Here is a 57671-nt window from a genome sequence, read left to right as displayed (position 1 = left end):
TAAAAAAGTGAAACTCCCAAGAAATAATGAAAATTATTGGCAATCTATTGAGACTTCAAAAACCTTGGTAAATTACAAAGATGTGTATGATCCAAATTTCATGCATTTCATGTTATACAAGTTTAATTTAAATCCGGTAGGTTACGACATAAAGTTTTATTTTTCTGAATCAAGAGTTGCAGTAGATTTTTTAATTGAGCAATATGCGTATAAAATAGAGGACAAAGTTGTCGTAGAGGCAGAACCGGGAGATACAGTCTTAGATATCGGTGGTTGCTGGGGAGATACAGCTTTATATTTCGCTCACAAAGTAGGTGTCAAAGGACAAGTGTATTCTTTTGAGTTTATTCCTGAAAATTTAAAGTTGTTCAAATTAAATACAGAATTTAATCCTAATTTATTAGCAAATATAAAATTAATTCCTAATCCAATTTCTAATAATTCTGGAGATCTAATTTACTTTAAGGATAATGGGCCAGCTAGTAGGGTTGAATTTGAACCCTTTGAAGATCAGACTGGAACAGCAACAACGGTTACCGTTGATGATTTTGTTAAAACCCGAAAAATTGAGAAAATAGATTTCATTAAAATGGATATTGAAGGCGCAGAGCCTATGGCTTTGGAAGGAGCTTTGGAAACTATTAAAAAGTTTAGGCCAAAATTAGCCATAGCCATATATCACAGTATTCATGATTTAGCAACAATATCAAATTGGATATTAAGTTTGAATTTAGATTATGAAATATTTATTGGACACTATACTATTCATGCTGAGGAAACCATTTGTTTTGCAAAACCAAAAGAAAATAAATGATAAACGTCACCAAAACATTTTTACCCACTCAAGACGAGTATCAAGCCATTTTAAAACGCGCTTGGGATACAAACTGGATGACTAATCGTGGCGTTTTGGTACAAGAACTAGAAGACACATTAAAAACATATTTAGGAGTTTCTAATTTGATCGCTATGACTAATGGTACCTTGCCATTGCAGATAGCTATAAAAGCTTTAGGATTAAAAGGCGAAATTATTACTACTCCTTTTAGTTATGTTGCTACCACGTCTAGTATTGTATGGGAAGGTTGCACACCTGTATTTGTAGATATTCATCCAGAATATTTAACCATAGACGAAACTAAAATAGAAACTGCTATTACCCCAAATACGTCTGCTATTTTGGCTACCCATGTCTTTGGAAACCCTTGTCATGTAGAAGCTATTGAAGCCATTGCAAAAAAACACAATTTAAAAGTAATCTATGATGCCGCACATTGTTTTGGGGTTACCTACAAAGGGCAATCTCTTTTTAATTATGGAGATGTGAGTACTTGTAGTTTTCATGCTACTAAATTGTTTCATACTGGTGAAGGAGGTGCATTAATCTGTAAACCAGAATTTGAGAGAACAATGTATTTACATCATAACTTCGGTCATGATGGCCCTGATGTTTTTAAAGGATTAGGGGTTAATGGAAAGATGAGCGAACCACAAGCTGCCATGGGTCTAGCTGTTTTTCCTTATATGGATTTGATAAGCGAAGAGCGTGAAAAAGTAGCAACAGTTTATAATGATGCCTTTGAAGACGAGGATTTACAATTGCTTAAAATTAGAAAACATACAAGTTGGAATTATTGCTATTATCCTGTCATATTCAAAACAGAGAATCAATTATTGAAAGTGGTTAAAGCATTAAATGTAAAGTCTATTTTTCCTAGACGCTATTTTTACCCTTCTTTAAATACTTTAGACTATGTTGGAGATAAAGTAATGCCAATTTCTGAAGCTATAAGCAAACGTGTCTTATGCTTGCCTTTATATGTAGGTCTTAAGAAAATGGATATAAAAATTATTGTAGATATTATAAAAAGTAATATATGAGGCATAAACAATTCTATATTTTAGGAAATCCAAGATCTGGTTCCAGTTTATTAAGATTAATTCTTAATAGTCATTCTTTAATCAGTGTGCCACCAGAGTGTGGTTTTTATCTTTGGTTGGCTTCAAAATATAGGTTATGGAATAACTCGAATTTAAACCCGACCGATATTGGCTTGTTTATTAACGACGTACAAAATTCCAAAAAATTTGAAACTTGGTTATTACCGAGTGAAGTTATTAATAATGTAATAGAGGAGGAGAGACCTCAAAACTATAACGAATTAGCAACTTGTGTTTATTTAAGTTATGCCAGTTTACACGATAAAGAGCCTCAAGTATTGGGCGATAAAAATAATTATTATATTAAACATCTTGATGAATTAAATGAGCTTTCAAGTAATAACTTTATAATACATATAGTAAGAGATGGACGTGATACAGTTTGCTCTTATAGAGAGATAAAAAATATTGAAAGTAGTTACAAATACAGACCAGATTTACCAACAGGAATATCAGATATTGCGGCAGAGTGGGAATCAAATAATTTAAATATATATAAGTATTATAAAAACAACAGTCAGTACTTGGTTGTCAGGTATGAGGATATTCTTAACAACCCTAAAAAATTTCTGTCACTAATTCTGGATAAATTCAATTTAGAATTTGAGCCTGAGATGCTTAATTTTTATAAAAATAATCAGCTAAAACAAATTGAGCCTCTAGAAACAGTTGCATGGAAACAAAAAACATTACTTCCTATAGATAATAAAGATATTGGCATTTATAAAAAGAAATTAACTGCTAGAGAAATTAATCAGTTTAATGAAATAGCAAATGAAGCCCTAAATCTTTTCGACTATGAAATTAAGCGTTAGACTGCAATGTTATAATCATGCACTTTTTTTAGAGCAAGCATTAAAAGGTATTATTGATCAAAAAACAAATTTTCCGTTTGAAGTAGTTATTGGAGATGATTTTTCTACAGACAATTCATTAGAGGTTATTGAGAAAATAATTAAAGAAAACACAAATACTAATATTTCATTTAACCTTTTAAAACGTGAAAAAGGGGATTCTTATAGTATTGAGAGAGAAAAAAACGGACGTCTTCAAAATTTTGTAGATATTATCAATCATTGCCAAGGGAAGTATATTGCGTTATTGGATGGCGATGACTACTGGACAGACCCTTTAAAATTACAAAAGCAGGTTGATTTTTTGGAAGCAAATGAAGACTTTCATATTTGTTTTCATAGAGCAAATTTGTTAAAAAATGAATCTCCATTAGAGTTGCATCCAATACCGGGAATATCGAATATTGGAGAATATTTGTTTAAAGATATACTTGAAAATTATAATTTTATCCTTACTGCAAGTGTTGTTTTTAGAAAACCTGCTAATTTTATAATTCCAAAGTGGTTTATGGAACTGCCTTTTGGAGATTTAGGTTTATATCAACTAGTTTCAAACAACAAAAAAATAAAATGTTTGGATGACATTATGAGTGTATATCGCATGCATAGTAATGGTTTGTGGACGGGATTAAGTAAAATTAAAATAGAAAATAATTTTCTGAATTTTTACCAAATAATTTTGCCTCATTTGACCTTGGAAGAAAAAGAAATTGTTAAAATTAAAAAGAAAACAGTACTATTCAATATAGCTAAACTGAAGTTTCCAAAAATGCCTGGGTTACAAAAAGTATATTATTTTTACCTAAGTAAAAAAACTAACTTAAATTCAGTATAATTGTTCCTGGTTATAATTTTAAAATTATAGCTTGAAGCTGACTTTAAATCCAGTTAATCGGATTATTGCCAATTGAAAATAAATAGCGACAATTTTTTATTTTATAAAAGTGAAATAATTTATGATAAAAGTTAAAAACACAATAAATGATTTGTTCATAAATTTAAATAAAGAAAAATTACCTCTTTCATTTTATTTAATTAGAAAATCATTACTAGAAGCTGTTAAAGAAGTAAAGCCATTTCTACATGGAGATGTACTAGACCTCGCTTGTGGAATTTTGCCTTACAAAAATTTTTTAATGAATGATAAAATTAATAAGTATATAGGAGTTGATCTTGAACCTACTGAATATCATAATTCGGTAAAACCAGATTATTACTGGGACGGTAAAACGATCCCACTAGGTGATGCATCAGTTGATTTTGTATTAGCAACTGAATTTTTAGAACATTATTTTGATACTTCTTCAATTTTAACAGAAATAAATAGAGTTTTAAAACCTGGAGGCATACTTTTTTTTACAGTGCCAAGTGTTTGGCCATTACATGAAGTGCCTTACGACTATCATAGATTTACACCTTATGCATTAGAGATGCATTTTAAGAACACAGCGTATACTAGCTGGGATATTAAACCACTTGGAGGGTTTAATTATTATTTTGCCTTATCATTTGCTTTGCGCTATGAAAAAATTTCTACATCTAAACGAAAGTTTGTAAAGCCATTTGTGAATTTTGTAATTAAGTTGCTTGTTAGAAAAGACAACAAAAAAATATCTTTTGAAAATGGACAATTATATTCAGGATTATATGGTTTCGTAACCAAATAAATTTAAAATTATCTGTAATACTTATGAATTCTATTTTATCTATAATAATACCTTGTTTTAACTCAGAAGCGACACTAGAAGCGACTTTGTATTCAGTTCTTAATCAAAACTATAATGATTGGGAAGCTATAATAGTTAATGATGGTTCTCCGGATAATTTAGAAACCATTGCTTTAAATTGGACAAAAAAAGATGAAAGGTTTAAATACTATAAGAAAAATAATGGAGGTCTTGGTAGCGCTAGAAATTTTGGAATAGAAAAAGCAACAGGATCATATATTTTACCTCTAGATTCAGACAACAAAGTGCGTCCAGAATTTGCGAAAGAGGCTGTTGCCATTATGGATGCTCAAAAAGAAGTAGGTGTCGTCTATGGAAATTCAATGTATTTTGGAGAAAAAGATGGGCTTTGGAATGTAGGAGCTTTTGACGAATACAAAATATTGAGGAGTAATTATATAGATGCATGTGCGGTAGTAAGAAAATCACTTTTTGATAGTATTGGCGGTTATGAAGAAGATTTGCCACACCAAGGTCATGAAGATTGGGATTTTTGGTTAAGTGTAATGAAGACGGAGTATAGGTTTCATTATTTGAAAGAGGTTACATTTGATTATAGAGTATCTAATAATTCAATGATTAAGTCATTTGATAAAGAAATGTTGGAGAAAAATATAAATTTCATAAAACGCAAACATTATGAATTATATTTAAAAGCTTACCCAAATTTATTTAATGAGAATACTCGCTTAAAAAAACAACTTTCAGTTTCAATAGAAAAGGTAATTATTAATAAAATGAAAAGGATTTTTAAATGATAATTTTTATAATTAATAAGATTTATTTTATGAATTCCAAAATATGACAAAAAGTAATTTACCATTAGTTTCTATCTGTATTCCAACCTATAATGGGGCTAAATTTATAGCAGAAGCAATGCAATCAGCCATTGATCAAGATTATTTAAATATAGAAATTATTGTTTCAGATGATGCTTCTAAAGATGATACCTTAAAAATTATTGAAGGTTTTAAGTCGCAAACATCTATACCAATTAAAGTTTACCCTCATCACCCAAATGGTATTGGAGCAAATTGGAATCATTCTATTAAGAAAGCTAGTGGTGAGTATATTAAATTTTTATTTCAAGACGATGTATTAATGCCTAACTGTATAAGTTCTATGATTGAAGTCATGGAGAACAATCCTAAATTAGGTATGGTAGCTTCTAAGCGTGAGTTTATTGTTGATATGGACTTTTTAAGTGATCGGATAAAGAAATGGATTGAAAAATATAGTAATCTACAAAAAGGGCTTAAATTTAAAACTGTAAATGATATCCAAATTATTAATCATACATTATTTCGATCTAAGGAGTTTCTGCAATCACCATTAAATAAAATAGGAGAGCCTTGTGTTGTCATGTTTAAAAAAATTACTTTAGAAAAATTGGGGTATTACAGAGAAGATTTAAAGCAAATTTTAGATTATGAATTCTGTTATCGTCTTCTAAAAACTCAAGAAATAGCCATTATAAATGAGCCCTTAGTAAAGTTTAGGTTACATTCTAATCAGGCTACCAATGTTAATAGACATAGCGGTACAAATGATTATGAGACATATGATAAAATTCTATTAAAAGAATATTTCTGGTATTTAAATAACAAAACTAAAATAAGATTATTAAGAAAAGAGTATAAGTGGGTTAATGATTTATTCATATTAAAATCAAAATTTAATGGCTAGGAATGTTTATATCATTATTGTGACTTACAATGGGATGCAATGGCTTTCTAAATGCTTGGAAAGTTGTAAAGCTTATTCCGTGGTGGTAGTGGATAATGCATCAACAGATGAGACAGTTTCCTTTATAGCATCCAATTACCCAGATATCACTTTATTTAAGCAAGATAAAAATTTAGGCTTTGGCCAAGCTAATAATTTAGGGATTAAATTTGCTTTAGAGCAAGGAGCAGAGCAGGTGTTTTTGTTGAATCAGGATGCTTATTTGGTAGATACTGTTTTGGATAGATTAGTCAATTTTCAAATAGATAATCCGGAGTATGGTGTGTTGAGTCCTGTGCATATTACTGGAGATAGGAAAAAATTAGATAAGAACTTTTCTAATTTTATGTTAAAGGAAAAAACGGGGCAGTTTTATTCAGATTTTGTACTTGGTAGTACTTTAGCAGAAGTGTATGAGGTGCCTTTTGTAAATGCGGCCGCTTGGTTACTTTCCCGAAAATGTTTGGAGACCATAGGGGGTTTTGATCCTTTGTTTTTTCATTATGGAGAAGATGATAATTATTGTCAGCGTGCTATTTACCACGGTATCAAAATAGGTGTTTTACCAGAGGTTTATGTCATTCATGATAGGGAGGCTCGTAAATTAGCTAAATCTTCATTTTCTAGTGAGGCTTATTATAAGAACATTGAAAAAACTTATAAAGTAGTTAATGGCAATATTAACAGTGAGAATAAAATAGATTTTCAATTAGCAAAACTGCGCAAAACCATATTAATGTTACAACTTAGAATGAAGGTTGAGCGTGTTTTAGCCTATAAAAAAGAATTATCTATTTTGTTAGAAATGAAAGATAAAGTGGCAAAGAGTCGTGCTGTAAATAAAACTGAAGGGATTCACTATTTATAGTTTCTTTGTTAGAGCTTAAAAAAAAACAGTAAGCATCACGAATTGTAATTAAATAAAAAACGGGCACCGTAGCGCCCGTTTTTCTTGTTTCTAAAACAAACCCTTACAATACTTCAATAATTTGAAGTGCATTATACACCCCATTTTTAAGAGGGTATTGCAAGCCGTTTATTTCTTGAAAGTAAGCTACTTTAAGCAGATAGAAACTTTGCCCAGTACCGGCAGCAGGGGCTGCAGGAATTAAGGTTACTACAATGGCAGTACCATTAATAGGGATGTTTTCTATGTTGCTTAATTGGAAGTCCTTGACTCCCGTTGCCAAGTCCAGATTTAGGAACCCTGCACTAAATTCTACATGGGTGGCACCTTCTGGAACACGCAATTTCTGGTTAGGAACAAAGCTGTTAATTACAACGGTTCCTGTAACGATATCCAGACTAAAATCTGTTAACAAAACCTCGGACAGGACAGATCTTCTATTGAAGTTGAATCCTTTAAGAGGTAATCTTCCCAGAGGGGTTAAAATGCCCACTGCTGGGGTGCGTTGCCCTCTTACAGATGTCAGGTCTTCATTTTTAACCTGAGTCATAACTTGGGTTAGGCGTGACGCCAATTTCCTGTCTTTGGCATTAGATACCAAATCTAGGCAGGCATGTCGGAGCGCTTTCCCACTGGAGGCACTGTTTCCAAACTCCATGTTGTTTTCACGAGTTCGTTGGAAGGCAGGATCGTTTTTAACACGATCTTTGTCTAAACTTGATTTAGAACGGATGCTATATCCGTCTTCTGTTTTGAAAAAGCTCACATCGTCGATGGAACCTCTTACTTTAAATAGGCTTTTATACTTTGCCATAACTTTAAAATTTATGTATGCTTTTTTTTAGGCATACAGATTGAACTTATTTTTTTTGCTATCCACCTGTTTTAAAAGTTGTTCTTAAGCATGAGCTCCTGCCTAAAAACTCCAATGGTTACAGTTGATCTAACAACTTAAAGTCAAAGTTATGAGAGATTTAAAAAGACCATTCTCGTTTTTAGCGTTTTAGATGTTATTGGGTTAAATAGCTGGAAGTTTTTGTTTTTAGTGTTTTTGTTTCAAATGATTGTTTTGAATGTTTATGCTTAAAATGATTGTTTATGCGTTTTATGTGGTTTTGAGGATATTAAATGTGAGGCGTGAGTCGTGAGTCGTTAGTCGTTAGTGGTGAGTAGTGAGACGTGAGACGTGATGGTGAGTCGTGAGGCGTGAGTGTTAGTGGTGATTTGCTTGCCTGTGGGCAAAAAGGTGAATGGTAAGATTTGAGACGTGAATGGTGAGAAGTGAATGGTGAATCGTGAGATGTGGTTATGATACTTGGGTTTTGAAGGATGCCTTTTCGTTAAGTTCCTGTGGTTAAGTGGTAACTAAAAACCAGAATGCTTCGGTAGGATGAATTAGTAATGGATGGAGACGTCCCATTTTATAGAAAACATTAGAAAGGTAGCAGGTAGCAAATAGATTTTGATAGGAGTATTCTTTTGAAGATTTCTTTACACGGAGTCACTACGGATTCACTACGGAGTTACTACGGAGTCTTGACGATATAAAATAGCAGGTGCTTTTAGGTGCTAAAAATGAGATGACCTACATATTATGTGTGTTTTAGCTTTTTTGATATTCAAATTATAATATCTGATTTCTTTGCCTTGTTAATAAGTGGTTTTATTCCTGCCTTATGGGGCTACTGCTTTAATTGTGAAAGTCTTAAAAAGTATGATTTTAGAATGTTTCTTAAAATTTGAGTTGTAGGACATTTATTGTTAATAACTTTTAATCGGATTTAATTGACTTTAAACGATAATTTATTAACTTTACTTTAAACCGAATTAAAGAAAATCAAAATGAAACACATTATGAAAAATTGTAGGGCCACAGCAACATTTAGTCAAAATAATATTTTACATAATTATGAGAAAATTATGCATCAACAGTTCCGAGATTGGAATTATTTTAGGAAAGAAACCTAGTACCGCACAAAAATTGTTGCGTACTATTAAAGACGCTTATGGTAAGAAAAAGCATCAGTCTGTTACCATTCGCGAGTTTTGTGATTTTGAGTGTTTACCTTATGAGGAGATTTTTAATATGCTTAATGGTATAGATCTAGCCAGTGACAAGACTTCTACTAAATAAATACCTTTTTTTTTAGGTTTTAATATGGCTAAACGCTTCTCCTAAATTCTCTTAAGTTTTTGACTTCTGTCAATTTCTTTCTTATTTTATCTTCCTTTTATTTCTAATTATTTCTAAGAGATTCCTAACATGATCTCAACTACTTTTTATTGTTTTTATTAGTGATTATCATTGTACTTTGTATCTTAGGGCTTTGTTCTAATAAACATTATTTATGCAATTTTTTAAAAAAATAAAGAATAAAAGTAAACAAAATATCATTCAAGTACTTTTAAGGCTAAAAAGGTATAAATTGGATGAGTCTCTTTTAATTTTTAGCGAGGCGAGATCTGGGAGTACATGGTTAATGGAGTTGTTTCAAAATGTACCAGGAGTTATTGTTAATTGGGAACCTTTACATTTGGAAAAAGGGGTAGTTCCAGAAAATTATAAATTTGGGTGGAGGCCTTGCTTGCCTTTAAACAACACCAAGATTAAATATAAAAAACTATTTAAACGAATATTTAGATTTCAAACATGCAATTCTTGGACAACTCAATTTTTAAAATTTAAAGATATTAGATATTCAAAATATGTATTGACTAAATTTGTAAGAGGGAATCAGTTGCTTCCGTGGGTAGTGAATACGTTTCCAAACTTGAAATATCGTCCAATTTTGTTGCTAAGGCATCCCATAACTACTTGTGTTTCCAGATTGAAGACATTTGATAAAATGACCTCTCAAAATATCTTATCTCTAAAAAATGAAGGTAATTTTATTATTCCAGATTGCATTAACAACCAACGCTTCTTAAAACATCAAAATTATTTGAATAATTTAAAAACTAAATTAGAGGTTGAAATAGCTGTTTGGTGCATTAATAATGTGAATATTTTAAACCATAAAAATAATAATAAATGGATGGTTGTCTTTTACGAAGACTTGGTTTTAGACCCAGAGAAAACATTTAAGGCTGTATTAAAAGGATTAAATATTAATTTATTATCAGAGTTGTTAAAAAAAATAGAATTTAGAAAAGCTAGTGCTTCAAATTTTGATAATCAATTAAAGTCGAAACCTCAAGAACAATTAGAGTCAGTTTTTAAAAACTTTAATAATGATGAGTTGTTAAATATTCAAGCTATTTTTGATTATTTTGAACTTAAAGTGTATTCTGCTTTTAATAGCTACCCTATAAAGTAACCTATGGATTTTAAAGAGCCATTGATTAGTATCATTATACCAACCTTTAACCGTGCCCATTTAATTGGTGAAACCTTGGATTCTGTATTGGCCCAAACTTACCAAAATTGGGAGTGTCTTGTGGTGGATGATGGGAGTACAGATAATACAGCAGAACTTATTAAAAAATATAGCTTAAAGGATGTTAGATTTCAATACCATCATAGGCCCAAAGATCGTTTGCGAGGGGGGAATGCGTCACGGAATTATGGCTTTGAGCAAAGTAAAGGAAAATATATCAATTGGTTTGATAGTGATGACCTCATGTTACCCAAAAAACTCGAGATTCAAATGGGGCTTTTACATCAAACAACTTTTGATTATACTATTTGTCAATCTATGATGTATGACGTTAGTAGTGGCGAAGAATTGGGGTTAAGGGCAAAAAAACTCAAGTCTGACGATATCTTTCAAGATTTTGTTGCTTTTACAATATTTTGGTTAACACAAGCGCCCTTATGGAAAAGGTCTTTTCTTGAAAAGCATCATCTCAAATTTAATGAAGGTTTAACACAATCTCAGGACTATGATTTCCATATTAGAGTGCTTGCTATTTCAGAAAACTATAGTTTTACGGATATACCTTTAGTGAAAGTGGGTTGTCATGGTGAAAACATGTCAAATTCTATTGTAAATAATGTAAAAAAATTGAAATCTAATTTATATGTTAAGAATGAACTTTTTAATAAATTTGGAGATAGAATGGACTTAACTACTAAAAGAATTGTCTTTACACATATGTTTGAAATTTTTAGACAGACTGTTTTTACGAGATCTTTAAAAAAAGTATTTATTGTTTTTCCTTCAATAGTGAAACATATTCCAGATATAAAATTGTCCTATATAACCCAAGTAAAATTAGTGCTAAATATAATTAGAGGTGCATTTTTATACCTCAGTTTCAAAAAGGGGTATTCATATTTAAAACTTGATTTTTAACCCATTGATTACATATATTTATCCATATAGAAATAGAGATATTGACCGAATTAAAAGGTCATTGGACTCTTTGGTGGCTCAAGAAAATAAAAATTTTGAAGTTCTTTTTATAGACTATGGTTCTGAAATTGAGATTTCTAATCAAGTTGCATCCTTTTTAGAAGCTTATCCTTTTGTAACCTATATTTATACCTCGAGCGAAGGGAAACCTTGGAATAGGTCTAAAGCTATCAATATTGGGATTAAACTAGCCGAAACTGATTTTATATTATCGGCTGATATAGATATGATTTTTCATCCTTCATTTAATGGAATGTTAACTACATTATCTGATAAAAGTAAAGTTACTTTTTTTAAGGTTGGCTATTTATCAGAGAAAGAAACTTTTGCTAATCATGAATTTAAACCGGAAAGTGTAAGCAATCAGAGAGCTAAAGGGATTAGTTTGTACCCTAAACCGGCATTAATGTCTATTAATGGGTTTGATGAATTTTTTAATTGTTGGGGATCCGAGGATGAAGATGTTATAGACAGGTTGGTATTGAATGGCGTGTCAAAAGATTTTTATTCAGAAGATATTTTAGTCTTTCATCAATACCATAAACCTTTTAAAGAATTAAAAAACAAGTTATTAAGTGAGGACTTAACCTTTGATCAAGTTCGATTTCATAATGATAAAAAACGTAAATTTAATAGTGAGAAAAGGCTAATTAAAGTCAATAATAAGGGTTGGGGTGAAGTTGTTGAAAAAGAATATTATAACAATCTTATTAATACGCCTATTTCTAAAACGGTAACGTCTTATAAAACAGAGGTAGACTTTTTTTTGTTTTTTGAACTTAATCGGTTAACTAAAGGGGCTTGGGCTTTTAAATTTGTTCAGTTTGTACCTGAAAGAAATGTTAATTTTAAATCGGTGCTTTATCGCATTTGGACTATTAGAAATCGAGATTTAAAAGCCAAGGGGGAATATTCTCTAAAAGAGGTCAATGATTTGTTGTTGAAGTTTTTATTATATCAAGGTTTTGATTTTCACTTGAAAGTGGATTTAGAATCCAATAGCTTAGAATTACGTGTAAATATTACCTAATGGAAAAAAAAAGCAGATAATTGAATAATTATTCGTTACACATTTTGAATGTTTTCTTTTAAAATGATGTTTCGAATGGGTTAAGAATTAATCCTATATTTACACCTAAGTGTTTTTATTAACCTAATATTTTAGAGTCGTTTAAAACTAACTAACACATGATTCATTTTTTATATCACTATTTTTTAACCAAGAAACCTGCTGGAAAAGAAAATAAGCTAAAGAGATGGCTAGTTTGGCAACTCTATAAATACTTAAAAGTAGCTCTGGTAAGATATTATAAAAACAGATCAAAAGAAGCGTTAGGAACAGATAGTGATAGCAATGTAATAGTAAGTTTAACGTCTTTTCCGGCTAGAATAGATATTGTTTATCTGGTAATAAAAAGCATCTTAAATCAAACTGTAAGACCTAATAAAATAGTATTATGGTTGGGAATTGAGCAATTTCCAGATGGCGTAGAATCTTTGCCAATCTCATTGTTAGAATTAAGACCACTGGGCCTAGATATTGAATTTTGTGAAGACATAAAGGCCCATAAAAAATACTATTTTGCTTTTCAAAAATACCCAGAGAATTTAATTGTTACAGTAGATGATGATGTAATTTATCCTAAAGACTTACTAAAAGTATTATTAGAGACTCATAAAAGGTACCCCAATAGTGTGGTTGCTAATCGGGTTCGCTATATGAAAAAGGATGGAGATAGCTATGTGCCTTATAGAGAATGGAAAATTAATAAGGTTAAGGATGCTGAACCATCAAAGTACATTTTTTCTACGGGTGTAGGAGGTGTGTTATACCAGCCAAGTTTTTTTAAAAAATCATTTTTTGATCTTGAAGGGATTAAAAAGACCGATTGTAGAAATGATGATATTTGGCTAAAAGCGGGACAAATTGCAAATAATATCCCAGTGGTATTTACCAATTATTATTATAACCCATTAATTGAAATACCTGATTCTCAAAAGGAAAGTTTATTCTCAAATAACGTATTTGAAGCTGATAATGATAGACAAATTATTGAAATTTTCGATTACTTTGGTATCACGGAGGCGTCTTTTGAATAATATAGCAAGCTATTTGCTATTAAAATATAAACATGAGTTTCCTTACTATTGAAATATGAAAGCCATAACAACGCCCATTATTCCTATAACACAAACTTTTGCTAAAGTAGAAGCGTCTCATAAACCAAATTATGAAGCCATTTGTATTTTTGCAGCTACTGGTTTTTTTTTGGAAGGGGATAGTTATTATTTAGACCAGAAAGTCTTGCAGCCTGGAACAAGTTATCAATTAGATCCTAATGGGGTTATAAAAAGTGAAAAATCCTATTTTAAATGGCACCATACTCCTAGAGATATCTCTTTTACTACTGCTTTGGACGAGTTTACCGATTTATTTGAAGATATTGTAAAGGAGCAAACTGGAAACAACAGGGTTTTGCTACCCTTATCAGGGGGTTTGGATAGTAGGAGCCAGGCAGTGGCATTAAGGTATTTAAAAGCGGACGTACAGAGTTATTCCTATTCTTTTGCAGGAGGTTTTAAGGAACATCACATCAGTAAACAAATAGCCGAAGCCTGTGGGTTTGATTTCGATGGGTATTTAATTCCTCCAAATTATTTATGGGATGTTTTGGATGAGGCAGCGAATATCAACCAGTGCTATTCGGAATTCACACACCCTAGACAAATGGCTGTTTTAGATCAATTTAAAGCCATGAACGGTGAATTTTCTTTAGGACATTGGGGAGATGTGTTATTTGATAGAGGTATCGCTGCTAAAGATGAAGGCCTAACAGAATTAGACCTCATTTATAAAAAAGTGATTAAAAAAGGAGGGCTAGAATTAGCGAATGCCCTGTGGAACTCTTGGGCCTTAGAAGGTGATTTTGAAAGTTATTTGAAGGCACGCATTCAAACCTTATTAGATCAAATTGAGATTACCAATAAGAGTGCAAAAATTAGGGCTTTTAAAAGTTTGTATTGGGCACCTCGTTGGACCTCTGTAAGCCTAAGCTTTTTTCAGGCCGCCCATCCTGTTAACGTGCCTTATTATGACGACCGGATGTGTCAATTTATTTGCGAAATCCCTGAAGCGTATTTAGCCGATAGAAAACTGCAAATTGCGTACATCAAGAAAAGAAATCCAAAAGTGGCTGCTATTCCATGGCAAGATCACATGCCTTTTAATTTAAATACCTACCATAGAAATAAGATGCCTTACAATTTACCCTATCGCATAGCTAATAAATTAAAAAATGAAACCCAAAGCTTGTTGGGAAAAAAGTACATTCAACGCAATTGGGAATTGCAATTTTTAGGCACAGCAAATGATGAAAAGTTAAGGGGTTATATATATCAACCTGATTTTTTAGAGTTTGTTGACAAAGAGGTAATTGATAAACTTTATACCCAATTTAAAACAACGGACCCTATTTTTTATTCACATCCTGTGAGTATGTTATTGACTTTGTCTCTTTGGAATAAAAAAAGGAACCTTTAAGCATGCCATATAACACTAGTTTAAATAAGTCGCATTTAATAAGTATAATTATTCCCATTTATAATGGGGCTTTATTTATTAAGGAGGCTTATCGGGTTATAATTAAGCAGCAGGTTCCAGACTTTGAAATTCTTTTTATTGATAATAATTCAGTTGATAATTCGGTGGGAATTATTAACGATATTCTTAAAAATGACTCTCGTGTTTCTCTATATAAAGAGTCTGTTCAAGGGGCGGCTTCTGCAAGGAATACCGGTTTAAAACATGCTAAAGGAGACTTTATTTATTTTTTTGATGTGGACGATCAATTATTCGAGAATGCTTTAAATGCTTTATTGGCGGTGCTATTAAAAAATAAAGACCTAGATAGTGTTCATGGTAATATGGTAAAATCTAACTTCAGACTCAAGGATGCAAAAATAAACCTGATAGATACCAATGTGCTTACGGTAAATGAACCATATTATTGGGGCATTCGGTGGATGCATTATGGCAAATTATCCAACACCGGTTGTTTTTTACATAGAGCATTCGTTTTTGATAAAACAGGACGTTTTAATCCTAAATTAATGTTAGGAGAAGACGCTGCTTTTCACGTCAAGTTAGGTATGGAATGTAGCATAGGCCATTTAGATAAAAAGGTGTTATTGTATTATAGGCATCAAGATTCAACGGTGTCGACTCAAAATAAAATAACGGCGAAAGAGTTTACCTATTGGGAGCCCTTGATACATGAACACCTTCCTTATTTGCTAACACATCAGGTACCATTAGCATTTAAAAAGAAGGTGTTGCTTCGAGTTTATGGATATATTCCAAAAATGCTAGCTTTAACTAAAGGTTATACCCATAGGAAACAGCTGAAAAACAAACTTGTAAAAGATATAAAACCCTTGAGAATCCCATGGGTGTTAAAACCCTTTATTAGTTTGATTATGCTAACAGGTTGGATGAATTTGTATAAATTTTATGGTTATTACATTTTAAAGTACTATATGAAGTATGTTTTAAAATAAGCCTAAAATATAATTATTATCTTGCGATGGCGGACTTGGAACTGTTTCTTAGTTAATTTAAAAATAAGAGTATTTATTTATGTGTGGATTTTTAGCTGAATACCATCTATCAACTCAAGAGGGACTAAAAAAGGAGCATTTTTTAGAATTACTGGCACTTTCACATAAGCGTGGTCCTGATAATAGAGGCTATGTTTCTTTAGGGACTCAAGTACAAATGGGGTTTAATAGGCTGTCTATTTTAGATACGTCTTTAGCAGGACAACAACCCATGCACAGTCCTCATAAAAAATTCACGATTGTTTTTAATGGCGAAATCTACAACCATTTAGAGTTGCGAAAAAAATTAGGTTTCGGTAACTATCAAGGTCATAGCGATACGGAAACCCTTACTGTATGTTTAGAGCTCTGGGGGATAGAAAAAACAGTAAAAGCGCTTAATGGCATGTTTGCTATCGCTATTTTTAATCATGAAAGCCAAGAATTTAGTTTGGTCAGAGATTTTGCAGGGATTAAGCCTTTGTTTTATGGGTGGGATGGGAAAACCTTAGTAGCAGCTAGTCAATACGACCAGATTATTAAACATCCTGTCTTTTCCAACAAATCAATAAATCCTCAGGTTTTAAAGCTGTATTTAGAACAACATTTTTTACCAGCACCTTTTGGTCTATATGCTGATACTTTTCAGGTATTGCCCGGTGAAATTATTACTTTTAATAAAAATGGTTCTAAAAAGCAACAACGCTATTGGGAACTACCAGTACAGCAAGAATCTTATATTTCTGACGGGCAGGAAGCTGAAGCTTATATCGAATCTGTCTTGGATGGTTGCGTGCAAAACCAATTATTATCAGATGTCCCTTTGGGTGCTTTTTTGTCTGGTGGTGTCGATTCTTCTCTTGTGGGGAGCTCATTAGTTAAATACCATAAAAACACTCAGGTGTTTACTATAGGTTCTGATAGTAAAATTCATGATGAGTCGGAGCGCGCCAAACAATTTGCAGAAGCTTTGGATTTGAAGCAGACTATTTGGAATCTCAACGCAAAAGAAATGCTCTCCTATTGGGATGAAGCTATGGCGTCCTTGCATGAGCCAATGGCGGATTTTAGTATCTTGCCTACTTATTTAGTTTCTAAATTAGCAAAAAAACAGGTAAGCGTCGCTTTAAGTGGTGACGGAGGCGATGAGTTGTTTTTTGGTTATGAACGGTTTTGGAGTGTGGGTAAAAACATTAAGTACCAACAGTATCCTAGTCTGTTACGCAAAGGCTTATATGGCTTTGATAAATACAGTTCCGGAAATAAAAATCTGAATGCTGTACTTTTAGCTTCAAGTCAAGCAAAGGCACAACAAGGATTACATTCCAGATTTAGAAAAGAATGGTTTGATGCACTAGCGCCAGATTTAAAAGGAGTGGGTTTGCCAGAAGCGTATCAGGTGTATAGCTATCAGAATTCAAAAGATTCAAGAACCTTATTACAGAACATGCGGCATGCCGAGTTTTATGGGATGATGCAAAAAACCTTAAGGAAAGTAGATCTAGCCAGTATGGAAAATAGTCTGGAGGTGCGCGTGCCTTTTTTAGATAAAAACATGATTGAAGCTAGTTTGCAAATAGACCCTTTGTTGTGTTACGGGAAAAACAAACGCAAACAAGTACTAAAAAACATTTTGCATAAACGGATTCCAACTGTGAGAGAAGAAACGGTAAAGAAGGGTTTTTCTATTCCTCTAAGTTCTTGGATGAGAGAAGATTTAAAACCTGTAATGACAGAGCGTCTATTAGATGCCGATCTAACCTCTTTTGGATTTGAACGGACTGCAATTGAAAATATGTTACAGATGCATAGCAGTAAACAGCATGATTTAAAGTGGCCATTATTTACCTTATATGCTTTATTGAAATGATAAAAATACTGTTTACGATTCCTAATTTTGAAACAGCTGGTAGTGGGAAAGCCTTATTGCATGTGGTAACAAGATTAGATTCCAAGCGTTTTGAAGCACACATTGCTTGTGTGCACACTCGTGGGGATTTTTTTAAAATTGTGGAAGCATCTGGTATTCCCATCCATATTTTAGAATATTCCAGACCTATGAAACCTTATTTAAGTGCTATCAAGGCCTGTTATGACGTTAGTAGGCAACTAAAAAAGATAGCACCAGATATAATACATAGCTTTCATTATGCTGCGGATTATTCAGAACCTTTAGCCGCCAAAATGGCTGGTATAAAATGGGTTTACACCAAAAAAAACATGAATTGGGGAGGGGGGTCTAAAAATGCTTGGTATCTAAGAAGTTATTTAGCAACTGCCATTGCGGTTCAAAATACAGACATGATGGAGACGTTTTTTAAGAACTCTAAAAAAACAGTCTTAATTCCTAGAGGTGTAGATGTTGAAATTTTTAAACCAGTCCTTAAAAGTGAAAGCCTAGCCCAAAAATGGGGACTTGAACCTAAGCATCGGGTGGTTATGTGCGTCGCTAATTTAGTGCCTGTAAAAGGTATAGAAGTATTACTAAAAGCATTTAAAGGCGTTGGTGTACCATTTGCTGACTGGAAATTGATGATTGTTGGAGATAATAATAATTCTTATGGGAAGGAACTTAATGCATTAACTATTGAACTAGGTATAGAAGATACAGTATTGTTTTGTGGAAAACAAGATAAGGTGCAGGACTATTTAAGTTTAGCAGAAGTTGTAGTCTTGCCAACCCTAGATAAAGGTAGAAAAGAAGGTTCTCCTGTTTCTTTATTAGAGGCTATGGCTAGTGGAAAAAATGTGTTAGGTTCTAATATTTCAGGGATAAAAGATCAATTAGAGCCCTATCCGGAACATTTGGTTACTGCTGGTGATGTAGAGGCATGGCGTCTGGCATTACTAACGTGTTTTTCAAATTCCAGAGCTGTAAATAGCCAAATAGGAAAAGGTTTTAGGGAATATGTCATCCAAAATTACCATATTGACAAAGAAGTAAATAGCTGTCAGGAATTGTATTTTAAACTCTCCAAGTAACCAATTTGTATGCTTTTTAATTCACTAGACTTTGCAATTTTTCTTCCCATAGTATTTATACTCTATTGGTTTGTTTTAAATAAGCAGTTAAAATATCAAAATGCTTTAGTTGTTGTTGCTAGCTATGTGTTTTATGGCTGGTGGGATTGGCGTTTTTTGTCCTTAATACTTTTTAGTACGCTTGTAGACTATGCTATAGGCTTGGCATTATCTAAACAACAGAATTCAAGGAAACGTAAAGTGCTACTTTGGATTAGTATTATTGTCAATCTGGGTTTTCTTGGCTTTTTTAAATACTATAATTTTTTTATAGACAACTTTGTTAAGGCTTTTTCCTTTTTTGGTCAAGATATACAACCCAATACCTTAAATATTATTTTGCCCGTTGGGATTAGTTTTTACACCTTTCAAACTTTAAGTTATACCATTGATGTGTATAAAAAACAACTAGAGCCCACAAAGGATTTTATATCTTTTGCAGCCTTTGTAAGTTTTTTTCCGCAATTAGTTGCAGGACCCATAGAACGTGCTTCCCATTTATTGCCTCAATTTTATGTTAAGAGGCAATTCAATTACAACAAAGCTGTTGATGGTTTAAGACAAATTCTTTGGGGTTTGTTTAAAAAAGTGGTTATAGCCGATAACTGTGCAAATTTTGCTAATACTATTTTTGATGGCTATGAAAGCTATTCAGGAAGCACCTTAGCATTAGGGGCTGTCTTTTTTGCCTTTCAGATTTACGGAGATTTCTCAGGGTATTCAGATATTGCCATCGGAACGTCTCGTCTTTTTGGTTTTGATTTAAAACAGAACTTTGCAACTCCTTATTTTTCTAGAGATATTGCTGAATTCTGGAGGCGTTGGCATATCTCCTTATCTACTTGGTTTCGAGATTATGTTTATATTCCATTAGGTGGCTCAAGAGGTTCTAAAGGGAATCAGATAAGGAATGTGTTTATCATTTTTATAGTGAGTGGTTTTTGGCATGGAGCCAATTGGACTTTTATTATTTGGGGTGCTTTAAATGCCATGTACTTTTTACCTTTATTATTAAGAGGGAAGAATAAAATTAATACAAATGTAGTCGCTGAAAACAGCATGTTGCCTAGTGTTAAAGAGTTCTTGCAAATGGGGGTGACTTTTGGATTAACGGTTATTGCTTGGGTGTTTTTTAGAGCAGAGAATGTATCTATGGCTCTTGATTTTCTTTCAAGAATGTTCAACATGTCCCTATTTACAATTCCTCAAATAAGACCTACAAGTTTACTCCTCTTTTTGATTATTTTTATCGCGATTGAATGGGCTGGCAGAACATATGTGTTTGCTATAGAACGTTTATGGTTTAAATACCCAAAACCAATTCGATTATTTATATATTATGTGTTAGTTATGCTTATCTTTTTATACGGTGGTAAAACCCAAGAGTTTATTTACTTTCAATTTTAATGAAGCGATTTTTATTACATACCGTCCTATTTTTATTACTGCTCTTAGCTAGCTTTTTTATGGTGTTTAGTATGGCAGACGGTACCACTGATGCCTATTATAAAAAACTGTCCTCGCCAAAACAGGCCTCATTGATTGTGGGGTCTTCGAGAGCAAGCCAAGGGATACATCCTGATATGATTGATTCAGTTTATGGTTCAAATAATATGTATAATTACGGGTTTACAATTATCGGGACGCCTTATGGGAAAGCGTATTTTAATAGTATAGCGAATAAGCTCGATAGGAAAGATAAAAAAGGGGTGTTTATAATTGAAGTAACGCCTTGGACTTTATCTGAATATGAATTCAGTAGTATGAATGATAATAAATACCCTGAGGATGATAACTATATTGCAAAAACTGTTTTTGTAAATATGAATCCTAATATTGAATATCTTATAGAATCTTTTAAGTCTAAAAATGAAGCTATTGTTAGAAATAAAAATAGAAAAGGAGCTTATCAAACATTCTTTGTACATGACAATGGTTGGTTGGAAGTCACCATAGAGTCTGATATGTTTTCCAAAATATCCAGAACTAAAAATAAAATTGAAAGTTACCGAAAAAAAATACCAGAATATTCAGGGTTTTCGGAATACAGATTAGATTATTTAATAAAAACAATAACACTATTTAAAGAACATGGGGAGGTGTATTTGGTTCGAATACCTGTAATAAAAGAGATGTTAGAAATAGAAAATGAGTTGGTACCCGGTTTTGATAAAAAAATGAATGAATTAGCAAAAGACTCTGAAATACCATACATTAACATGATGCCACTCAATCTGGATTATGATTACACAGATGGAAATCATTTAACCATAGATTCAGGTAAAAAGTTTTCATTAGATTTAGCGATTCAAATGGATAAGTTTAGGAAAAATAAGACATTAAAATGAAAATAGGACTCGTGCTATCTAAACCTCCGGGATATTCTGAAACTTTTTTTAATGCCAAAATAAAAGGCTTACAAGAAAATGGGCATACGGTGACTTTGTTTACGGGGCCTAGCCAAGAAACTTACATGCTTTGTAAACATGTGAGAAGCCCAAAAGTCGATCCGTTTTTTTTGTTTCAAGTGCTTAAGATGTGTTGGGTTGGATTTCTATTATTGCCGCATTTAAAAGCAGTTTGGACCTATGTTAAACTAGAGAAAAAAGAAGGAGCCTCAATCAAGCGGATTCTTGAAAAAGTGTATTTGAATTCTCAGTTCTTAAAATTTAAAGGCGATTGGCTCCATTATGGCTTTGCCACTTTAGCCATAGATAGAGAATTAGTAGCAGAAGCTATCGACGTAAAAATGGCGGTTAGTTTAAGAGGTTTTGATATTAATGTGTATCCGTTAAAACACCCAGGCTGTTATACCTTATTGTGGCGACAAGTAGATAAGGTACAATCTATTTCTAATTATCTTTTAGAAAAAGCTTTTAAGCTAGGCTTACCTCAAAATAGTTCCTATCAAATTATCACCCCTGCTGTAAATATGGAATTTTTGCCTAGCATCCATTTGGATAGAACCTCCAATGTTTTTAAAATTACAACCATAGCAAGATTTAACTGGATGAAAGGGATTCACTATATTATTGAAGTGGCTAGCTATCTTAAGAAAGCGAATATAGCCTTTGAATGGCAACTTATTGGTTCTGGGCATGATTTTGAGTGGGAGCACTATCTGTACTTAATTCACGAGAATCATTTAGAAAATCAGGTGATTCTAACAGGAGCATGTTCTCATGCAGAAACTTTAAATTATTTAACAACTTCAGATATTTATGTGCAAACTAGTTTAAATGAAGGCTTTTGTAATGCTGTTTTAGAGGCCCAAGCTATAGGGATTCCTGCCATTGCATTTCATGTTGGGGGGCTACCTGAAAACATTTTAGATACTAAAACGGGTTGGTTAATTAAGCCTTTTGAAGTAGAATCTATGGCTAAACGAATTATAGCGTACTTTAATTTAACCCTTGTAGAAAAAGAAAAAATATCGAAGCAGGCTAAAGAACGAGTTAAAAATCATTTTAATTTGCAACGACAAAAACAAAAGTTTCAAGAATTTTACACGCGTTAAGTTCTTAACAGGTAGCTAGGGATTAAGGAAGTGCTATATAATCTTGATACTAGAGCTATAGTACCATTGAAAACTACAATAGAGATCAATTTATACTATTTTTGTTAGGGATTTTGAGTTTGTTAAAACTCGTATAAAGGAACGTACACTAGTTAAAATAAATAATCGTTACTTTTGATTAGAAAAGAAATCGACGACAATAATTTAAGTCCTTTCAGATTACATGAAAATATTTTACCCTAGGAATCATTATAACCAGGCTTACCGAGGTCAAGTATTTCCTTTATTAAAACCTTTTATAAAAGGTGTAGGATTTACAGATGCCCAACGAAAAGCGGTATATGGGGTAAGCGAAGCTGATTTTAGTATTGTTGACTCCATGGACGCCTGCCAAGTCGTGGTTTTACCCATGTCTTGGAATTATTATGTGAAAACAAAACAAATCGATTTAGCTTATCAACTTATAGAAGAGGCTAAACAATCGGGAAAAAAGGTGTGGTCTCTTAATTCTGGAGATTTTGGAGTGACATTGAAAAGCTTTAATAATGTGATTGTGTTTAGGCAGGGTGGCTATTTGTCTAACAATCAAACAGGACATGAGGGATACCCTTCTTTTATTCATGACTATCTAACGAAGAAGGAATTACATGATGATTTTTTAATTAACACTTATAATAAGGAGCCCGTTGTTGGGTTTTGTGGCCAAACAAATGCATCGAAATTAGAGGCATTGAAAGAAATGACCAAACAAGTGTTACGAAATTTACGAAGCCAGATGGGACTTAGTCCATCTGAACCACAACAAGTATTGTCAACCAGTTATTTGCGAGCCTCTTTGTTAAAGCAATTAGAAGCTAATACATCTGTTGATTGTCGCTTTATTAAACGCAGACAATATCGAGCGGGCGTAAAAGAAAATAAAGAAACACATAATACCACGACTGAGTTTTATAACAATATTTTGGACTCGCAGTATGTTTTATGTGTCCGTGGGGCAGGCAATTTTTCAGTACGCTTTTATGAAACTCTGATTATGGGACGCATCCCCTTATATGTACATACGGATGGCTTTTTGCCGCTCTCTGATGTGATAGATTGGAAAGAACATGTGGTTTGGGTAGATTATAAAGACCGACATGATATAGATAAAATCTTATTAGATTTTCACCAAAAATTAGATCAAAACAGTTTAATAGCCTTGTTTAAAAAAAACAGGACGTTGTGGGAGGATCAATTAACGCTATCTGGTTTCTTTAACACACAAAAAGGAAAGGTGTAATGCTATGTCAGCAATAAATAATAATAAAGTATTTGTTCTCGGGCTTCCAAAATCGGGCACCTCTACCTTGGCAACTATGTTACGGGTGTTGGGGTTTAGCGTAACGGGGCCTAATCCATATATAGAAGATATCATAGCCTTAAATAATACTTTTGAGAGGTATGAAGCCTTTCAAGATTATCCTTGGTGTTTTGAATATCCTTCTCTTTTAAAAAATAAAGAGGTAAAAGTGATTTTGTTAAAGAGAAATAAAGAGTCTTGGGTAAAGAGTTTTAAAGAGAGCTATGGTGGCGAAAATAAAAAGTATCTCTCTTATAAATATATGAAACTCTCTAAGCAGGAATCAGATGCCGTTTTTTATGACTATCACGATAAATATTATGATGATGCTTTGAACTTTTTGGTAACAAATCAGATACCTTTTATAGAAATGTCTTTGGAGCATTTAAATTGGAAAAGCATCTGTGATTTTCTTGGGAAAACGATTCCAAAAAATATGTTTGGAATGACGTCTAAAATCCCAAAGGTTAATTCTGAAAATCACAAAAAAAAAGGAACTCTTACTAAGTATGCTAAGCCATTAAAAAAACAGTTGCATAGCCTATTAGGAAAAAACTATTTTAAATTAACGAGTTTTATTTATAAGAATAAATAGATTCAAATTATAGGTTTTTAGAAGTAATGGTTTGCTTAGATTAATTCTTGAAAATATCATCCTTTAAAGTGCTAATTAATATTATATTTGAAAATAACAAGAGCACTTTGTTCCATGTTTAAATTTTTAAAAATTAAAACTTTATTGAAAACCTTTACTAAGTTAGCAATTAAAATTGATTGAATGAATACCTGTTTTATTTCTTATAATATTATGCCCACTTCCACGGCAGATTATTTTATTACATTAAGTAATAAGTTATCTGAGACCAATAAGGTTGTTGTTATTGCAGGTAAAATTAGGGAAACAAAAATTAAATTAAATAAGGATATAACTGTTTTAAACTGGCCATCAGAACGACCTACTTCTTGGAAGGATTTTTGGTTTCTAATTAAGCTGGTTAGGTTATATAAGCCAGACATGATGATATCCATGTTTGGTTTTGTTAATCTGTTTTTAATTGTAGGTTGGTTATTTCGGGTGAAGATTAGAGTCGCTTGGATCAGGACATTAAGTTCACAATATGCTCAAAAAAAGTATAAAGTTATAAGAAAGTCCCTTATTTATAGTTTAGCAACAGACATTATTACAAATTCTCAAGCGACCAAAAAGGATGTTGCTCTTTTTTTTAAAATTCCAGAACGTAAAATAACTGTGCTACCTAATTCTGTTAAAAACTATAAGAATAGCTTACAAAAAATAAATTTAGATAGTAATAATTTGTTATATGTTGGACGGTTGCATTCCAGTAAAGGTATTGATGTTTTAATACAGGCATTCTCTCAAATAGTACAGAAGTATCCTAATCTGCAACTAGATATTATTGGACAAGGTCCTCTTTTAAATCAATTAATAGATTTAACGAAATCACTGGGCCTTATAGATCGTGTTTCTTTTTTAGGGGAAAAAAACAAGGAAACTGTATTAGAGGCCTATAAAAAATCATATTGTACTATTATTCCAAGTAATTCTGAAGCCTTTGGTTTTACGGTGATTGAAGCTATGAGTGTGGGAACATGTGTTATTGGAGCAAATAATTCTGGAATTAAAGAAATTATTGTGAATGAAGAGACAGGATTACTTTTTAAAACGGGTGATTTTGATGCTTTAGCTCGGCAATTAGAAAGAATTTTAATGGATGTAAATTATAGGAATAATTTAGCTAATGCTGGTTATAGCCGGTTCCTAAATTGTTATGAAACTACTCATGCTATAAATCGGGATACTATGTTTTTTGAAAAATTATTAAATGTTAGGATTTAAATGACTGTTTCTGCCAAAAGAAATATGAAGATTTTGATACTTTACGGTTATAATAAAAGTCTCTTATCAGGATTTTTTCAAGAATTGTCTGAAAAACTTTGTACCGATGGTTTTGAGGTTGATAATTTTTATTTAAAACATGAGAAAGCATCTTTTAATCAAAAAGGGGTATTAGTTTATGGAGAGGAACGTCGTGGTTTCGTTTCTAATTATAAAGCTATTTATAAGATGATTAAACAATCGAAGCCCGACGTCATCATTTCAAACTTTAGTTATATTAATCCAGCCGTTCTGTTTGGGAAGCTATTAGGGGTGAAACATAATATCGCATGGTTTCATACAGCCTTTGGTCATACCAAACCTAGTCAATTAAAAGTTTGGAATAAATCTCTTTATTTGAGAATGGCGGATTTGGTTTTTACCAATTCAACAAGTTTAGAAACTGAAATGCATCAAGTTTATAAAGTAGCTAAAGAAAAAACCAGACGGGTTCCTTTTTGGACTAATATTAATAAGTATATCTCTACAGGGAAGGACATAAAAGTATCGCCCCATCTAGAGGTTTTAAATATAGGTTGTCCCGGACGTTTACTAGAAGATAAAAATCACGAGTTAGTTATTAAGGCTTTATCTGAACTAAAGCAATCGAGTAAAAAACATCTTATGTTATATATTGCTGGGGATGGGCCTTATAAAAAGGAATTGCAAAGATTGGTGCGGGATTTAAAATTAGAAGATGCTGTTGTATTTTTGGGGCTGTTGAATGTAGAAGAGATGTCTTCATTTTATAAAAACATGGATGTGGTAGTTTTACCAAGTTTTCATGAAGCTTTTGGCTTGGTTTTTATTGAAGCGATTGCCTTAGGGACTCCTGTAATTGTGTCTAAAATGTTTGGAGCTTTAAGTTTTCTTGATACTCAATCATTCCCTTTGGAAGACTTTTGCTTTAATCCAGAGGCCATTCAAGAATTAATCGATAAATTAGAACCCTATTTAAATAATAATGGTTTAACAGCTGCTTATTTTAAAAGAATGTATGATGAGACCTTTGAAAAAGAGGTGATTTATAAACAAATTAAAGGGCTTATTTTGAATACTCATGAAACATCTTAATAGATTATAAATTTGCACCATTCCACTAGTAAACTTTATTGATGCCTTTTAAATTTCTAAATTACTTGCAGCCAACCCATTATTTCACTTTATTAAAAGAGAATGGTACCTCCGTTTATCCGATTGTGGAAAATTTGTCCATAGATATCATCAATCAATTGCAACCTGATAAGCACTATAGAAGTGAGGAAGGAATGGCTTATGATCTATCTTGGCAGGCCGTTCAAAAAGGCTATATTGGAAACGCGAAAACCTATCAAAAATTTGTGAAGGTGCCACTTGAAGATGAATACCTCTTTATACGTAAATATTTTCATCAAGCCTGGGTGGTCTATGTCCTTCTTCTCAGACTTATTAGTTTTAAAAATCCATATCATGAACTGAAAGCTTTTTATTGTACAAGAGATACAAAACGAAGTCATTATTTACAATCTCCAATTCAAGACAGGGAATGGGCAGGTTTTCAGTCGAAGCTATTAGAAAGCAACCCTAAAGTTACGGTAGTGATTCCAACTTTAAATAGATATATCTACTTAAAAGATGTTCTTGAAGATTTAGAAAAACAAGACTATAAAAACTTTGAGGTGATTGTGGTAGATCAATCCGAGCCTTTTCAAGAAGATTTTTATAAAACCTTTCAATTAGATTTACAGGTTCATTACCAAGAAGAAAAAGCCTTATGGTTGGCTAGAAATAATGCCATCAAACAAGCTAAGGGTGACTATCTTTTGTTATTTGATGACGATAGTCGTGTGGATACGCATTGGATTTCAAACCATTTAAAATGTTTGGATTATTTTAAAGCAGACCTATCTTCTGGGGTATCTATCTCTAAGGTGGGGGCAGAAGTCCCGGCTAATTACAGTTTTTTTAGAATCAGCGATCAATTGGATACAGGGAATGTATTGATAAAAAAACAGGTATTTAAAACGATTGGTTTATTTGATAGGCAATTTGAAAAGCAACGCATGGGGGATGGGGAATTTGGCTTAAGAGCCTATTTGAAAGGATATCTTAATGTTTCGAACCCTCATGCAGGACGCTTGCATTTAAAAGTAGATTCTGGAGGGTTGCGAGAGATGGGGTCGTGGGATGCTTTTAGAACTAAAAAATGGTTTGCCCCAAGACCCATTCCATCTGTTTTATACTATTTTAGAACCTATTATGGCAATACGGCTGCACGATGGGCTTTATTAAGAACCATTCCGATTTCTGTCATGCCATATCAGTTTAAAAAGAGCAAGCCTATGTTAATCCTTGGTGTTTTTGTTTCTTTGCTATTATTACCTCTGGTACTTTTTCAGGTGTTTAAATCTTGGAGATTGGCTAGTAAAAAGTTGGAGGAAGGGGCGATGATTGAATATTTAAATAAGTAGTAATAAACATTATAAAACCAGCTCATCACTTTAGTTAAAGGGAGGTGGCTAGGCCGACGGAAGGAGGGCTAGACGGAGGGTTTGCAAAACAATAACATAATTAGAGTTTGCAAACTCCCCTTTCTTTACCTCTGTTGCACTACGGTAAATTCATTCCCCTCTTTAACTAAAGAGGGGAGCCAAGATATTGAAGCTGAAGTTCAAATCGAAACAAAAAATTACAACGTAAGATTAAAAAACTAAACCACAAACAACAAATATTGAACAACAAAAACATCTTAATAGTAACCTCCGAATTCCCACCTCAACCAGGTGGGATTGGGAATCATGCTTATTATTTGGCACTTTATTTGTCAAAGAATGATTATGTGGTATCCGTTATTGCCGATCAACGAGATGTATTGAATGAAGATGAAATTGCTTTTGATGCCGGCCTGCCATTTCAAGTGCGGCGCATCCCTTTGCAAAGACTAAGGGTTGGGATGTATCTCAATCGGATTTCTAAAACACTAAAAGCCTTTAAAAAAGCGGACTATGTAATAGCTACTGGGAAATTTTCCTTGTGGAACGTGGCTTTTTGTTCGAATCTCTTTAAAAGGCCTACAATGGCTGTGATTCACGGAACAGAAGTGAATTTTAAATCGGCTAGCTTAAAAAAAGCTGTAGATATTTCACTAAAACGATTTGATTGCATTGTAGCTGTTTCTAATTATACCAAACACTTGGTGAGTGATTTAAACAAGGTAGTTACCGTGATTCCAAATGGCATTGAGTTAGAGCAATGGCAAATAGGAGGTTTAATAAAGGCCTCTTTAAAAGGGAATCCCGTTTTAACAACGGTGGGGCGCGTGAGTACTAGAAAAGGACAGTTGCAGGTTATTAAACAACTTCCAGTACTTTTAAAAAGCTTCCCAGAACTGCAGTATCATTGTGTAGGCATTCCAACCGAAGCAGACGATTTTCTAGAACAAGCTAAAACCTTGGGTGTGGATTCTCATGTTACGTTTCATGGCGCTGTTGATGCCAAGACCTTAAAAGAAGTTCTTTTAGCGACGGATGTTTTTGTCATGCTAAGCACAGAAAGCACCACTGGAGATGTGGAAGGCTTTGGGATTGCTATTCTGGAAGCCAATGCTTTAGGGATTCCTAGTATTGGCTCTAAAAACTGTGGGATAGAAGACGCTATTTTAAATGGAAAATCTGGATTTCTGGTCTCTCGAGATTGTGTTTCAGAATTCGAAAAAGCACTAAAATCTATTTTAGAGACTCCCGATGTATATAAAAAAGAAGCCATAGCTTGGGCAAAGAAACATTCTTGGGATGATATTATTAAACGGTATATAAAGGAAATTGAGGCATAACAATGAAATTAGCAATTATTTCGCATACAGAACATTATAGAACCCCAGAGGGAAAACTTGTGGGTTGGGGTCCTACGGTTACAGAGTTGAATCATTTATTAGATGCCTTTGACACTATTTACCACATTGCCATGTTTCACGATACAGAAGCGCCAGCTAGTGCTTTGCCATATCTTTCTGATCGTATTGTTTTTATTTCTTTACCGGCTTTAGGAGGTAGTACACTGGGAGCGAAACTGCAACTTCTTTGGAAAGCTCCAAACGTTTTACAAATTATAAATGCGACTCTAAAAAAAGTGGATTGCTTTCAATTTAGAGGTCCAACAGGGATTGGGGTCTATGTGATTCCTTTTTTAACTCTTTGTGTGAAAACTCCTGGCTGGTTTAAATATGCCGGGAATTGGAACCAAGAGAATCCACCTCTAGGTTATGGCTTGCAACGTTGGATGCTAAAAAAGCAGTCGCGGAAAGTGACTATCAATGGCGCTTGGGAGAGCCAACCCAAACACTGTTTGACCTTTGAGAATCCGTGTTTAACTGAAGATGAATTAATAGAAGGGAGGCTTCTAGCTAAACAAAAAACACTTAAAGGTGCATTGACCTTTTGTTTTGTTGGACGCCTAGAAAAACCGAAAGGCGTGGAACGCATTATTCATGCTATAACAGGTCTTTCTGTTGAAGAAAAGAGCTTGATTAAAGTAGTGCATTTGGTAGGAGATGGCCCTGAATTACCCTATTTTAAATCTCTTACGGAAGAATCTGGGGTGCATTTTATTTTTCATGGCGGATTATCAAGAGCACAGGTATTTAATATTTATAAAGAAAGTCAGGTCTTTTTAATGCCAACAACAGCATCTGAAGGGTTTCCAAAAGTGATTGCTGAGTCTATGAATTTTGGATGTCTTCCAATAGTATCCAGTATTTCGTCTATAGGGCAGTACATTAAGGATATGGAAACGGGTATGTGTTTGGACGAAGCAACAAGTGAGAATTTAAGACTCGCAATTAGAAACTTGTGGGGCATAGATTATAATCAATATCAGACGATCTTGGACAATCAAAGACCTGTAGTTGAAAAATTTAGTTTTAATAATTATATTCATCGTATTAAAACAGAAATTATCAATTCATTATAGGGGTTGGAAGGCGTGTTATTTAATTTAAAAACGTTTCGTTATTTTGCTTTAAAATAGCTAATTTTATCCTATTTTTTAAAAATAAAAGTGATTATTCTTTTATAATGCGGTATTTTTTTAAATAAGCGGTATCTATTAAAAAAAAAATGATATTTTTATCCCACACTAATACCTTGCAATTTTATTAATGCTACTTAAAAAAATACGCTGGACTTTAAAGCGACATCCTTTTCTGTATATGAGCCGCTTTCGGTTATTGTCTAAGAACTCTAATGAGGATGCTATCTCATCGATTTCTTATAACGACTGGAACAATAAAAAGGAGATTCCTAAGTACTTTTATGATATAAATTCCAAGATTTTCGAGCAGGGAAAACCAGACTCAGATTTAGAAGTCATCATTCAATTATCGACATGGTTATGTAAACATACCAAGGTGGGGCCCGGCTTAAGTGAGCCTTCAGCTAAAGCACTGGAAACCATGGTTTATGGTAAAGGAGGGGTTTGTAGCGATATGGCGCAGATTTTTAATAATTTTTGTGTGATTAACGACCTGAAAGTAAGAGAATGGGGAACCACGAGCGCTCCTTTTAACCGCGCTAATGGGGGACATTCCTTTAATGAAGTTTTTATTAAAGAATTAAACAAATGGGTCATGATAGATCCCTCTTGGGGCATGTTACTTTATAATGAGCAAAAAGAACCTCTCTCGGTTCTTGAACTTTACCACTTATCCCGCATGGGACAAACCGTAAGTAGTTATTGTTTTATTGAAGGCAAGACCATTGAAGATTCCCAACTAAGAAAAAATTACTTAAATTCCGATATCACCCCTTTTTTAATATGTGAATATCGCAACAAAACCTACGATCGCTATTTAAATATGGCTAGGCCTCATGTGCCCGTTTTTATCATCCATTTTTTTGTCTATCTTTCTGGTAAAAGCTATCATTACAAATTCCCAATAGACGATTATAAAAAAATATTTTCATAGAAACTCCTTCGGGTATTATATTCTATAAATGAGCAATTTTATAGTAACTTACAAGCCGATTAATATTTAATAAAACACCTTGAAAACCAATATTACCTACATCAGTGCCATTGGCTTACATGCAGTTATTGGGATGTTGATTTATTTTAATGAAACCTTAGCCAAAGTTTATTTTTTTGCAGCTTTTTTTTATTTTATGTACCGTATTATTACGGTTGTCGATAAATATAAAACTTATGAAGTTTTAAAAGCCTGTGCCTACTTTGTGGGTGCTGAAGTGTTTTTAAGAACGACTCACGGATCTATATCCTATGAGGCAGGAAAGTATTTAGTGATTCTATTTATGTTGATAGGCATGTTTTATAAAGGTATTTCTGGAAAAGCCTATCCCTATTTTATCTACTTGATGTTTTTGGTACCTTCTATCTTTGTGGCCTCCACAACCCTGAGTTTTGATGCGAATTTTAGAACGAATATTGCTTTTGTTCTAAGTGGTCCCGTTTGTTTAGGGATTGCAGCCCTATATAGTTATGATAAAAAAGTGACTTCAAAGCAATTGAATACCATTTTATTATTTGTTTTGTTGCCGCTGATAGCTCATGTGAGTTATAATTTCTTTTACACCCCAGATGTTAAAGAAATTATAACAAATACAGCCTCAAATTCTGCAGCGGCAGGTGGCTTTGGGTCCAATCAAGTAGCAACGGTTTTTGGTATGGGCATGTTTATACTAGCAGTACGGTTTTTTACTAAATCTCCTACCATGGCGCTAAAGATTTTAAATTTAGGTCTTTTTGGCATCATGACTTTTAGGGCTTTGGTAACTTTAAGCCGTGGAGGGATTTTTACAGCTATTATTGGAATTACAGCTTTTGTCGTTATTTATTATGGCGTAGTGAATAGGCGCAAACGAAATGAGCTCATTCAGTTATTTGCTTTGTTTTGTTTTGGGGTTTTTGCAATTTGGCTCTATTCCTCCACTCAAACCAATGGGATGCTTGATAAGCGTTATGCTAATCAGGACTCTTTAGGGAGAGAAAAGGCAGATGTCTCTACTGGGCGAGGTGATTTGTTTATGAATGAATTAGAAGGTTTTCTATCTAGTCCTGTTTTTGGTATTGGCTCTAGTCGGGCTAAAGATCAACGTATAGAATTAGAAGGACAAGGCTTAACATCTCATAACGAAATCAGTAGACTCTTGGCCGAACATGGTCTGTTTGGAGTAGTTATATTAATCATTCTAATTTTTAAGCCTTTATATTACCGGACGCAAAATAAAAGGAATGTGTATTTTTATGCTTTTCTTTGTATTTGGTTTGCTACCATTAATCACTCTGGTCTTCGAATAGCTATGCCCTCATTTATATATGCTTTAGCCTTATTAAACGTAACCAATGAAAAACGTCCTATACATAGGAAACAACTTAAAACAACAGACATCTAATATTTCTGCTATTGGTATTGTAGGGCCTAAGTTGGAGCAGGAGGGATATAACCTTACTTATGCTTCTTCTAAGGCGAACAAAATAGCAAGACTGTTGGATATGCTTTGGACTTGCTTTAGCCAAAGAAAAAGAACGGATGTGGTGTTGATAGATACCTACAGCACCCAGAATTTTTATTATGCGCTTTTGGTAAGTCAGTTATGCCGTGTTTTAGGGTTGCCCTATATACCAGTCCTTCATGGGGGAAATTTACCCCAGCGTTTAAAAAACAGCCCAAAACTCTCTCAAGCCATTTTTAAAAACGGGTATAAATTGGTGTCTCCTTCTCTATGGTTAAAGGAGGCCTTTGAAGAGGAAGGCTATCAAAATATCCATTATATTCCTAATAGCTTAGAACTAGAACACTACATTTTTCAAGAAAAGACGTTAGATGAGGTGAAGCTGTTATGGGTGCGGTCTTTTTCTAGTATTTATAATCCAGAATTAGCTGTAAAAGTTTTAAAAGCATTACAAGATCAAGGCATTGCTGCTAGTTTGTGTATGGTAGGACCAGATAGCGATGGGTCTTTAGAAACTGTCAAACAACTAGCCAGCAGTTTAAAGGTTTCCGTAACCTTTACGGGAAAACTTCCTAAAGAAGAATGGATAGCCCTTGCCAAAGACTACAACATCTTTATAAACACCACCAATTTTGATAACATGCCCGTAAGTGTTATAGAAGCTATGGCATTGGGCTTGCCTGTTGTTTCTACCAATGTGGGCGGTTTACCTTATTTAATAGATCATAAAACAGATGGCCTTTTAGTTCCTCCAAACAATGTTGAGGTTTTTGTGGAAGCCATCAAGCAACTTATTTCTCATCCAGAAGCTACTCAAGTTATGACTTTAAACGCTAGAAAAAAAGTGGAGGCTTTTGATTGGGAGGTTGTTAAGGAGAAGTGGTTTGAGGTTTTATCTTGATTTTCTTCTCGTACAGTCACTAAACGTTTTCAAACTCCCCTTTCTTCACCTCCGTTGCACTTCGGTAAATTCATTCCCCTCTTTAACTAAAGAGGGGAGCCAGCTTAGTCTTTTTTTAATGTAATTTGTTTAAAACTCCAAAACTTCCTAGTCATCCCAACAGTTTTCAGAAATAGTGAGCTACTAGATAATGTTTAGAAGATAGAAACAAACGGGAGTTGTAATCTAACAACATGGAAATTCCAGATTTATATAAAGAAAAAAGCGAACGTCACGCAGTGATTTCCTTAAAACGGTTTTGATTTTTTGTTTCTTTTGTATCAAGACAAAAGAATGAGAAAAGTTTATTTTAAATCAGTTTAAGGAAATGTCCCAACCTTCCAAAAGATTACTCGTGCGCTATTATTATTATTATTATTATTATAAAATGGAACTCCCGCCTTCGCAGAAGCTACGGTCGGGCAGGCGTGAATACTTCGTATTTCTCTCCGTTTCCCTACGTAACGTTCACTTTTTTTCTTAAGACATACCTGGAAGGTTCATAAAGTTGGTTTACAACTCCCGTTTGTTATTGCTCTATTAACTTCATGCAGTAGCTCACTATTTCTGAAGACAGTTGGGACACTCTACAAAATTTGAGCATTTTATCCAATAACATATCGAAAACAAAAATAGGGAGGATGACTCTTAATAACATCCATGTTAAAACCACCCATACCAGCAAATAAGTCTAAAAAATTATGCCGAATCCATTATAGTGATAGCTTTAGTAGGAATAATGTTTTTCTTGTCTAGGATAGCGTTCGCTTTCTCTTCACTAATTCGATAATATTCGCATAAAGCTTTCATACTTATTTCTCGTTCCTTGGGTAAATCGTACTTAATAATAATGCTGTTTAAAATTTTACAGGCAGTCTTATAGCATACACCTTTAAGTACAACTATATCATTAACTGTTAGAAACAACCTGTCCATGTTTAAACCTTACTAAGTAGCCGTTTTCCTAATTTGAATAGCTAGAATTATTACCCACTAAATGCCCTCATTTAGTTTTCAACCAATAAGTTAATAAATAAAAAACAATTTCATAACCTTATAACTTTCTTTTAAGAAAAGTCATTTTTATTGCTTCTTTTTAGACGAAAATGATGGTCTAATAAAATTAAAATAAAGAAACCCCCTACAGGATAAAAGGCTGCTAATTGGACACAAAAAAATAGGACTTCCCTATTAAATTTTTATGGAATATATAAATACAATGAAGTTTAGATTCATTTTGTTGAAACCCTATGCTTTAAAATCTATATAACCCTATTTGTTTTATAAATTTTAAAATAGCACCTAAGAAAACCACCCAATCCCCAATCCCCAATCCCTGCCCGTTGGCCTATCCCAAATGAGAACTAAGGCAGGTCCGTTGCATTTTCGGAGGCGGAAAAAATCAACAATCAACAATCAAAAATCGTCAATCCCCAATCCCTTTCCCATGCCTTTCCAATACCTTTCCCATACCTTTCCTATGCTTTTCCTATGAAGTTGTAAAACCAAGCTACCATTATTTTGCACCTACAATTAGGAACAGATAGGAACAGTTTGGAACTAATGAAGTACGTACCTGAACACATGTTATTTCAAATCTAAGAATGTGTATTAGTTTGGTAATCATCTGTATAGTATGGGTTTATCTGATTTTTTATTAAAAACCTGTCCTATGTTTGTGGTATTAGACGAAGCAATTCATAACATTCCTTTAATAAATCCTACAGGTTAACATGTTAGATTTTGGAAAAAAAGAATAGCCAACTAATAAAACTTTTTTTTTAATCTGATGAGCATACATGTTCATCCAAATATTTTAGAAATTATGGCAAAAGTTAAGTCATTATTTAATGTAGAAGGAACACTCGGTGAAGTGACATTCTACAAAGATCAAGACGGATATAAAATCCGTACTAAAAATGGTGTTTCAAAAGAACGCATCATGAACGATCCTGCATATGCAAGAACTCGTGAAAATCTTGCTGAGTTTGCAAATGCCGCCACAAGTGGTAAAATGTTACGCCGTAGCATTGTGAGTTTAATGAACGATGCAAAAGACAATCGCGTCTCGTCTCGCTTAATGCAGGTAATGAGTAGGGTTAAAAATGAAGATCTAATCTCTGCTCGTGGAGAGCGTAATGTAGCAACCGGCATCTTAACAACCTTGGGTATGGCTTGGTTAAGAGGATTTAATTTCAATAGAAAAGCCATTTTAGACAGTGTCCTACAGGCCTCTTATGTGTTAAATCCAGCAACCGGAGAAGTGGTTATTGACGATTTAGTTCCAATTCAACAATTGGACATCCCGGAAGGCGCAACCCATGTCACTTTAAGTTCAGGATTTCTAAACTTGGATTTTAACACAGGCGTTAAAGATTTGCAAGGAAGCAATCTGGTAAACCTGCCTATCGATGCTACTATTTCTACAGTGAATCTAACCCCTGTTGGTGTTCCTGTTGGAGTGGGACAGAACTTTTACTTCTTAAAAGTGGCTTTTTTTCAGCAAGTAAATGCAGTGCAATACCCTCTAAACAATGGCGCATTCAACGCCCTGCAAATTATAGAAGTTGTATAATTTAAAACCTGTTTAGATCTTGAAAGAAGACTGTCCGCAAGGGCAGTCTTTTTTGTGTTTCCTATATGCGAATAATACTGAAACAGACTGTCATTGCGAGGAGCACAGCGACGTGGCACATGCGGAGCATTCATATCTACTTCTAATAACTAAGTGTAATTCAAATGCTGTCATTGCGAGGAGCATAGCGACGTGGCATATGCGAAGCATTCACGAAATCCAATTTTGAAAATAATAACGCGTGAGTAATCTTATGGTAGGTTGGGACATTGTATTAAACTGATCATAAAAAAATAATATTCATTCTTTTGTCTTGATACAAAAGAACCAAACCTGCCTGCCGGCAGGCAGGAAATCAAAACTATCTTAAGGAATTACTCATACATTCTATTTCCTATTGGAATTCGTGAGTACTTCGTATTTCACTGCGTGACGTTCGCCTTTTTCTTAATATAACTCTGGGAGTGTCCATGTTGTTAGTTTACAACTCCCGTTTGTTTCTATCTCTTAAACATTATCTAGTAGCTCACTATTTCTGAAGACAGTTGGGCTGCCTATAAAGTATTGGAGTTTTGAATAAATAAAATTAAAAAGGACCAAGCCTAGGCTCCGCCCTTTAGTTAAAGACGACCAAGCGTAAAGAAATAGTGCTGTGGACTATTTTAGCGAAGGGGCTTGCCCGAATTTCGAATAAAATAAACGGCAGGCGGGCGAGCTGGCGCGGTGGCAATTTCTCTAGGTAGGAGGGCTAGACGGAGCCTGCCCGAATGCCGGACAGAATGGGAGGCAGGCAGGGGATTGTATTAGATGAAATATAATTTGTTCTATTTGCAAACTCCCCTTTCTTCACCTCCGTTGCACTTCGGTAAATTCATTCCCCTCTTCAACTGAAGAGGGGAGCCGTGAAGTTATTTTATATTAATATCTGTTAATTAAATTGAAAACTTCATCATGTCTTATAAATAAATAAAATAAAAACAACCATACACCATACACCACAAACCATACACCATACACCAAGCAACATACACCGAACAACGAACACCATACACCAAATAAACTTGCATAATTTTAACAACTTGTTATCTTTACCTAATAATTCAAGTAAATGCCAAGACAAGACATCCATTTTAATATTTCTGAACGTAAGATCCTATTAAGGGTTGTAGATATTTTAGCGGTACTGGGCATGTTATATCTTATTAGCTCCGTCTTTGATTTCGATTATTTTACAGTAACCCATGAAAATTGGACTTGGCTCCTGGTGTTAGTCCTTTATATTAGCGTGTTTGGAACTGTTTTCGAACTCTACGATCTTCAAAGAGCGAGTGAGAAAGAAAAAGTGTATAGTAATATTGTTTTAACCGTTTCTATTACGGTTTTATTTTATTTATTGACGCCATTTTTCACACCTTCCCTTCCTGCCAATAGGTTGCAAATAGGTTATTTTTATTTAGCAATTCTGTCTGCCTTATTTCTTTGGAGGTTTATATATCTTACCTTTATTACCTCCCCAAGATTTTATAAGAATGCTTTAATTGTAGGTGAAACGTCTAATATTGAAGCCATAGTAGATGCTTTTAATAGCTCGGATCCTAATTATAAGATTGTCGGTTTTATTAATTGTGAAGCGAATTTTTCTGGGAAGATTATATACAAAGGCATCCCTGAATATGCTTGTAGCGATATTCATGATATTATTAAAAGTGAAAAGATCTCTGAAATTGTAGTGGCCAGTTACAATGCTGAAACCATTACTACCGAAATATATAACGAATTGATTTTGCTCTTAGAACGTGGCTTTCCTATTAAGGAATATACCCAGGTTTTTGAAGACATGACCTATCGCGTGCCTGTGCAATTTGTTGGGAAAGACTTTTATAAGTATTTTCCGTTTAGCCGAAGCAATCACAACAAACTGTATCAATTCTTTCAAAGAACCTTCGACATCCTTTTCTCGTTTGTAGGCGTGACGCTTGGGTTTTTTCTGGTGCCATTTATCCTTCTAGGAAACCTGCTGGGTAATCGTGGCCCCTTATTTTATAAACAAGACCGCGTGGGTAAAAACTCTGAGATATTTTCAATCATGAAATTCCGTACCATGGTAGTTGATGCCGAAAAAAACGGGGCTGTTTGGGCCCAGAAGAACGACGCCCGGGTAACGCCTTTTGGTAGATTCTTAAGAGGCTCTAGATTAGATGAATTCCCTCAGTTTATAAATATTTTGAAAGGGGATATGAGCCTAATTGGTCCCAGACCAGAACGCCCCTATTTTGTAAAAGAACTTTCAGAAGTCATTCCCTTTTATGAAACCCGACATATTATTAGACCTGGTCTTACCGGTTGGGCACAAGTAAAAGTGCGTTATGGCTCTACAGTAGAAGATAGTCTCTTAAAACTTCAATACGATCTATACTACATCAAACACCGTAGTTTCTTTTTGGACGCCAATGTTATTGTAAAGACTTTAAGCACGATGTTGTTTTTTCGGGGACAGTGATTAGTTTGTAGTTTGCAATATTTAGTATTCAGTTGTAATTCAAATAATACTGGGGCTACTTTCAAACCCTCCGTCTAGACTTCCTCTGTCAGTCTAGACACCTCCCTTTAACTAAAGGGAGGAGCCCTAATTGTTATTTTTTATTATATGTATTTAAATAATATTAACTACACGGCTCCCCTCTTTAGTTAAAGAGGGGGATGAATTTACCGGAGTGATAACGGAGGTGAAGAAAGGGGAGTTTGCCTACCTATCCGAAAATTATTTTTTCGGTACAAGTGGGTTTTTTGAACCTCACTACTCACACCTCACAACTCACAACCCACAACTTTACAACAAACAACTCAACATCATACATCCTTCTGAAACCACCATACCAAATAAACATACCTTACTCCCAAAGGCAAAAGCAACGGCAACAAAGCAATAGCAAATACTTGAATGCCAACAACCCAATGGAAGGTTAACAGGCATAACATAATGATTAAGAATTTTAAATATTTAACAAACCAGACTTTAGGTGTTTGTTTGGAAACTTGCCCAATAACAAATAGGTTTAGGGCAAAGGCCCAAAGCAGGTTGTAGTTTTGTGCGGTGGCTTCATGGTCTGTTGCAAACCAAAGAAACAAGATAAGAACCCCTATAAGACCTGTTAGTGAAAATATAAGAAGATCTAGAATCTTAGTTCTGCGCTGTTTTTTATAATCGGAATAGGTGATACCCAAAATGATAAGACCTAGAATACTAAAGATAACATAGGGACTAAATAAAAACTGTTTAGAAACAGGAGTTTCTCTTTTTTCATAGACCAATTTACTCTCTTTTACCAAGTTTTGATCGGAGTTCGCTAAGCTAGCTTCCCCAAAAAAGGTATGGATGTATTTAGGTAAAAACATATGCTCTTCTGGCGTGGCTGGTCTATCTATAACAGATCCTAGGGCCAGATCGATACCTACAGCTCCCCAAGAATTGGTGTCCAATTGGTTGTGAATTAAGGTTCTAAAGGTTTCAGGTTGAAAGTCTTTTGGCGTGTTAAATACTACCTCTGAAGGAAGGTTTTTTACTAAAACATCCTGAATTCTAGTGGCGCAATTATCAAAGAAGAAATCGTAAAGATAGGCTCTGTTTTCTGGTTTGTAATTGGTTTCCAGATAGTCGTAAATCTGTTGTTTTTCTGTTTGTGAAAGGTTTAAAGTCTGTTCTTCAATGGTCCTGTTTTGGTACACATAACTGTTGTAGAAATCTTCGTAATAGTTTTTTCCTATTAAATAATTTAATTTCCCTTGAGCAAATTTCAGGTAGAAGTTAGGCGTGTTAAAGTCGTAAATACCATAATTATAAACAATGTCCACACCAAAGCGTTTGTCTTTTATTCTGTAGGCACTATGCCCAAACGCATCGTTTAAGGAGGTGCCTTGGCCAATAGTTAGGACGCTAATTTCGGCATCTTCAGAAAGTCTTTTCGTCTGTGAAAAAGTTAGAATACTAAATAGAAGCCCTATGATTAAAATGAAGTAATGTTTAGTCATAATTTGGGTTTAACGGAAAACACTAAAATCTATTTTTAATGAAAATACATTAGAATATAAGGCGATACTTTGATCCCCAATATCTGTAAATGCATAATCTATTTGAATGCCTTTATATTTAAAGCCAACGCCCATACTTGGTTGAAAGCTTACACGTTCGTTATTATCTAACAGCATTTCATTTTGAAAGTTACCAACTCCAGTTCTAAGATAAATCATATCTATATAACCAAATTCTAGACCTACAGCTGGACTAATGCTGGCAAAAGAAGTAGAGAGGACGTCGTTGTTTTGTTCGAAACGAATGTTCAGATCCACTTCCGTTAACAAAGAATAATCATGTCTAAAGATAAACTTCTTAGAGACTCCAAATTGTAATTTAGGAAGGGTGATTTCAGTAGTTTCTGGCAGTTCTTGATTCTGACCTTCAACGGCATCTTGGATTTTTTGATAGGCTTCTTCATTAATACTCCAGGTATTAAAGGTGGTTGTAATATCTCTGGCCATAATACCAAACTTCCATTCATCTCTGGTTTGAAACTGAATGGCGGCATCTAGACCAAAACCCCAAGAGGAGGCAAAGTCGCCAATAACACGTCTGATAACTTTGGCATTAATACCATAATTCAAGCCGTCTAAAGGGAGTTTCCTGGCATAGGAAAAAGTAACGCCATAATCTGCAGTAGAGAAGAGGCTAATTCTATCGTAATTGATATTCCCTTCGTCGTCTATAAGGTCGGTGGTATTTAAAATATCATCGACTGCAAATCGGATTAATGAAATTCCAATAGCACTTCTATCGTCAATAGGCATGGCAAACCCGATATAATCGTAGTTAGCAATGCTCTCAAAATAACTGGAGTGCATTAAAGCAAGTTGGTTATCTTCTACATGTACCAACCCAGCAGGATTCCAATACCCAGAATTAACATCGGCAGAATGTGCTGTCACAGCGTTGCTCATACCTAAAGCGGCGGCATCCACACCAATATTCATAAACTCGTTAGAATATTTTCTAACGGCTTGACTGAATACAGATACAGAAAGAAGTAAAAGTAATGTGGTAAATGTTTTTTTCAAAAAGCAATTCATTGTTTGCAAAGATGCATATTTTTTAACATATTAAACTTCAAAAGCTAGCAGTTATTGTATGGATCTTGGCGTTTTCATAATATTCTGCAAAATAAAGGATTAAATATGTTTCTATTTCTACATTTAATATAACCTTAACGAAAGGAGATACTTGTGTTTTTTTTCGTTCTCTGCTTTAACTAACAACCTTTTTAGTTGGTTGCAATCTAGTCTTTGTTCTCAATCAGACATCGCTAGTTGTTTTAAAGCAATTTATGACAAGGGATAGTATAACTTTCCTCCAAATAGCAACAATTTTTAGTTGGACGCCACTAAGTCTTTGTTCTCTATTCTTACAGCGAAGCGGTCTATTTTCTTTATTAAAGTTAATTACAATGAAGTCTATATTCTAAAAGCAAAGCGGTCTATGTTCTTTATTCTAACAGCTAAGCGGTCTTTGTTCTTTAATAAATTCTAAGATATTATCAATCATTTTGAAGTTCCTTTGGTATTAGACGAAAATAGTTTGCTATTTTTACAGCACTAAGTCTTTTTTATGAAAAAACAGATTCCAAATATCGTAACCCTTTTAAATTTATTTTCTGGGTGTATTGCCGTGCTTTTTGCTGTTAACAATCATTTTGTTGCTGCTGCCGCTTTTGTTGCTTTAGGTGTTTTCTTTGACTTTTTTGATGGGCTATTAGCCAGAAAGCTTAATGTTCAAAGTCCTTTAGGGATTCAACTAGACTCTTTGGCCGATATGGTTACTAGTGGCCTAGTTCCAGGGATTATTATGTTTAAGCTTCTTGTTTTAGCAAGTGATTCCTCCGATTTAATATCTTTTTCTAGCGATTGGAACAGTGTGATGCACTGGCAGGAATTTCAATTTGTGCCCATCGCTTTTATAGGATTTTTTATTACGATGGCTTCGGCTTACAGGTTGGCGAAATTCAATATAGATGAAGATCAACAGTCTTATTTTAAAGGCCTGCCAACTCCTGCAAATACCTTATTGATTATCTCTTTACCATTAATCATGGAGTTTCAGAACAACGATTTAATTAATGCTATTATTTTAAACTCTTGGTTTCTGGTTATTTTAACCTTAGTAAGTTCTTATCTGTTAGTATCGCCTTTTAAACTATTTGCCTTAAAATTCAAGGACTGGGGATTTAAAAATAATGCCATCCGTTATATTTTTATCATATTATGTATCGTTTTACTAACTGTTTTACAATTTGCAGCCATTCCAGTAATTATTTTGGTTTATATTTTGTTGTCTTTGGTGAATCAGCGTGGGATTAATTAGTTTTCGGTCGCCCGCCTTTGCAAATGCTACGGCCGGGCAGGCAGTCGCAGTCGCAGTTGCAGTTGCAGTCGCAGTCGCAGTCGCCCGCCTTTGTAAATGCTACGGCCGGGCAGGCAGTCGCAGTCGCAGTTGCAGTTGCAGTCGCCCACCTTTGCAAATGCTACGGCCGGGCAGGCAGTCGCAGTCGCAGTCGCAGTCGCAGGTGCAGGTGCAGTTGCAGTTGCAGTCGCAGTTGCAGTTGCAGTCGCCCGCCCCTGCCTGCCGGCAGGCAGGTTTGCTAGTCTCCTACGCCGAAATGGCTTCGAAGGCCGAAGAGCTACGGTCGGGCAGGCAGTTTCAGAAGTATGCGTACTGGTTTAATTATTATCTCTTTGGGACTTTGCGTCTCTGCATGATATTATTTGTATCTGCATTTTGTTTGAACATGGAATTTGGAATTTTAAAATTGGAATTTATATAAGTTATGGCCTCAGGATTTTTTGCACTATTAGATGATATCGGCGCCCTTATGGACGATGTAGCCGCCATGAGTAAAATAACCACCAAAAAGACCGCTGGGATTTTAGGGGATGACTTGGCTGTGAATGCAGAAAAAGCATCTGGATTTGTCTCTTCTAGAGAGTTACCTGTACTTTGGGCGATTACCAAAGGCTCTTTTTTAAATAAACTGATTATTTTACCTATTGCTTTTTTATTGAGTGCTTTTTTGCCTTGGGGAGTCACCGTGGTCTTAATTTTAGGAGGTGTTTATCTGGCTTTTGAAGGTGCTGAAAAGATCTATGAGATATTTGTGCCACATAAAGAAACCATCGTTACTGAATTGAAAACTCAGGAACTATCGGAATCTGATATTTTAGAACTAGAGAAAAAGAAAGTGAAATCAGCCATTATAACCGATTTTATTCTTTCAGTTGAAATAGTCATTATCGCATTAGGAACTGTAGTAGGAGAGGACATTCTGTTTCAAATAATGGTCGTTTCTATTGTGGCAATTATAGCTACCATAGGAGTGTATGGCATTGTAGCTTTAATTGTAAGAATGGACGACTTTGGTTTACGCTTAATCCGCTTAGGAAAAGGTAAAGGGGTCTTAAACTTCTTCGGAAACTTTCTAGTTCAGGCACTACCGAAGGTTATTAAAGCACTTTCTGTAATAGGAACCATAGCTTTACTTCTAGTTGCTGGAGGCATTTTTGCCCATAATATTGATTTCTTTCATCATATCTTGGAATCTTGGCCAAGCATGATAAGAGAATTTTTGATAGGATTAGCTGTTGGATTTTTGGCGCTTTTAGTTTTTAAGCTGGTGATGTGGGTAGTAGGGATGATTCGAGGGTGATTTATAGTCTCCCGCCCCTGCAGGTTCGCTGAAGCTATGGTCGGGCGGGCAGTCGCAGTGTTCAGTGGTTCGACTTCAGGATTCGATATTCAAGAAAGTTGTTCCACAGAGTCGCTCAGAGAGAATCACAGAGTCACACAGAGAAAATATGATTGAAGATTAGCGATTAACGATATATGATTTACGACTAAATAAGTTAATTAAATCAAAGCATTTTTTTAAAGTGTCCCGCTGATTTTCGCAAATTATCGCAGAGAGAATTTAATTAAGATGGACGATTAGCGATTTATGATTGACGATTGAAGATTAACGATTTTTGATTTACGAATAAATAAGTTAATTAAACTAAAGTTTTTTTACGCAGAGTTGCTCAGTGAGAATCGCAGACCAGTCTTAAAGGCAGGGTTACACAGGGCATGTTGGAAATCATTTATATGCTTGTTTTAGAACCTAAAACTTCTGGTTCAGACTATAATCATAACCCATAATTCAGAACTCTTGTTTTAACTAAGGTCTGTTAGGTAGTAGGAATTTGGAATTTAGTTTTTTTTGGAATTTGGAATTTGAAAAGTTACTCCCTAATCTTCTTCTTACGCAACTCAAAGTTCTGACCTAAGTACACTTTTCGAACCATCTCGTCGTTAGCTAACTCTTCTGGTTCTCCAGCTTTTAAAATACTCCCTTCAAACATTAAATACGTTCTATCCGTAATGGCTAGAGTTTCTTGAACGTTGTGGTCTGTAATAAGAATTCCGATATTTTTCTTGGTAAGTTGTCCAACAATACGCTGAATATCTTCAACAGCCACAGGATCCACACCTGCAAAAGGTTCATCTAATAAGATAAAACTAGGGTCTGTTGCTAAAGCTCTAGCAATTTCGGTACGTCTTCGTTCTCCACCGGATAATAAATCGCCACGACTTTTACGAATATGTTCTAAGCCAAACTCTTCAATTAAAGATTCCATTTTAAGGTGTTGTTCTTTCTTACTCATTTTGGTAAGCTGTAACACGCTTAAAATATTATCCTCAATACTTAACTTTCTAAAAACAGAAGCTTCTTGGGCCAGATAGCCAATCCCATTTTGAGCACGCTTGTACATGGGGTAATTGGTGATATTGGTATTTTCTAAATGAATGCTTCCACCATTAGGTTTAATAAGTCCAACGATCATGTAGAAGGAGGTGGTTTTTCCAGCGCCATTAGGTCCTAAAAGACCTACGATTTCTCCTTGATTGACTTCCAAAGAAACATCTTTTACTACTTTTCGTCCGTTGTAGGACTTCATTAAATTCTCGGCTTTTAACTTCATATGCTTAGCTAATAGGTGCTAAAATAGTAAAATAGACAGACAGTCTTTGTTTTGTAGGTCTATTTATTAAAAGTTTAACGTGTTTCATCTAAAGCGTCCCAGAACTCGTAGGCACGACGTAAATGAGGAATCACAATCGTTCCACCAACCAAAGTAGCAATGCTTAAAGCTTCTACAACTTCTTCTTTTTTCAAACCTATTTTATGACTTGTTTCTAGATGGTATTTGATACAATCGTCGCAACGTAATACGGTTGAAGCCACCAATCCCAACAGCTCTTTGGTCTTTACGTCCAAAGCGCCTTCTTGAAAAGCATTGGTGTCTAAGTTAAAAATGCGCTTGATAACTTTATTGTTATCAGACAATATTTTATCGTTCATCTTAGTACGATAATCATTGAATTCGTTTACGATATCAGACATGTTTTTTTTCGTTTTTCTTTGCGTTTCTCGCTTGATTTCTTACCACTATTCTCGAAATATAAATACTTACTTGATAAAGAATCAAGATTGGAATAGCTACAATTATTTGACTTGCAATGTCTGGCGGGGTTATAATAGCTGAAACTATCAATACAATGACCAGTGCAAATTTTCGGTATTTTTTTAATATTTGAGGGGTTACCAAACCTATCTTGGTTAAGAAATAGATGATAATTGGCAATTCAAAAATAATACCAGATGCCAAAGCAGACGACCTTACTAAAGAAATATAAGAGCTAATATCTATTTCATTCGATATTTCGCTACTCACACTATAGGTTCCTAAAAAGTTAATGGATAAAGGGGTTACTATATAGTATCCAAATAAAACGCCTAAAAAGAATAAGAAGGAAGAGATAAATATAAATCCTCTAGAATGCTTACGTTCTGAAGCATGTAATCCGGGACTTAAAAATTGCCAGAACTGAAAGATTATATAGGGAAAGGCTATTACCAAACCAGCAAAAATGGAGGTCCAGATATGTGCTGAAAACTGCCCAGCCATGGTTCTATTTTGAATTCTAAACGGAAACTCATCTAAACAAAAGGTGGTTTCGATGCCTATATATTGAGACATACTACAGAGCCACTTATAAGTAGGGAAATCCATTTTCTTTGGTCCAAAGATGATGGTGTTGAAAATAAAATCTGAAAAGATAAACGCTACAGTTCCACAAATTAAAATTGCAAAGGTAGAGCGTATTAGATGCCAGCGTAAATCCTCTAGGTGATCGAGGAACGACATTTCGTTCACATTCTTCTTTGCCATTATAAGATGCCTTCTTTAATTAAATCGTGAACATGTACTACTCCAGCATAACGCCCTTTATGCTCCACTAATAATTGAGAAATCCCGTATTTTTCCATAAGCTCCATAGCATCTACAGCCATAGCATTAGAATCAATGCGTTTTGGTTTCCCACTCATAATATCTTTGGCAGTCAGGTTTCTAAAATCGTCTGTCTTACTTAACATACGTCTTAAATCCCCATCCGTAATAATCCCTAAAATCTTACCGTCTTCAACAACAGCTGTAACTCCAAGCATTTTTTCGGTAATTTCTATGATAATATCTTTAATACCAGTTTCTAAACTAACACTAGGTTTTTGGTTGACTTCAGACATATCGCTAACACGCAAGTATAGTTTTTTACCCAAAGCACCACCAGGATGGTATTTGGCAAAATCTTTACTTGAAAAGCCTCTTAATTCCAACAAACAAATAGCCAAAGCATCTCCCATAACTAATTGAGCTGTGGTGCTAGTGGTTGGTGCTAAGTTATGTGGACAAGCTTCCTTTTCTACATAAGCATTCAATACATAGTCTGCTTGTTTTCCAAGAAAAGAATCTTTATTACCGGTAATGGCAATCATTTTGTTTTTTGCATTCTTTATAAGAGGGACCAAAACTTTAATTTCTGGGGTGTTCCCGCTTTTTGAAATGCAAATAACGACATCGTCTTGAAGGATGAGACCTAAATCGCCATGGATGGCATCTGCCGCATGCATAAAAACAGCAGGCGTACCTGTTGAATTTAAAGTAGCCACAATTTTAGTGGCAATGATAGCGCTTTTGCCAATTCCAGTGATGATAACACGGCCTTTGGAGTTGTAAATTAACTCGACAGTTGCTGCAAATTCCTCGTTTATATAACTGGAAAGATTGAAAATGGCTTTGCTTTCCATCTCAATCGTTTGTTTTGCAGTGTTTATAATAGAATTCTGGTTGTTCAAAATTTATTATTTTTTTGGGTTGATGCTTTTAAAGAATTTCATATCTTTAAAGTTATTCAAACGCATTAAAGATTTAGTACGTTTAAATATGCTGCAAAGCTAACGAAAAATATTTTGTGAGTTCTGTTATTACCCTACTATAATTAATAGCATTTTAATTTTAGTGAAGATATAAAAAGTGTAAATTAAAATTAGAAAGATTCATGTCGATAATTGAAAACGACATACAACAAGCTTTAAAAACTTTTTTCGGCTTTAGTGTGTTCAAAGGATTACAAGAACCAGTTATAAAAAGCATTTTATCTGGAAACGATACTTTTGTTATTATGCCCACTGGTGGCGGTAAATCCCTATGTTACCAACTACCTGCCCTTATGCAAGAAGGTACAGCCATTATAGTTTCTCCTTTAATTGCTTTAATGAAAAATCAGGTGGATGCCATAAGAGGTATCTCGAAGGAAGAAGGCATTGCCCATGTATTAAATTCGTCTTTAAACAAAACGGAAATAAAGCGGGTGAAGCAAGACATTGTAGATGGTGTTACCAAACTATTATATGTCGCGCCAGAATCTCTTACAAAAGAAGAAAATGTGGAGTTTTTACGCACTGTAAAAATTTCTTTTATGGCCGTAGATGAAGCCCATTGTATAAGTGAATGGGGTCATGATTTTCGTCCAGAATACAGAAACTTAAAAAATATCATTCAACGTATTGGTGATAATATCCCAATAATAGGTTTAACTGCTACGGCAACCCCAAAAGTTCAGGAAGATATTTTAAAGAATTTGGCCATTCCTCATGCAACAACTTTTAAAGCGTCTTTTAATAGACCTAATTTATACTACGAAGTACGTCCGAAAACCAAACATGTGGATGCAGACATCATTCGTTTTGTCAAACAAAACAGTGGTAAATCTGGAATTATTTATTGTTTGAGTAGAAAACGCGTAGAAGAACTATCGCAAACCCTTCAGGTAAACGGAATTAAAGCCGTGCCTTACCATGCTGGTTTGGATGCGAAAACCAGATCGAGACATCAAGACATGTTCCTGATGGAAGATATAGATGTGGTTGTAGCCACTATTGCTTTTGGAATGGGAATAGATAAACCGGATGTTCGTTTTGTAATACATCACGACATTCCAAAAAGTATTGAAAGCTATTATCAGGAAACTGGTCGCGCTGGACGAGATGGCGGAGAAGGACATTGCTTGGCTTTTTATGCTTATAAAGACATAGAAAAGTTAGAGAAGTTTATGTCTGGTAAACCGGTAGCTGAACAGGAAATTGGTCAAGCTTTATTACAAGAAGTCGTTGCTTATGCCGAAACGTCTATTTCTAGAAGAAAATTCATCTTACATTACTTTGGGGAAGCCTTTGATACGGAGACTGGCGAAGGTGGCGATATGGATGATAATATTCGTTTTCCTAAAAAGAAAACCGAAGCCATGGCAGATGCCAAACTGGTTTTAGAAACGGTTGAAGCTACCAACGAAAAATATAAGGCTAAAGATTTAGTAAACGTGATTGTAGGTAAAGCCAATGCCTTGATAAAATCTCATAGAACAGACGAATTGCCGTTTTTCGCAAAAGGAAGTCACAAAGAGAAAGGGTATTGGATGGCTTTAGTAAGGCAAGTACTTGTAACAGGGTATATGAAAAAAGATATTGAAACCTATGGCGTGATTAAAATAACGGCCTCTGGGAAAGAGTTTATACAGCATCCCACCTCTTTTATGATGACAGAGGATCATGTGTTTGACTATTCTGGAGACGATAGTATTGTGTCCACTTCTAAAGCAGGAGGAGCAGTAGCTGATGAAGTTTTAATGAGCATGCTAAAGGATTTACGTAAAAAGAATGCTAAAAAGTTAGGGGTGCCACCCTTTGTGATTTTTCAGGATCCTTCTTTAGAAGATATGGCTCTAAAATATCCATTAACGGTTGAAGAATTAAGTAATGTTCATGGGGTAGGAGATGGAAAGGCTAAAAAGTATGGTCCCGATTTCATCAAATTGATAGCCACTTATGTAGATGAAAACGAGATTATTCGTCCAGACGATATGATTGTGAAATCTACTGGTACCAATTCGTCTTTAAAATTGTATATCATTCAAAATATTGACAGGAAATTACCTTTAGATGACATTGCTTCTGCAAAAGGTATGGCCATGAAGGATTTTATTAAAGAAATGGAAGCCATTGTTTTTTCTGGAACCAAATTAAATATCAATTATTGGATAAATGATATTCTGGACGAAGAGCAACAAGAGGAAATCCACGATTATTTTATGGAAGCCCAAACCGATAAAATTGATGAAGCTATTGATGAGTTTGATGGCGATTATGACGATGAAGAATTGCGTTTGTATCGCATTAAGTTTATAAGCGAAGTGGCTAATTAGTCGGTAGACGGTAGGTAGTAGGTATGAGGTAGTAGGTGTGCGGTAGTAGGTGTGAGGTAGTAGGTGTGAGGTAGTAGGTATGAGGTAAGGAGGTAAACAAATTATGATATTCTTCAACCAACCTGTCTAACGACAGGCAGGCAACTAACATTTTTACTATCATTAGGTAGAACTTCAAAAATCTAAAATCGTTATTCGTTAATCTCAAATCATTCCTTATCTTTGCCATTCAATTAAAACATAGAACATGCAAGACGGTTTATACGCAAAATTCAATACGAATAAAGGAGAGATCCTTGTAGCTTTAGAATACAAAAAAACACCAGGAACAGTGGGGAATTTTGTTGCTTTAGCAGAAGGGAACATGGAAAATTCTGTGAAACCTCAAGGAACACCTTATTATGATGGTTTAAAATTTCATAGAGTCATTCCAAATTTTATGGTTCAAGGTGGCTGTCCACAAGGATCAGGATCTGGAAATCCAGGTTATAAATTTGCTGACGAGTTTCATCCAGAATTAAAGCATTCTGGCCCAGGTGTTTTGTCTATGGCAAATGCTGGACCTGGTACTAATGGTTCTCAGTTTTTTATTACACATATCGAAACCCCTTGGTTAGATAACATGCATACGGTTTTTGGAAACGTTGTTACAGGTCAGGATGTAGTCGATGCTATTGCTCAAGGCGATGAAATTGAAACTTTAGAGATTGTAAGAGTTGGTTCTGAAGCGGAAGCTTTTAATGGTATTGAAGCTTTTAGAACTTTTGAAGGGTCTCGTGAAAAAAGAGTTGCTGCAGAAAGAGATGCTAAAAGAGCTGAATTAGATGCTTTAGCTGTTGGTTTTGAAGAAACTAAAAGTGGTCTACGTTACCAGATTTTGCAAAAAGGAACAGGAAAAAAAGCCGAAAAAGGTCATACCGTTTCTGTACATTATAAAGGACAATTACCAGACGGAACCGTATTCGATTCCTCTTACAAACGCAAACAACCCTTGGAATTTCCAATAGGAGTTGGGCAAGTTATTGCTGGTTGGGATGAAGGAATCCAACTTTTAAATGTTGGAGATAAAGCGAGATTGGTAATTCCTAGCGATTTAGGTTATGGAAGTGCTGGTGCTGGAGGAGTGATTCCACCAAATGCTACTCTGATTTTTGATGTGGAATTAATGGATGTTAAATAAGAATGACATTTTAAATAAGTTATAAAAAAAACTGCCTAATTAAGGCAGTTTTTTTTGTTTATATCTTATTTTATGAAAGAATAAGATAAATAAATACCATAAGTGTCATGACGTTTATGAGATATCCATGTGTATTCAGCCAGTTATTTAAACTGCTCATAAGTTGGTTTCCTTTTTTGCCAAAACTAAAATAAACCAATAAAGGGGTAGAGGCAATAAAAGTCACCAAACTAACAAAGGGTATTATTTCTGTTAAGGTTGAGTTTTTAAGGTTTAAAAAGCCTGCAACTGTAAAGATTACGGCAATGTCTCCCGGCATAATAGCAATAAGTAGAAATGCAATTAATGCTATTTTTTTAAGTGGTGCATCGTTAATATTCGCCATCCATTTGGGTGGTTTTGTTAGTTTTTTCCTATTTATAATATTTTTTATAATTAGAAAAATGAAAATACCAACCAAGAGATATTTAAAAATAGGCTTTCCATGCATAGACATGGTGTGCATGTGTGTGGTGGATATGAGATAATAATAAAGAAAGGTGAAGAAACAAAGAGATGTGCTTAGGGTTAAAATATAAACTAAGGAACTTTTTACGGGATCTTTTCTTGTAATCAATATCATTGGAACCAAAATTTGTGGACCAAGCATAACCGTAAGTGCCAAGGGAAGGTAATGTAAATTGGACATCATATATTATATGTAATAAGTTTTATTTGTTTCTTCATGTTGACGCACAAATAGTGGGTGATAGATTCTTCATATTTAATCTCTCTTTAACCACGAAAATAAAAAAATCAATAATAATTTCAATCTGATTATCAATGAATATATGCGGAAAACTAAAGAAGAGCCAAATTAGCTAAAAAAAGCGACATGCTAAAATGGACTTTTGGAATCTCTTAAACAGCTATGCATTTATCTGAAAATTAACATTCTATTTATCTAATTTAATTAAATCAAAGCAGTTTTAGTCTTAATCAATCAAAGACCGAAACCTTAGTTAATTGCATTCAACGTAGTGCTGTTTATGGTTTAATAGCCTATTTAATTTTCATGTTTGTTAGACAAACTACCCGCCAAAGATTATTTTAAATTAAAAAAAATCCTAGTATTTTATTTCATAGTTAATTTTATCTTTAGACTTTATAAGGAATTAGACAAAAAAACCGTAATACCTTATTCATCAAAACTTTAAATCTAAGATGCAAGTTAAAAAGTTATTAATATGTCATGTTTTTAAACAAAAACAGATGTTATGTCTCCTGTTCTGTTTATTCCTTTTTGGAATGAATACACAGTTGTTTTCACAAGAAAAGAAACCAAAGGTTGCTTTGGTTTTAAGTGGAGGTGGCGCTAAAGGTATCGCCCATATTCCTGTAATTCAAGCTTTAGATAGTTTGGGTATTGTTCCAGACCTTATTATTGGTACGAGTATGGGAAGTATTGTTGGAGGCCTTTATGCCATGGGATATTCTGGCGATAGCATTGCTAAAATTACCAAAAGCGCTAAATGGACGGAACTTTTAGGAGGAAGTGTTTCTTTTAGAGATGTGGGTGTTGAAGAAAAGAGTGAATTTGGTAGGTATTTATTGAACGTGGACGTCATTAAAGGAAAACCTAAAATGAAAGCTTCCATATTAAAAGACCAAAATTTAAGAGAGTTTTTATCGACCACTGTATATCCTGTTTATAATGTTTCCAATTTTGATGATTTATCTATTCCATTTCGTGCGGTAGCAACAGATCTAGTTAAAGGAGAGGTTGTGGTTTTGGATCAAGGATCGTTGGCAGTCGCTTTAAGAGCGAGCATGTCTATACCTAGTGTGTTTCAGCCTGTTCCATACAATGAGACCTTATTAGTTGACGGTGGGGTTATGGATAATTTTCCGGTGGATGTAGCTGTGGCCATGGGAGCAGATATTATTATTGGAAGCGATGTTGGTGGCGGTTTACAGCCTATAGAGAAATTGAATAATATTCCCTCTATTTTGTTTCAAACGTCCATGTTAACCAGTAATATTAAGAATCCAGAAAATAGAGCTCTTTGTACTATTTTAATAGATCATGTAGGGAATTTAACCTATTCCACTGAGGATTTTGCAAGTGCTCTGGGTATTTTGAAGGAAGGTGAAATTGCAACAAAAAGCAATATTGATCAGTTGGCTGTTCTTGCTGATTCCTTGAAAAAATTTAAGCAACGAGATCATGCCTTACCAGTAATGGAAAATGCTATTTTATTTTCAGAAATTCAATATCACGGGATAAGCAATGAAAACCTGAGTCTTGTGCAAGCTAGAATGGCTATCTCGACCAATAGCACTTATAATATTACAGAATTAACAAATGCCATTGAACGTGCTATGGGAACTGAATTATTTTATCAGATTACCTATAGTGTGAAAGAAGAAGATGGTCACAATATTCTAAACTTATATGGTTTAGAAAAAGCACGTAATCAGTTAAATGGTGCTCTTCACTACGATACTACCGAGGGAGTGGGCGTGGTGGTTAATTATACTGGTAGAAATATTCTTGGGTATTCTTCTAGGTTATTAGTTGGTTTAGATATTGCCGAAGCACCTAAATACAGAGTGCAGTACCAACAAAATGTTGGGGAAACAAAAAATTGGTGGTGGCGAGCAGAATCTTTTGGACAAAAAACAATTCAAAATTATTATTTGTATGGGAGTATTGGAGACGATTTAAAAAATACTTACAATCTGGTTTCCGGTCAATTAAATAAAAATTTAAATTCTTTGAATAATTACGTAGGTTTCTATATAAACTATGAATATTTGGGATTAAAACCAAAATCAAATCCAGATTATACGGAAAATGTATATGATTTAAGAAAATACAAATTCAATAATTTTGAAGTAGGTTTAAATTTTAATCATAATTCCATGAATAAAGTGTTTTTTGCAACCTCGGGAAGTTATGTAAACGTAAGGCTCTCTAGATCTTTAGGTAGCAATATTGAAGCAACTTATAATGATAACCCTGAAAATAATATTACAGGATCGCTCAGTGGTTTTACCAAACTGAACTTTCAGTTTGAAAAACGTGTGCCAATTACTACTAAAACAACGCTTATAGGAGGTGTTAGTTCTGGAATCATGCTTTTGGACGATGTAGATTCTAACGATTTATCGCTTTTAAATTTTGGGCAACCCGCCAAATATACCTTAGGAGGTAGCTTGACTAGTCCCGTTCAAAATGAGTATGCATTTCAAGGTTTAAACACAACCGATTTAATAGTAACGCAGTTTATAAAGGCGAGTGTGGGTGCACAAATAAATCCTTTAAAAAATATTTATGTAACGCCATATCTTAATTTAGCTTCAGTAGGTTTCGATGACTTTGGAGAATATTTAGAAGATTTCTATGCCCCAAAAGGGAATTGGATCAATACAACCGAAACGAGCTTATTATTTTCTGGAGGGACCTCTTTTTCTTATAACTCAATTCTAGGACCCGTTAATTTTGATGTCGCTTATATAAACGATATCAATAAATTGAAGTTCTTTTTTAGTGTTGGTTTGCGCTTTAACATTCCTCATTAAAGTACTTGAAAAGGCAGGCTATTTTAGTTAGGCCTCTTTCTGGATATCTAAAGCCTTCAGTTTTTTACGAATCACATGCCGTGCCGTTTGACTATTTTCAAGCTGGACACGGCATGTCATATTATAAACGAAAGTGCGGTTGTAAATTTGTACTATAATTACAGGATAAAAACGGATTAGTCTCCAGTTTAAAGATAAGTGAAAAAGAAGAATTTAATTAAAAGTGTTAGTTTTGATTAATAGCAAAAGGGCCTCACAGACATGTGAGGTTTTTTTATGGCTTAACATGTCGATTTGACTTCCCAAAGCTCATGCTGGTCTGTTTTTTGAATTTTAGAGTTGGACATGGCATGTCATATTATAAACGAAAGTGTGGTTGTAAATTTGTACTATAATTACAGGATAAAAAACGGATTAGTCTCCAGTTTAAAGATAAGTGAAAAAGAAGAATTTAATTAAAAGTGTTAGTTTTGATTAATAGCAAAAGGGCCTCACAGACATGTGAGGTTTTTTTATGGCTTAACATGTCGAATTTACTTCTCAAAGCTCAGGCTAGTCGGTTTTTAAAATTTTAGAGTTGGACATGGCATGTCATATTATAAACGAAAGTGCGGTTGTAAATTTGTACTATAATTATATGAAAAAACGGATTAGTCTCCAGTTTAAAGATAAGTGAAAAAGAAGAATTTAATTAAAAGTGTTAGTTTTGGTTAATAGCAAAAGGGCCTCACAGACATGTGAGGTTTTTTTATGGCCTAACATGTCGATTTGACTTCCCAATGCTCATGCTGTTCTGTATTTTGAATTTTAGAGTTGGACATGGCATGTCATATTATAAACGAAAGTGTGGTTGTAAATTTGTACTATAATTACAGGAAAAAAACGGATTAGTCTCCAGTTTAAAGATAAGTGAAAAAGAAGAATTTAATTACAAGTGTTAGTTTTGATTGATAGCAAAAGGGCCTCACAGACATGTGAGGCTTTTTTATGATTTAAAATATGCCTTTTAATCCAATTCAGTCACCAGTTCTAGAAACTCCGGTTTTGTGATATTACCAAAATAGTCCGATATTGAAATGTTTTCAAGAGACTTGGAAATTTTTACTTTATCGTAAGCTACGCCTTCCAGAAGCTTTTCAATGTCTGATACTGGTTTTTCTCCAAAAAAATCTCCATAAATCTTTAGTTCAGAAATATGTCCCTTTTCAACATAAATACGCATGTCTATTTCTCCAATAGCAAAACGCTTGTTACGTTGGATGTTGAATTTTGGAGAACGTCCAAAATTCCAGTCCCATAAATCGTATTTCTCAGCTTTTAATTGGTGTACGGCTTTCCATTCGTCTTCCGTAAGTCTATAGGTTTCAAAAGGCTCACTTTCTTCATAAAGCCCAGTAAGTAATTGCTTTTTAAAATCTTCCATGGCTAATGGTGTTTTTAAAAATTCGCTAATATTAGCTACCCGACTTCGAACAGATTTATGACCTTTAGATTCAATTTTGCTTGCTTTTACTTGAAGTGCTTTAACTACTTCATTCATATCTGTATCAAAAAGTAAAGTACCATGACTAATCATGCGTCTGCCAGTTGAAAATTGAGCTGTACCCGATATTTTTTTATCGTCTACCTGAATATCATTTCTCCCTTTTAATTGGGCAGTAACGCCCATATTATTTAAAACACGAATTACAGGATCTGTAAATTTCTTGAAATTACTGATGCTTTTTCCATCGTGGTTAGTAATAAAGCTAAAATTAAGGTTCCCTAAATCGTGATAAACAGCACCACCACCGGAAACTCTTCGAACCACATGAATGTGATTCGCATCGACATAATCCTGATTAATTTCCTGAATGGTATTTTGATTTCTTCCTATAATGATTGAAGGTTCATTTATATAAAACAGCAAATAATTTGTGGAGCTATCAAAATTTCTAAGAGCATATTCCTCTAATGCTAGATTGAGCCTTGGGTTGGTAATACCTTCATTTTCTATAAAAATCATGAGTCTGAGTTGTTTTTTAGCCTTGCAAAGATAAATAAATTGTGTGTAAATATGTCTCATGACATGGAATGTCATCATGTATTAAACGGAATCGATTTACATTTGTACTATCAAACTACTAATAGTAAAAGTTTAAAGTAGGTTTGATAGGTTTTTAGAATTGGTTGATTTGAAAAATATCCAGATTGATTAATAGCAAATGTTTTTTGGTTAATTGTAGGAGGCTTGCAGAAATGCAGGTCTCTTTTTTTTTGTAATTTGTTGAGGTCATTTATTTATAGGGTGACATTTTTTGAATGATGGCATAAGTTGTTCAGAAGCGTGAGATACTTTTGAGATATAACACTTTTAATCCAAAAACATCCGTATTTTGGTTGTACCAAATTTCAGCAATGACTTTCC

The 57671-nt window shown here is 34.2% G+C and carries 48 protein-coding genes (2 of these 48 only partly in view); 38 read left to right on the top strand and 10 right to left on the bottom strand.

The features are described 5' to 3' along the window. The 8 genes from IEV77_RS12770 to IEV77_RS12735 all read left to right on the top strand — a co-directional run. Nucleotides 1-814 carry the 3' portion of an FkbM family methyltransferase gene (locus IEV77_RS12770; protein WP_188465440.1) on the top strand. 329 nt of this gene lie to the left of the window's left edge, so 814 of the gene's 1143 nt are visible here — the last part of the coding sequence; its start codon lies off the left edge, out of view; the stop codon is at nucleotides 812-814. Continuing rightward, nucleotides 811-1881, top strand: a complete 1071-nt coding sequence (locus IEV77_RS12765; protein WP_188465439.1) for a DegT/DnrJ/EryC1/StrS family aminotransferase — start codon at nucleotides 811-813, stop codon at nucleotides 1879-1881. The genes IEV77_RS12770 and IEV77_RS12765 overlap by 4 nt, the downstream gene beginning before the upstream one ends. Beyond that, nucleotides 1878-2756, top strand: a complete 879-nt coding sequence (locus IEV77_RS12760) for a sulfotransferase family protein (protein WP_188465437.1) — start codon at nucleotides 1878-1880, stop codon at nucleotides 2754-2756. The genes IEV77_RS12765 and IEV77_RS12760 overlap by 4 nt, the downstream gene beginning before the upstream one ends. Further along, nucleotides 2740-3630 carry a glycosyltransferase family 2 protein gene (locus IEV77_RS12755; RefSeq protein ID WP_188465435.1) on the top strand — a complete coding sequence of 297 codons (891 nt, stop codon included), beginning with the start codon at nucleotides 2740-2742 and terminating at the stop codon, nucleotides 3628-3630. The genes IEV77_RS12760 and IEV77_RS12755 overlap by 17 nt, the downstream gene beginning before the upstream one ends. A gap of 121 nt (nucleotides 3631-3751) precedes the next feature. Beyond that, on the top strand, nucleotides 3752-4462 hold the full coding sequence (locus tag IEV77_RS12750) for a methyltransferase domain-containing protein (RefSeq protein ID WP_188465433.1): 711 nt from the start codon (nucleotides 3752-3754) through the stop codon (nucleotides 4460-4462). 23 nt (nucleotides 4463-4485) lie between these two features. Beyond that, nucleotides 4486-5280: a glycosyltransferase family 2 protein gene (locus IEV77_RS12745; protein WP_188465431.1), complete on the top strand. Its 795-nt coding sequence runs from the start codon at nucleotides 4486-4488 to the stop codon at nucleotides 5278-5280. Between the two features lie 43 nt (nucleotides 5281-5323). Further along, on the top strand, nucleotides 5324-6208 hold the full coding sequence (locus IEV77_RS12740) for a glycosyltransferase family 2 protein (protein WP_188465429.1): 885 nt from the start codon (nucleotides 5324-5326) through the stop codon (nucleotides 6206-6208). Then, nucleotides 6201-7115 carry a glycosyltransferase family 2 protein gene (locus IEV77_RS12735; protein ID WP_188465427.1) on the top strand — a complete coding sequence of 305 codons (915 nt, stop codon included), beginning with the start codon at nucleotides 6201-6203 and terminating at the stop codon, nucleotides 7113-7115. Before IEV77_RS12740 ends, IEV77_RS12735 begins: the two co-directional genes overlap by 8 nt. Nucleotides 7116-7218: 103 nt before the next feature. On the opposite strand, the gene IEV77_RS12730 is transcribed toward IEV77_RS12735, so the two are convergent. Beyond that, on the bottom strand, nucleotides 7219-7968 hold the full coding sequence (locus IEV77_RS12730) for a hypothetical protein (RefSeq protein WP_188465425.1): 750 nt from the start codon (nucleotides 7966-7968) through the stop codon (nucleotides 7219-7221). Nucleotides 7969-9063: 1095 nt separating this feature from the next. Between IEV77_RS12730 and IEV77_RS12725 the strand changes: the two genes are divergently transcribed. The 22 genes from IEV77_RS12725 (at nucleotide 9064) to IEV77_RS12620 (ending at nucleotide 34225) form a co-directional block, all read left to right on the top strand. Then, nucleotides 9064-9288 carry a hypothetical protein gene (locus tag IEV77_RS12725; RefSeq protein ID WP_188465423.1) on the top strand — a complete coding sequence of 75 codons (225 nt, stop codon included), beginning with the start codon at nucleotides 9064-9066 and terminating at the stop codon, nucleotides 9286-9288. 214 nt (nucleotides 9289-9502) lie between these two features. Continuing rightward, entirely contained in the window at nucleotides 9503-10471 is a 969-nt protein-coding gene (locus tag IEV77_RS12720) for a sulfotransferase (RefSeq protein WP_188465421.1), read from the top strand. 3 nt (nucleotides 10472-10474) lie between these two features. Next, nucleotides 10475-11449: a glycosyltransferase family 2 protein gene (locus IEV77_RS12715; RefSeq protein WP_188465420.1), complete on the top strand. Its 975-nt coding sequence runs from the start codon at nucleotides 10475-10477 to the stop codon at nucleotides 11447-11449. After that, the gene (locus IEV77_RS12710; RefSeq protein WP_229736669.1) at nucleotides 11439-12539 is read left to right on the top strand and encodes a glycosyltransferase family 2 protein; all 1101 of its coding nucleotides are present in this window, start codon (nucleotides 11439-11441) and stop codon (nucleotides 12537-12539) included. Before IEV77_RS12715 ends, IEV77_RS12710 begins: the two co-directional genes overlap by 11 nt. 158 nt (nucleotides 12540-12697) lie before the next feature. Next, nucleotides 12698-13609, top strand: a complete 912-nt coding sequence (locus IEV77_RS12705) for a hypothetical protein (RefSeq protein WP_188465417.1) — start codon at nucleotides 12698-12700, stop codon at nucleotides 13607-13609. Between the two features lie 55 nt (nucleotides 13610-13664). Continuing rightward, the gene (locus IEV77_RS12700) at nucleotides 13665-15050 is read left to right on the top strand and encodes an asparagine synthase-related protein (protein WP_188465415.1); all 1386 of its coding nucleotides are present in this window, start codon (nucleotides 13665-13667) and stop codon (nucleotides 15048-15050) included. A gap of 2 nt (nucleotides 15051-15052) precedes the next feature. Then, nucleotides 15053-16066: a glycosyltransferase family A protein gene (locus tag IEV77_RS12695; RefSeq protein WP_188465413.1), complete on the top strand. Its 1014-nt coding sequence runs from the start codon at nucleotides 15053-15055 to the stop codon at nucleotides 16064-16066. Between the two features lie 79 nt (nucleotides 16067-16145). Next, nucleotides 16146-17975, top strand: a complete 1830-nt coding sequence (gene asnB, locus IEV77_RS12690) for an asparagine synthase (glutamine-hydrolyzing) (protein ID WP_188465412.1) — start codon at nucleotides 16146-16148, stop codon at nucleotides 17973-17975. After that, a complete protein-coding gene (locus IEV77_RS12685; protein WP_188465410.1) occupies nucleotides 17972-19087 on the top strand; it encodes a glycosyltransferase in 1116 nt (371 codons plus the stop codon). The genes asnB and IEV77_RS12685 overlap by 4 nt, the downstream gene beginning before the upstream one ends. A 9-nt stretch (nucleotides 19088-19096) precedes the next feature. Continuing rightward, nucleotides 19097-20533, top strand: coding sequence for an MBOAT family O-acyltransferase (locus tag IEV77_RS12680; RefSeq protein WP_188465408.1), 1437 nt, complete (start codon nucleotides 19097-19099; stop codon nucleotides 20531-20533). Nucleotides 20534-20604: 71 nt separating this feature from the next. Further along, on the top strand, nucleotides 20605-21474 hold the full coding sequence (locus tag IEV77_RS12675; protein WP_188465406.1) for a hypothetical protein: 870 nt from the start codon (nucleotides 20605-20607) through the stop codon (nucleotides 21472-21474). Beyond that, nucleotides 21471-22643, top strand: coding sequence for a glycosyltransferase family 4 protein (locus tag IEV77_RS12670; protein ID WP_188465404.1), 1173 nt, complete (start codon nucleotides 21471-21473; stop codon nucleotides 22641-22643). The genes IEV77_RS12675 and IEV77_RS12670 overlap by 4 nt, the downstream gene beginning before the upstream one ends. Nucleotides 22644-22866: 223 nt before the next feature. Further along, nucleotides 22867-23922: an exostosin domain-containing protein gene (locus IEV77_RS12665; RefSeq protein ID WP_188465402.1), complete on the top strand. Its 1056-nt coding sequence runs from the start codon at nucleotides 22867-22869 to the stop codon at nucleotides 23920-23922. Nucleotides 23923-23926: 4 nt separating this feature from the next. Continuing rightward, nucleotides 23927-24577: a sulfotransferase gene (locus IEV77_RS12660; protein WP_188465400.1), complete on the top strand. Its 651-nt coding sequence runs from the start codon at nucleotides 23927-23929 to the stop codon at nucleotides 24575-24577. Nucleotides 24578-24760: 183 nt separating this feature from the next. Further along, the gene (locus tag IEV77_RS12655; RefSeq protein ID WP_188465398.1) at nucleotides 24761-25840 is read left to right on the top strand and encodes a glycosyltransferase family 4 protein; all 1080 of its coding nucleotides are present in this window, start codon (nucleotides 24761-24763) and stop codon (nucleotides 25838-25840) included. A gap of 24 nt (nucleotides 25841-25864) precedes the next feature. Continuing rightward, nucleotides 25865-26953 carry a glycosyltransferase family 4 protein gene (locus IEV77_RS12650; RefSeq protein WP_188465396.1) on the top strand — a complete coding sequence of 363 codons (1089 nt, stop codon included), beginning with the start codon at nucleotides 25865-25867 and terminating at the stop codon, nucleotides 26951-26953. A gap of 41 nt (nucleotides 26954-26994) precedes the next feature. After that, a complete protein-coding gene (locus tag IEV77_RS12645) occupies nucleotides 26995-28329 on the top strand; it encodes a glycosyltransferase family 2 protein (RefSeq protein WP_188465393.1) in 1335 nt (444 codons plus the stop codon). A 260-nt stretch (nucleotides 28330-28589) separates the two neighbouring features. Beyond that, nucleotides 28590-29690, top strand: coding sequence for a glycosyltransferase family 4 protein (locus tag IEV77_RS12640; protein WP_229736668.1), 1101 nt, complete (start codon nucleotides 28590-28592; stop codon nucleotides 29688-29690). A 2-nt stretch (nucleotides 29691-29692) separates the two neighbouring features. Continuing rightward, nucleotides 29693-30826, top strand: coding sequence for a glycosyltransferase (locus IEV77_RS12635; RefSeq protein ID WP_188465391.1), 1134 nt, complete (start codon nucleotides 29693-29695; stop codon nucleotides 30824-30826). A 238-nt stretch (nucleotides 30827-31064) separates the two neighbouring features. Further along, the gene (locus IEV77_RS12630; protein ID WP_188465389.1) at nucleotides 31065-31820 is read left to right on the top strand and encodes a transglutaminase-like domain-containing protein; all 756 of its coding nucleotides are present in this window, start codon (nucleotides 31065-31067) and stop codon (nucleotides 31818-31820) included. Between the two features lie 79 nt (nucleotides 31821-31899). Further along, the gene (locus IEV77_RS12625) at nucleotides 31900-33264 is read left to right on the top strand and encodes an O-antigen ligase family protein (RefSeq protein WP_229736667.1); all 1365 of its coding nucleotides are present in this window, start codon (nucleotides 31900-31902) and stop codon (nucleotides 33262-33264) included. Further along, entirely contained in the window at nucleotides 33215-34225 is a 1011-nt protein-coding gene (locus IEV77_RS12620; protein ID WP_188465387.1) for a glycosyltransferase family 4 protein, read from the top strand. The genes IEV77_RS12625 and IEV77_RS12620 overlap by 50 nt, the downstream gene beginning before the upstream one ends. 738 nt (nucleotides 34226-34963) lie before the next feature. Here IEV77_RS12620 and IEV77_RS12615 read toward each other — a convergent pair. After that, complete coding sequence (locus tag IEV77_RS12615) at nucleotides 34964-35200, bottom strand: hypothetical protein (protein ID WP_188465385.1); 237 nt, start codon at nucleotides 35198-35200, stop codon at nucleotides 34964-34966. Between the two features lie 889 nt (nucleotides 35201-36089). On the opposite strand from IEV77_RS12615, the gene IEV77_RS12610 reads away from it, so the two are divergent. Both IEV77_RS12610 and IEV77_RS12605 read left to right on the top strand, forming a co-directional pair. Next, a complete protein-coding gene (locus IEV77_RS12610) occupies nucleotides 36090-36839 on the top strand; it encodes a hypothetical protein (RefSeq protein WP_188465384.1) in 750 nt (249 codons plus the stop codon). A 1108-nt stretch (nucleotides 36840-37947) separates the two neighbouring features. Then, the gene (locus tag IEV77_RS12605) at nucleotides 37948-39339 is read left to right on the top strand and encodes a sugar transferase (RefSeq protein WP_188465382.1); all 1392 of its coding nucleotides are present in this window, start codon (nucleotides 37948-37950) and stop codon (nucleotides 39337-39339) included. A gap of 350 nt (nucleotides 39340-39689) precedes the next feature. Here IEV77_RS12605 and IEV77_RS12600 read toward each other — a convergent pair whose 3' ends face one another. Further along, nucleotides 39690-40868 (bottom strand): lipoprotein N-acyltransferase Lnb domain-containing protein, encoded by a 1179-nt coding sequence (locus IEV77_RS12600; RefSeq protein ID WP_188465380.1) that lies wholly within the window; start codon nucleotides 40866-40868, stop codon nucleotides 39690-39692. 9 nt (nucleotides 40869-40877) lie between these two features. After that, nucleotides 40878-41948, bottom strand: coding sequence for a putative type IX sorting system protein PorV2 (locus IEV77_RS12595; RefSeq protein WP_229736666.1), 1071 nt, complete (start codon nucleotides 41946-41948; stop codon nucleotides 40878-40880). Nucleotides 41949-42495: 547 nt separating this feature from the next. On the opposite strand from IEV77_RS12595, the gene IEV77_RS12590 reads away from it, so the two are divergent. Together IEV77_RS12590 and IEV77_RS12585 are read left to right on the top strand one after the other, a co-directional pair. Beyond that, entirely contained in the window at nucleotides 42496-43248 is a 753-nt protein-coding gene (locus IEV77_RS12590; RefSeq protein WP_188465377.1) for a CDP-alcohol phosphatidyltransferase family protein, read from the top strand. A gap of 463 nt (nucleotides 43249-43711) precedes the next feature. Then, nucleotides 43712-44587: a DUF808 domain-containing protein gene (locus tag IEV77_RS12585; protein WP_188465375.1), complete on the top strand. Its 876-nt coding sequence runs from the start codon at nucleotides 43712-43714 to the stop codon at nucleotides 44585-44587. Nucleotides 44588-45158: 571 nt separating this feature from the next. Here the strand turns inward: IEV77_RS12585 and lptB are convergent. The 4 genes from lptB to IEV77_RS12565 all read right to left on the bottom strand — a co-directional run bounded on the left by lptB (nucleotide 45159) and on the right by IEV77_RS12565 (nucleotide 48115). Then, entirely contained in the window at nucleotides 45159-45899 is a 741-nt protein-coding gene (gene lptB, locus IEV77_RS12580; protein WP_188465373.1) for an LPS export ABC transporter ATP-binding protein, read from the bottom strand. A 74-nt stretch (nucleotides 45900-45973) separates the two neighbouring features. Beyond that, nucleotides 45974-46321, bottom strand: a complete 348-nt coding sequence (locus IEV77_RS12575; RefSeq protein WP_188465371.1) for a carboxymuconolactone decarboxylase family protein — start codon at nucleotides 46319-46321, stop codon at nucleotides 45974-45976. Continuing rightward, entirely contained in the window at nucleotides 46314-47150 is an 837-nt protein-coding gene (gene tatC / locus IEV77_RS12570; RefSeq protein ID WP_188465369.1) for a twin-arginine translocase subunit TatC, read from the bottom strand. Before tatC ends, IEV77_RS12575 begins: the two co-directional genes overlap by 8 nt. After that, complete coding sequence (locus tag IEV77_RS12565; RefSeq protein ID WP_188465367.1) at nucleotides 47150-48115, bottom strand: KpsF/GutQ family sugar-phosphate isomerase; 966 nt, start codon at nucleotides 48113-48115, stop codon at nucleotides 47150-47152. The genes tatC and IEV77_RS12565 overlap by 1 nt, the downstream gene beginning before the upstream one ends. 203 nt (nucleotides 48116-48318) lie before the next feature. Between IEV77_RS12565 and IEV77_RS12560 the strand changes: the two genes are divergently transcribed. Next, nucleotides 48319-50520 (top strand): ATP-dependent DNA helicase RecQ, encoded by a 2202-nt coding sequence (locus IEV77_RS12560; RefSeq protein ID WP_188465365.1) that lies wholly within the window; start codon nucleotides 48319-48321, stop codon nucleotides 50518-50520. Nucleotides 50521-50767: 247 nt separating this feature from the next. Beyond that, the gene (locus IEV77_RS12555; RefSeq protein ID WP_188465363.1) at nucleotides 50768-51700 is read left to right on the top strand and encodes a peptidylprolyl isomerase; all 933 of its coding nucleotides are present in this window, start codon (nucleotides 50768-50770) and stop codon (nucleotides 51698-51700) included. A 70-nt stretch (nucleotides 51701-51770) separates the two neighbouring features. Here IEV77_RS12555 and IEV77_RS12550 read toward each other — a convergent pair whose 3' ends face one another. After that, nucleotides 51771-52391 (bottom strand): GAP family protein, encoded by a 621-nt coding sequence (locus IEV77_RS12550; RefSeq protein ID WP_188465361.1) that lies wholly within the window; start codon nucleotides 52389-52391, stop codon nucleotides 51771-51773. Between the two features lie 596 nt (nucleotides 52392-52987). On the opposite strand from IEV77_RS12550, the gene IEV77_RS12545 reads away from it, so the two are divergent. Next, nucleotides 52988-55264: a patatin-like phospholipase family protein gene (locus IEV77_RS12545; RefSeq protein WP_229736665.1), complete on the top strand. Its 2277-nt coding sequence runs from the start codon at nucleotides 52988-52990 to the stop codon at nucleotides 55262-55264. A 1006-nt stretch (nucleotides 55265-56270) separates the two neighbouring features. On the opposite strand, the gene lplA is transcribed toward IEV77_RS12545, so the two are convergent. Further along, the gene (lplA, locus tag IEV77_RS12540) at nucleotides 56271-57269 is read right to left on the bottom strand and encodes a lipoate--protein ligase (protein WP_188465357.1); all 999 of its coding nucleotides are present in this window, start codon (nucleotides 57267-57269) and stop codon (nucleotides 56271-56273) included. Nucleotides 57270-57661: 392 nt separating this feature from the next. Between lplA and IEV77_RS12535 the strand changes: the two genes are divergently transcribed. Continuing rightward, nucleotides 57662-57671, top strand: partial view of a tetratricopeptide repeat-containing sensor histidine kinase gene (locus IEV77_RS12535; protein ID WP_188465355.1) — the start only. Its footprint extends 1652 nt past the window's final position; only the first 10 of its 1662 coding nucleotides appear in the window; its start codon is at nucleotides 57662-57664; its stop codon lies off the right edge, out of view.

Source organism: Xanthomarina arctica, from assembly GCF_014638915.1.
Lineage (GTDB): Bacteria > Bacteroidota > Bacteroidia > Flavobacteriales > Flavobacteriaceae > Xanthomarina > Xanthomarina arctica.
Note: the sequence above shows the minus strand (reverse complement) of the source record. Positions and strands in the feature narration are given on the sequence as shown.

Excerpts from the sequence above, each read along its gene's own strand:
- lplA (WP_188465357.1), bottom strand. The coding sequence starts at position 57,269 with ATGATTTTTATAGAAAATGAAGGTATTACCAACCCAAGGCTCAATCTA.
- IEV77_RS12590 (WP_188465377.1), top strand. The coding sequence starts at position 42,496 with ATGAAAAAACAGATTCCAAATATCGTAACCCTTTTAAATTTATTTTCT.
- IEV77_RS12725 (WP_188465423.1), top strand. The coding sequence starts at position 9,064 with ATGAGAAAATTATGCATCAACAGTTCCGAGATTGGAATTATTTTAGGA.
- IEV77_RS12665 (WP_188465402.1), top strand. The coding sequence starts at position 22,867 with ATGAAAATATTTTACCCTAGGAATCATTATAACCAGGCTTACCGAGGT.
- IEV77_RS12575 (WP_188465371.1), bottom strand. The coding sequence starts at position 46,321 with ATGTCTGATATCGTAAACGAATTCAATGATTATCGTACTAAGATGAAC.
- IEV77_RS12660 (WP_188465400.1), top strand. The coding sequence starts at position 23,927 with ATGTCAGCAATAAATAATAATAAAGTATTTGTTCTCGGGCTTCCAAAA.
- IEV77_RS12610 (WP_188465384.1), top strand. The coding sequence starts at position 36,090 with ATGGCAAAAGTTAAGTCATTATTTAATGTAGAAGGAACACTCGGTGAA.
- IEV77_RS12685 (WP_188465410.1), top strand. The coding sequence starts at position 17,972 with ATGATAAAAATACTGTTTACGATTCCTAATTTTGAAACAGCTGGTAGT.
- IEV77_RS12560 (WP_188465365.1), top strand. The coding sequence starts at position 48,319 with ATGTCGATAATTGAAAACGACATACAACAAGCTTTAAAAACTTTTTTC.
- IEV77_RS12630 (WP_188465389.1), top strand. The coding sequence starts at position 31,065 with ATGAGCCGCTTTCGGTTATTGTCTAAGAACTCTAATGAGGATGCTATC.
- tatC (WP_188465369.1), bottom strand. The coding sequence starts at position 47,150 with ATGGCAAAGAAGAATGTGAACGAAATGTCGTTCCTCGATCACCTAGAG.
- IEV77_RS12765 (WP_188465439.1), top strand. The coding sequence starts at position 811 with ATGATAAACGTCACCAAAACATTTTTACCCACTCAAGACGAGTATCAA.
- IEV77_RS12650 (WP_188465396.1), top strand. The coding sequence starts at position 25,865 with ATGAAGATTTTGATACTTTACGGTTATAATAAAAGTCTCTTATCAGGA.
- IEV77_RS12620 (WP_188465387.1), top strand. The coding sequence starts at position 33,215 with ATGAAAAACGTCCTATACATAGGAAACAACTTAAAACAACAGACATCT.
- IEV77_RS12585 (WP_188465375.1), top strand. The coding sequence starts at position 43,712 with ATGGCCTCAGGATTTTTTGCACTATTAGATGATATCGGCGCCCTTATG.
- IEV77_RS12720 (WP_188465421.1), top strand. The coding sequence starts at position 9,503 with ATGCAATTTTTTAAAAAAATAAAGAATAAAAGTAAACAAAATATCATT.
- IEV77_RS12635 (WP_188465391.1), top strand. The coding sequence starts at position 29,693 with ATGAAATTAGCAATTATTTCGCATACAGAACATTATAGAACCCCAGAG.
- IEV77_RS12670 (WP_188465404.1), top strand. The coding sequence starts at position 21,471 with ATGAAAATAGGACTCGTGCTATCTAAACCTCCGGGATATTCTGAAACT.
- IEV77_RS12730 (WP_188465425.1), bottom strand. The coding sequence starts at position 7,968 with ATGGCAAAGTATAAAAGCCTATTTAAAGTAAGAGGTTCCATCGACGAT.
- IEV77_RS12550 (WP_188465361.1), bottom strand. The coding sequence starts at position 52,391 with ATGATGTCCAATTTACATTACCTTCCCTTGGCACTTACGGTTATGCTT.
- IEV77_RS12545 (WP_229736665.1), top strand. The coding sequence starts at position 52,988 with ATGAATACACAGTTGTTTTCACAAGAAAAGAAACCAAAGGTTGCTTTG.
- IEV77_RS12755 (WP_188465435.1), top strand. The coding sequence starts at position 2,740 with ATGAAATTAAGCGTTAGACTGCAATGTTATAATCATGCACTTTTTTTA.
- IEV77_RS12645 (WP_188465393.1), top strand. The coding sequence starts at position 26,995 with ATGCCTTTTAAATTTCTAAATTACTTGCAGCCAACCCATTATTTCACT.
- IEV77_RS12605 (WP_188465382.1), top strand. The coding sequence starts at position 37,948 with ATGCCAAGACAAGACATCCATTTTAATATTTCTGAACGTAAGATCCTA.
- IEV77_RS12740 (WP_188465429.1), top strand. The coding sequence starts at position 5,324 with ATGACAAAAAGTAATTTACCATTAGTTTCTATCTGTATTCCAACCTAT.
- IEV77_RS12745 (WP_188465431.1), top strand. The coding sequence starts at position 4,486 with ATGAATTCTATTTTATCTATAATAATACCTTGTTTTAACTCAGAAGCG.
- IEV77_RS12700 (WP_188465415.1), top strand. The coding sequence starts at position 13,665 with ATGAAAGCCATAACAACGCCCATTATTCCTATAACACAAACTTTTGCT.
- IEV77_RS12750 (WP_188465433.1), top strand. The coding sequence starts at position 3,752 with ATGATAAAAGTTAAAAACACAATAAATGATTTGTTCATAAATTTAAAT.
- asnB (WP_188465412.1), top strand. The coding sequence starts at position 16,146 with ATGTGTGGATTTTTAGCTGAATACCATCTATCAACTCAAGAGGGACTA.
- IEV77_RS12735 (WP_188465427.1), top strand. The coding sequence starts at position 6,201 with ATGGCTAGGAATGTTTATATCATTATTGTGACTTACAATGGGATGCAA.
- IEV77_RS12715 (WP_188465420.1), top strand. The coding sequence starts at position 10,475 with ATGGATTTTAAAGAGCCATTGATTAGTATCATTATACCAACCTTTAAC.
- IEV77_RS12680 (WP_188465408.1), top strand. The coding sequence starts at position 19,097 with ATGCTTTTTAATTCACTAGACTTTGCAATTTTTCTTCCCATAGTATTT.
- IEV77_RS12655 (WP_188465398.1), top strand. The coding sequence starts at position 24,761 with ATGAATACCTGTTTTATTTCTTATAATATTATGCCCACTTCCACGGCA.
- IEV77_RS12615 (WP_188465385.1), bottom strand. The coding sequence starts at position 35,200 with ATGGACAGGTTGTTTCTAACAGTTAATGATATAGTTGTACTTAAAGGT.
- IEV77_RS12675 (WP_188465406.1), top strand. The coding sequence starts at position 20,605 with ATGGCAGACGGTACCACTGATGCCTATTATAAAAAACTGTCCTCGCCA.
- IEV77_RS12555 (WP_188465363.1), top strand. The coding sequence starts at position 50,768 with ATGCAAGACGGTTTATACGCAAAATTCAATACGAATAAAGGAGAGATC.
- IEV77_RS12760 (WP_188465437.1), top strand. The coding sequence starts at position 1,878 with ATGAGGCATAAACAATTCTATATTTTAGGAAATCCAAGATCTGGTTCC.
- IEV77_RS12600 (WP_188465380.1), bottom strand. The coding sequence starts at position 40,868 with ATGACTAAACATTACTTCATTTTAATCATAGGGCTTCTATTTAGTATT.
- IEV77_RS12695 (WP_188465413.1), top strand. The coding sequence starts at position 15,053 with ATGCCATATAACACTAGTTTAAATAAGTCGCATTTAATAAGTATAATT.
- lptB (WP_188465373.1), bottom strand. The coding sequence starts at position 45,899 with ATGAAGTTAAAAGCCGAGAATTTAATGAAGTCCTACAACGGACGAAAA.
- IEV77_RS12705 (WP_188465417.1), top strand. The coding sequence starts at position 12,698 with ATGATTCATTTTTTATATCACTATTTTTTAACCAAGAAACCTGCTGGA.